Annotated in this window: 57 protein-coding genes (2 of these 57 only partly in view); 35 read left to right on the plus strand and 22 right to left on the minus strand. The window is 43.3% G+C overall.

Annotated features, from left to right (window positions below):
* The 3 genes from A391_RS0111430 to A391_RS0111440 all read right to left on the minus strand — a co-directional run.
* Positions 1-773, minus strand: the 5' portion of a protein-coding gene (locus A391_RS0111430; RefSeq protein ID WP_019899462.1) for an aminopeptidase P N-terminal domain-containing protein. 532 nt of this gene lie to the left of the window's left edge; only the first 773 of its 1,305 coding nucleotides appear in the window; it begins with the start codon at positions 771-773; the stop codon falls past the left edge of the window.
* A gap of 45 nt (positions 774-818) precedes the next feature.
* Positions 819-1,478 carry an N-acetylmuramate alpha-1-phosphate uridylyltransferase MurU gene (murU, locus tag A391_RS0111435; protein WP_198291955.1) on the minus strand — a complete coding sequence of 220 codons (660 nt, stop codon included), beginning with the start codon at positions 1,476-1,478 and terminating at the stop codon, positions 819-821.
* Between the two features lie 69 nt (positions 1,479-1,547).
* Positions 1,548-2,573, minus strand: coding sequence for an aminoglycoside phosphotransferase family protein (locus A391_RS0111440; RefSeq protein ID WP_019899464.1), 1,026 nt, complete (start codon positions 2,571-2,573; stop codon positions 1,548-1,550).
* A 281-nt stretch (positions 2,574-2,854) separates the two neighbouring features.
* Here A391_RS0111440 and A391_RS0111450 point away from each other — a divergent pair, with 281 nt between their 5' ends.
* The 6 genes from A391_RS0111450 to A391_RS0111475 all read left to right on the plus strand — a co-directional run bounded on the left by A391_RS0111450 (position 2,855) and on the right by A391_RS0111475 (position 9,603).
* A complete protein-coding gene (locus A391_RS0111450; protein WP_019899466.1) occupies positions 2,855-5,236 on the plus strand; it encodes an LPS-assembly protein LptD in 2,382 nt (793 codons plus the stop codon).
* Positions 5,237-5,238: 2 nt separating this feature from the next.
* Positions 5,239-6,540: a peptidylprolyl isomerase gene (locus tag A391_RS0111455; RefSeq protein WP_019899467.1), complete on the plus strand. Its 1,302-nt coding sequence runs from the start codon at positions 5,239-5,241 to the stop codon at positions 6,538-6,540.
* 29 nt (positions 6,541-6,569) lie between these two features.
* Positions 6,570-7,586 carry a 4-hydroxythreonine-4-phosphate dehydrogenase PdxA gene (gene pdxA / locus A391_RS0111460; protein WP_019899468.1) on the plus strand — a complete coding sequence of 339 codons (1,017 nt, stop codon included), beginning with the start codon at positions 6,570-6,572 and terminating at the stop codon, positions 7,584-7,586.
* Between the two features lie 36 nt (positions 7,587-7,622).
* The gene (rsmA, locus tag A391_RS0111465; protein WP_019899470.1) at positions 7,623-8,396 is read left to right on the plus strand and encodes a 16S rRNA (adenine(1518)-N(6)/adenine(1519)-N(6))-dimethyltransferase RsmA; all 774 of its coding nucleotides are present in this window, start codon (positions 7,623-7,625) and stop codon (positions 8,394-8,396) included.
* A gap of 163 nt (positions 8,397-8,559) precedes the next feature.
* Positions 8,560-9,213 (plus strand): adenylate kinase, encoded by a 654-nt coding sequence (gene adk, locus A391_RS0111470; RefSeq protein ID WP_029144149.1) that lies wholly within the window; start codon positions 8,560-8,562, stop codon positions 9,211-9,213.
* Between the two features lie 69 nt (positions 9,214-9,282).
* Positions 9,283-9,603 carry a hypothetical protein gene (locus A391_RS0111475; protein WP_019899473.1) on the plus strand — a complete coding sequence of 107 codons (321 nt, stop codon included), beginning with the start codon at positions 9,283-9,285 and terminating at the stop codon, positions 9,601-9,603.
* Between the two features lie 71 nt (positions 9,604-9,674).
* On the opposite strand, the gene A391_RS0111480 is transcribed toward A391_RS0111475, so the two are convergent.
* On the minus strand, positions 9,675-10,901 hold the full coding sequence (locus tag A391_RS0111480) for an IS256 family transposase (protein WP_019897592.1): 1,227 nt from the start codon (positions 10,899-10,901) through the stop codon (positions 9,675-9,677).
* 274 nt (positions 10,902-11,175) lie between these two features.
* Between A391_RS0111480 and leuS the strand changes: the two genes are divergently transcribed.
* From leuS to A391_RS0111510, 6 genes are all read left to right on the plus strand, one after another.
* Complete coding sequence (leuS, locus tag A391_RS0111485) at positions 11,176-13,617, plus strand: leucine--tRNA ligase (protein WP_019899474.1); 2,442 nt, start codon at positions 11,176-11,178, stop codon at positions 13,615-13,617.
* 3 nt (positions 13,618-13,620) lie between these two features.
* Positions 13,621-14,127 (plus strand): LPS assembly lipoprotein LptE, encoded by a 507-nt coding sequence (gene lptE / locus A391_RS0111490; RefSeq protein WP_019899476.1) that lies wholly within the window; start codon positions 13,621-13,623, stop codon positions 14,125-14,127.
* 9 nt (positions 14,128-14,136) lie between these two features.
* Positions 14,137-15,150, plus strand: coding sequence for a DNA polymerase III subunit delta (holA, locus tag A391_RS0111495; RefSeq protein WP_019899477.1), 1,014 nt, complete (start codon positions 14,137-14,139; stop codon positions 15,148-15,150).
* Between the two features lie 112 nt (positions 15,151-15,262).
* Positions 15,263-16,519, plus strand: coding sequence for a glutamate-5-semialdehyde dehydrogenase (locus A391_RS0111500; RefSeq protein ID WP_019899478.1), 1,257 nt, complete (start codon positions 15,263-15,265; stop codon positions 16,517-16,519).
* A gap of 93 nt (positions 16,520-16,612) precedes the next feature.
* Positions 16,613-17,263: a nicotinate-nucleotide adenylyltransferase gene (gene nadD, locus A391_RS0111505; RefSeq protein ID WP_019899479.1), complete on the plus strand. Its 651-nt coding sequence runs from the start codon at positions 16,613-16,615 to the stop codon at positions 17,261-17,263.
* A gap of 79 nt (positions 17,264-17,342) precedes the next feature.
* A complete protein-coding gene (locus A391_RS0111510; RefSeq protein ID WP_019899480.1) occupies positions 17,343-18,914 on the plus strand; it encodes a M48 family metalloprotease in 1,572 nt (523 codons plus the stop codon).
* Between the two features lie 51 nt (positions 18,915-18,965).
* On the opposite strand, the gene bioD is transcribed toward A391_RS0111510, so the two are convergent.
* Genes bioD through bioB form a run of 5 tightly spaced genes read right to left on the minus strand, consistent with a single transcriptional unit; the run spans position 18,966 to position 23,609 of the window.
* Positions 18,966-19,631 (minus strand): dethiobiotin synthase, encoded by a 666-nt coding sequence (bioD, locus tag A391_RS0111515; RefSeq protein ID WP_019899481.1) that lies wholly within the window; start codon positions 19,629-19,631, stop codon positions 18,966-18,968.
* 31 nt (positions 19,632-19,662) lie between these two features.
* Entirely contained in the window at positions 19,663-20,568 is a 906-nt protein-coding gene (bioC, locus tag A391_RS0111520) for a malonyl-ACP O-methyltransferase BioC (RefSeq protein ID WP_019899482.1), read from the minus strand.
* 4 nt (positions 20,569-20,572) lie between these two features.
* Entirely contained in the window at positions 20,573-21,385 is an 813-nt protein-coding gene (gene bioH, locus A391_RS0111525) for a pimeloyl-ACP methyl ester esterase BioH (protein WP_019899483.1), read from the minus strand.
* Positions 21,382-22,545 (minus strand): 8-amino-7-oxononanoate synthase, encoded by a 1,164-nt coding sequence (gene bioF, locus A391_RS0111530; RefSeq protein WP_019899484.1) that lies wholly within the window; start codon positions 22,543-22,545, stop codon positions 21,382-21,384. The genes bioH and bioF overlap by 4 nt, the downstream gene beginning before the upstream one ends.
* An 8-nt stretch (positions 22,546-22,553) precedes the next feature.
* Positions 22,554-23,609, minus strand: a complete 1,056-nt coding sequence (gene bioB, locus A391_RS0111535; RefSeq protein ID WP_019899486.1) for a biotin synthase BioB — start codon at positions 23,607-23,609, stop codon at positions 22,554-22,556.
* 110 nt (positions 23,610-23,719) lie between these two features.
* Here bioB and A391_RS0111540 point away from each other — a divergent pair, with 110 nt between their 5' ends.
* Both A391_RS0111540 and trmL read left to right on the plus strand, forming a co-directional pair.
* Positions 23,720-24,427: a ComF family protein gene (locus A391_RS0111540; protein ID WP_029144152.1), complete on the plus strand. Its 708-nt coding sequence runs from the start codon at positions 23,720-23,722 to the stop codon at positions 24,425-24,427.
* 72 nt (positions 24,428-24,499) lie between these two features.
* Positions 24,500-24,964: a tRNA (uridine(34)/cytosine(34)/5-carboxymethylaminomethyluridine(34)-2'-O)-methyltransferase TrmL gene (gene trmL / locus A391_RS0111545; protein WP_019899488.1), complete on the plus strand. Its 465-nt coding sequence runs from the start codon at positions 24,500-24,502 to the stop codon at positions 24,962-24,964.
* 46 nt (positions 24,965-25,010) lie between these two features.
* Here the strand turns inward: trmL and A391_RS0111550 are convergent, their stop codons facing one another.
* The 5 genes from A391_RS0111550 to A391_RS0111570 form a co-directional block, all read right to left on the minus strand.
* A complete protein-coding gene (locus tag A391_RS0111550) occupies positions 25,011-26,003 on the minus strand; it encodes an NAD(P)H-dependent glycerol-3-phosphate dehydrogenase (RefSeq protein ID WP_019899489.1) in 993 nt (330 codons plus the stop codon).
* Positions 26,004-26,035: 32 nt separating this feature from the next.
* Positions 26,036-26,488, minus strand: a complete 453-nt coding sequence (locus A391_RS0111555; RefSeq protein ID WP_019899491.1) for an SH3 domain-containing protein — start codon at positions 26,486-26,488, stop codon at positions 26,036-26,038.
* A 5-nt stretch (positions 26,489-26,493) separates the two neighbouring features.
* A complete protein-coding gene (gene secB, locus A391_RS0111560) occupies positions 26,494-26,967 on the minus strand; it encodes a protein-export chaperone SecB (protein ID WP_019899492.1) in 474 nt (157 codons plus the stop codon).
* 152 nt (positions 26,968-27,119) lie between these two features.
* On the minus strand, positions 27,120-27,374 hold the full coding sequence (gene grxC, locus A391_RS0111565) for a glutaredoxin 3 (protein ID WP_019899493.1): 255 nt from the start codon (positions 27,372-27,374) through the stop codon (positions 27,120-27,122).
* Positions 27,375-27,378: 4 nt separating this feature from the next.
* Positions 27,379-27,792 carry a rhodanese-like domain-containing protein gene (locus A391_RS0111570; RefSeq protein ID WP_019899494.1) on the minus strand — a complete coding sequence of 138 codons (414 nt, stop codon included), beginning with the start codon at positions 27,790-27,792 and terminating at the stop codon, positions 27,379-27,381.
* A gap of 154 nt (positions 27,793-27,946) precedes the next feature.
* Here A391_RS0111570 and gpmI point away from each other — a divergent pair, with 154 nt between their 5' ends.
* Positions 27,947-29,503 (plus strand): 2,3-bisphosphoglycerate-independent phosphoglycerate mutase, encoded by a 1,557-nt coding sequence (gpmI, locus tag A391_RS0111575; protein ID WP_019899495.1) that lies wholly within the window; start codon positions 27,947-27,949, stop codon positions 29,501-29,503.
* A 22-nt stretch (positions 29,504-29,525) separates the two neighbouring features.
* A complete protein-coding gene (locus tag A391_RS0111580) occupies positions 29,526-30,770 on the plus strand; it encodes a murein hydrolase activator EnvC family protein (protein ID WP_019899496.1) in 1,245 nt (414 codons plus the stop codon).
* 160 nt (positions 30,771-30,930) lie between these two features.
* Here A391_RS0111580 and A391_RS0111585 read toward each other — a convergent pair whose 3' ends face one another.
* From A391_RS0111585 to clpB, 5 genes are all read right to left on the minus strand, one after another.
* Positions 30,931-31,215, minus strand: coding sequence for a hypothetical protein (locus A391_RS0111585; protein ID WP_019899497.1), 285 nt, complete (start codon positions 31,213-31,215; stop codon positions 30,931-30,933).
* Positions 31,216-31,434: 219 nt separating this feature from the next.
* On the minus strand, positions 31,435-31,854 hold the full coding sequence (locus tag A391_RS0111590) for a secondary thiamine-phosphate synthase enzyme YjbQ (RefSeq protein ID WP_019899498.1): 420 nt from the start codon (positions 31,852-31,854) through the stop codon (positions 31,435-31,437).
* 68 nt (positions 31,855-31,922) lie between these two features.
* Entirely contained in the window at positions 31,923-32,483 is a 561-nt protein-coding gene (locus A391_RS0111595) for a hypothetical protein (protein ID WP_019899499.1), read from the minus strand.
* A 5-nt stretch (positions 32,484-32,488) separates the two neighbouring features.
* Positions 32,489-33,403 (minus strand): lytic transglycosylase domain-containing protein, encoded by a 915-nt coding sequence (locus tag A391_RS0111600; protein WP_019899501.1) that lies wholly within the window; start codon positions 33,401-33,403, stop codon positions 32,489-32,491.
* 57 nt (positions 33,404-33,460) lie between these two features.
* The gene (gene clpB, locus A391_RS0111605) at positions 33,461-36,052 is read right to left on the minus strand and encodes an ATP-dependent chaperone ClpB (RefSeq protein ID WP_019899503.1); all 2,592 of its coding nucleotides are present in this window, start codon (positions 36,050-36,052) and stop codon (positions 33,461-33,463) included.
* Between the two features lie 163 nt (positions 36,053-36,215).
* On the opposite strand from clpB, the gene A391_RS13995 reads away from it, so the two are divergent.
* The 7 genes from A391_RS13995 (at position 36,216) to A391_RS0111640 (ending at position 44,129) form a co-directional block, all read left to right on the plus strand.
* Positions 36,216-38,576, plus strand: a complete 2,361-nt coding sequence (locus A391_RS13995) for a heavy metal translocating P-type ATPase (protein WP_019899505.1) — start codon at positions 36,216-36,218, stop codon at positions 38,574-38,576.
* A gap of 21 nt (positions 38,577-38,597) precedes the next feature.
* Positions 38,598-38,738: a cbb3-type cytochrome oxidase assembly protein CcoS gene (gene ccoS / locus A391_RS0111615; protein ID WP_019899507.1), complete on the plus strand. Its 141-nt coding sequence runs from the start codon at positions 38,598-38,600 to the stop codon at positions 38,736-38,738.
* Between the two features lie 267 nt (positions 38,739-39,005).
* The gene (locus A391_RS0111620; RefSeq protein WP_029144154.1) at positions 39,006-39,470 is read left to right on the plus strand and encodes a DUF2244 domain-containing protein; all 465 of its coding nucleotides are present in this window, start codon (positions 39,006-39,008) and stop codon (positions 39,468-39,470) included.
* A gap of 24 nt (positions 39,471-39,494) precedes the next feature.
* Positions 39,495-40,709 carry a cytochrome c oxidase subunit II gene (gene coxB / locus A391_RS0111625; RefSeq protein WP_019899511.1) on the plus strand — a complete coding sequence of 405 codons (1,215 nt, stop codon included), beginning with the start codon at positions 39,495-39,497 and terminating at the stop codon, positions 40,707-40,709.
* A 21-nt stretch (positions 40,710-40,730) separates the two neighbouring features.
* Positions 40,731-42,323 (plus strand): cytochrome c oxidase subunit I, encoded by a 1,593-nt coding sequence (gene ctaD / locus A391_RS0111630; RefSeq protein ID WP_019899512.1) that lies wholly within the window; start codon positions 40,731-40,733, stop codon positions 42,321-42,323.
* Positions 42,324-42,461: 138 nt separating this feature from the next.
* Positions 42,462-43,022 (plus strand): cytochrome c oxidase assembly protein, encoded by a 561-nt coding sequence (locus A391_RS0111635; RefSeq protein ID WP_019899513.1) that lies wholly within the window; start codon positions 42,462-42,464, stop codon positions 43,020-43,022.
* A gap of 201 nt (positions 43,023-43,223) precedes the next feature.
* Positions 43,224-44,129 carry a cytochrome c oxidase subunit 3 gene (locus A391_RS0111640; protein ID WP_019899514.1) on the plus strand — a complete coding sequence of 302 codons (906 nt, stop codon included), beginning with the start codon at positions 43,224-43,226 and terminating at the stop codon, positions 44,127-44,129.
* Between the two features lie 91 nt (positions 44,130-44,220).
* On the opposite strand, the gene A391_RS0111645 is transcribed toward A391_RS0111640, so the two are convergent.
* Positions 44,221-44,424 carry a twin transmembrane helix small protein gene (locus tag A391_RS0111645; protein WP_019899515.1) on the minus strand — a complete coding sequence of 68 codons (204 nt, stop codon included), beginning with the start codon at positions 44,422-44,424 and terminating at the stop codon, positions 44,221-44,223.
* A 50-nt stretch (positions 44,425-44,474) separates the two neighbouring features.
* Here A391_RS0111645 and A391_RS0111650 point away from each other — a divergent pair, with 50 nt between their 5' ends.
* The 11 genes from A391_RS0111650 to A391_RS0111705 all read left to right on the plus strand — a co-directional run bounded on the left by A391_RS0111650 (position 44,475) and on the right by A391_RS0111705 (position 53,629).
* Positions 44,475-45,215: an SURF1 family protein gene (locus A391_RS0111650; RefSeq protein WP_036317277.1), complete on the plus strand. Its 741-nt coding sequence runs from the start codon at positions 44,475-44,477 to the stop codon at positions 45,213-45,215.
* Between the two features lie 10 nt (positions 45,216-45,225).
* The gene (locus A391_RS0111655; RefSeq protein ID WP_019899518.1) at positions 45,226-45,843 is read left to right on the plus strand and encodes an SCO family protein; all 618 of its coding nucleotides are present in this window, start codon (positions 45,226-45,228) and stop codon (positions 45,841-45,843) included.
* A gap of 1 nt (position 45,844) precedes the next feature.
* A complete protein-coding gene (locus tag A391_RS0111660; protein WP_019899520.1) occupies positions 45,845-46,852 on the plus strand; it encodes a COX15/CtaA family protein in 1,008 nt (335 codons plus the stop codon).
* A 13-nt stretch (positions 46,853-46,865) separates the two neighbouring features.
* Positions 46,866-47,765 (plus strand): heme o synthase, encoded by a 900-nt coding sequence (cyoE, locus tag A391_RS0111665; RefSeq protein WP_029144155.1) that lies wholly within the window; start codon positions 46,866-46,868, stop codon positions 47,763-47,765.
* 230 nt (positions 47,766-47,995) lie between these two features.
* Positions 47,996-49,429 (plus strand): cytochrome-c oxidase, cbb3-type subunit I, encoded by a 1,434-nt coding sequence (ccoN, locus tag A391_RS0111675; RefSeq protein WP_019899522.1) that lies wholly within the window; start codon positions 47,996-47,998, stop codon positions 49,427-49,429.
* 10 nt (positions 49,430-49,439) lie between these two features.
* Positions 49,440-50,066, plus strand: coding sequence for a cytochrome-c oxidase, cbb3-type subunit II (gene ccoO, locus A391_RS0111680; protein ID WP_019899523.1), 627 nt, complete (start codon positions 49,440-49,442; stop codon positions 50,064-50,066).
* 10 nt (positions 50,067-50,076) lie between these two features.
* A complete protein-coding gene (locus A391_RS0111685; RefSeq protein WP_019899524.1) occupies positions 50,077-50,220 on the plus strand; it encodes a CcoQ/FixQ family Cbb3-type cytochrome c oxidase assembly chaperone in 144 nt (47 codons plus the stop codon).
* Positions 50,217-51,119, plus strand: coding sequence for a cytochrome-c oxidase, cbb3-type subunit III (gene ccoP, locus A391_RS0111690; protein WP_019899526.1), 903 nt, complete (start codon positions 50,217-50,219; stop codon positions 51,117-51,119). Before A391_RS0111685 ends, ccoP begins: the two co-directional genes overlap by 4 nt.
* Before the next feature lie 129 nt (positions 51,120-51,248).
* Entirely contained in the window at positions 51,249-52,685 is a 1,437-nt protein-coding gene (ccoG, locus tag A391_RS0111695) for a cytochrome c oxidase accessory protein CcoG (protein ID WP_036316818.1), read from the plus strand.
* Positions 52,686-52,697: 12 nt separating this feature from the next.
* The gene (locus A391_RS0111700; RefSeq protein WP_019899529.1) at positions 52,698-52,964 is read left to right on the plus strand and encodes a FixH family protein; all 267 of its coding nucleotides are present in this window, start codon (positions 52,698-52,700) and stop codon (positions 52,962-52,964) included.
* Positions 52,965-52,966: 2 nt separating this feature from the next.
* The gene (locus A391_RS0111705; RefSeq protein ID WP_019899530.1) at positions 52,967-53,629 is read left to right on the plus strand and encodes a sulfite exporter TauE/SafE family protein; all 663 of its coding nucleotides are present in this window, start codon (positions 52,967-52,969) and stop codon (positions 53,627-53,629) included.
* A gap of 34 nt (positions 53,630-53,663) precedes the next feature.
* Here the strand turns inward: A391_RS0111705 and A391_RS0111710 are convergent, their stop codons facing one another.
* Together A391_RS0111710 and A391_RS0111715 are read right to left on the minus strand one after the other, a co-directional pair.
* On the minus strand, positions 53,664-54,860 hold the full coding sequence (locus A391_RS0111710) for a sialidase family protein (protein ID WP_019899531.1): 1,197 nt from the start codon (positions 54,858-54,860) through the stop codon (positions 53,664-53,666).
* On the minus strand, positions 54,860-57,178 hold the full coding sequence (locus A391_RS0111715) for a TonB-dependent receptor (protein ID WP_029144157.1): 2,319 nt from the start codon (positions 57,176-57,178) through the stop codon (positions 54,860-54,862). Before A391_RS0111715 ends, A391_RS0111710 begins: the two co-directional genes overlap by 1 nt.
* A 206-nt stretch (positions 57,179-57,384) precedes the next feature.
* On the opposite strand from A391_RS0111715, the gene A391_RS0111720 reads away from it, so the two are divergent.
* Positions 57,385-57,671, plus strand: the 5' end (the start) of a protein-coding gene (locus A391_RS0111720) for an ATP-binding protein (RefSeq protein ID WP_019899534.1). Its footprint extends 994 nt past the window's final position; only the first 287 of its 1,281 coding nucleotides appear in the window; it begins with the start codon at positions 57,385-57,387; its stop codon lies beyond the right edge, outside the window.

Raw genomic sequence — 57,671 nt, forward strand, 5'->3', positions numbered from 1 at the left:
CCAGCATCAATCAGCAACAGATCGCCATCTTTCAATACACCATTATTGGCGTTGTAGTGCAAAGTGCAGGCATTCGCCCCTCCTGCCACGATGCTGGTATAAGCTGGAGCCTGTGCGCCAGAGCGATAAAATTCATGGAGAAACTCTGCCTCCACCTCATACTCCATTTGACCCCCACGCACATACTGCATAGCGCGCGCATGAGCCCGCGAAGCAATGTTGGCAGACTGTCGCATCAGGTCTAATTCGTAGCTAGATTTATAAAGCCGCATCTCATCGACCAACTTACGCACATCTATGACGCCATCAGGGGCACTCACACCACTTCTGGCTTGCGCTTTCACTTGGTTTAACCAGCTTGTGACACGAACATCCCAAGCAACATCGGCGCCTAAGCTATAAAACAATTTAGGTTGATTTGCCAATAACTTAGGCATCAACTCATCTAAGGCATTAAAACTGTATGCCTGATCAAAACCAAACTCATGCTTTGCGGCATCAGGCCCATAGCGGAAACCATCCCAAATTTCGCGCTCAATATCTTTATCTCGACAGAAAAGGATACTTTTACTATCTTCTCCTGCAACTAATACCAACAAAGCCTCTGGCTCTTTAAAACCCGTTAGATAATAAAAGTAGCTATCAAACCGATATGGATAATGGCTATCACGGTTTCGAATCAGCTCTGGCGAGGTTGGTATAATAGCAATACCGTCACCCATCGCTTTTATCAGCTGATGACGGCGCGTTTTAAATTCGTTTAAATTAAACATGTTAGGTTAGTTTCTTTTCTTAGCTTTTAACTATGACCAAGGCTTTCAACTCAGACCAAGCAATTGCTGATTTAGTGCCATTAATCGCTCAGGTGTTCCAATATCGTGCCAAACACCTTTAAAATGTTCCGCTGTCGCTTTATTATCTGCAATCGCTTGTCTTAATATGGGCGCAAGTTTTGCGGGTTCTCCGCGCTTAATCTCAGCAAATAAGGCTGGGTGATAAACGCCAACACCAGAGAAAGTGAGCTTGCTGTCGCCTTCTAGCTTAATTATCTCATTTTCAAAGACAAAGTCGCCTTGACTATGCTGTGGGGGGTTATCAATCAACACTAGATGCATTAATTTACTTGGTGCCAATACAAGATGTTCAAACGGGATATCTGTAAACACATCTCCATTAATCACGAGAAATGGCTCACTACCCAACAGCTCAAGTGCATTAGCAATGCCGCCAGCAGTTTCTAATGCCACATGCTCTGGGGAGTATTGAATGTGCAAGCCCCATGTAGCACCATCGCCCAAGGCCGCCTCTATCTGGCTGCCTAGGTGTGCATGATTAATCACCACTTCTTTAAACCCAGCCTGAGCCAAGTGTTCTAAATGCCAGACAATCAAAGGCTTCTCACCTACGGGCAGCAACGGCTTAGGAGTGTGGTCAGTCAGTGGTCGCATCCGCTCTCCACGCCCTGCCGCCAATATCATCGCTTTCAAATTAGCACCTTTGGTCAAAAAACTGTTCTGTCATTATCTGGTTTTACTGCAGATGACTAACTAAAAGGTATAACCGACTTGTGGTGTTGTACCCTCAAAACTCTCTAATAAGCGCAGCATTGGTTTTAACTCAATATAGCGCTCGCACACCTTACGCAAATACGTCATGACAAGCGGCATATCTTTTAAATAACCATCTTTACCATCACGATGGTAAAGCCTTGCAAAAATACCCAGCACTTTAATATGGCGTTGCGCACCCATGTACTCGAAATCACGATAGAACTCACTAAAATCGTCAGGCACAGGAAGGTTTGCTTTTCGTGCCGCTTGCCAGTAGCGTACACACCAATCAATAATCTGCTCCTCTTCCCAGCCAATATAGGCATCCTTCAACAGAGACACTAGATCATAGGTAATCGGACCATATACTGCGTCCTGAAAATCCAACACTCCGGGATTGTCTGCACAAACCATCAAGTTGCGCGCATGGTAGTCCCGATGCACATATACCTTACCTTGAGCCAAAATGTTTTGATTCAGTATTTCAAACGTTTTATGTAGGACAGTTTGCCATTTTTCATCTAGCGTAACATTGAGGTGTTTACTGATATACCAATCTGAAAACAGTTGCATCTCACGCGTGAGTAGTGCGGCATCATAATCAGGTAGCACATCTGGCTTACTCGCTAACTGTAATTTAATCAGCGCCATATTGGCATCATGATATAAATTCGGTGCGCTTTCTTTACTTAACTGACTTAAATAAGTGATATCACCCAAATCACTCAGTAATAAAAAGCCATTTTCTAAATCTTGGGCAATCACTTTTGGCACATGCATGCCAGCTTCACCAAACAGCGCTGCGATTCTCACAAAAGGCTCACAATTTTCTTGTGGCGGTGGCGCATCCATTGCGATTAAAGTCTCTTCTACGCCATTATCTGAAACTAGATGCACTCTGAAATAACGCCTAAAGCTCGCATCGGCAGAAACCGTGCTTAGCCTGAATTCAGTATTATTTAATGTAGCTGCTAACCATTCACTTAACTGCTGTTGCCTAACATCTTGTTGACCGTTATTCACATCTATCTTTCTAAATATTGATATATCTTGAGACCATGTATCGTTAACACTTCTATCCAAGTATAATTTGCTTTTAATTACAGATTAATACTGAACAGTTTAAAGTTTCTTGTCTAAGTTTAGAGTACATATCTCAAGCTTAGCTAATTGCAAGGACAATTTTTTGATTGCCAAAAATTGCAATATATGAGATTTTAACATTGATAAAATAAAACAGTTTACCTATATACAGTGCTTCTAATTTCATCGTTAAACTCTATACATCGCCCTATGGTTTATTCATGCTAAAAAGTCGCTTTTTAGCTGCGATCTCCCCTATTGTATTTGCATACGCATTGCAATCGCACGCCAATGAAACTGCACTTCCAGAGGTTGCGCAATCAGAGAGCTTGCCTATTAATGAGCAAGAGGCTGGCGGCATCGTCATCGATGGCGACAAACTAGAACTTCATCTTGATAGAAAGATGAGAGCAATCGGCAATGCAGCCATCCATCAAGGTGATCAAAGTGCCTATGGCGATGTTATCGAATATAACGTACAAAACGATGAGTTACATGTAACAGGTAATGCCCGTATTGAGGTTGGCAATGCAAAAATAAGTGGTCCTGAGTTGCGTATGCGACTTTCAGAGAGCATAGGTGAAATGCGTGACGCTTCAATCATCATGCAAAAGCAACCCAGCGCATCTAATCAACTAGATGACACAACATCCACTTCACAAGTCGATAGCAAGCAAAATCAATATATTGAAAATCAAAGTCGAGCAAGTGCATTTTTAGATGACTCGACTGGGACCAATAACTTCAGTGGCAATCAACTCTCATCAAGACCATCGACTGTCCGCGGGAATGCCGAAGCTATCTATTTTGATGGTGAAGACAGAAAGCGCATGGTAGATGCGCGCTACACAACCTGCCCTGCTGGCACGGACGATTGGTACATCAAAGCAAGTGAAATAACGCTTAACGACTATACTAGTTCTGGCAGCGCTAAGAATGCATACATTGAGTTTAAAGGCGTACCTCTTATCTATACGCCATGGATAGACTTTTCGTTTAATAATCAACGCAAAAGCGGACTACTGGCCCCAACCATCGGGAGCACGAGTCGCAGTGGTTTTGAAGTATTAACACCATTCTACTGGAATATTGCACCCAACATGGACGCCACGCTCGCCGTGCGCGCATTGAGTAAACGCGGCGTGCAATTGCAAGGAGAATTCAGGTACTTAGAAGAAAACTTCTCTGGTACAAACAGTGTGGAGTATTTACCTACCGACAGCCTCAGTAATGAAACGCGTTATTTCGCAAACTTAAAACACCAACACCAACTGGGGAATGGATGGTCCGCTGGTTATAGCCTTGAAAAAGTATCAGACAACGAGTATTTCTCAGAACTTTCTACACGTATCGTCACGACCAGTCGCATTAACCTACCACAACAATTCAACGTTGATTACGCAGATGACACTTGGCGCTTCAATGCGATTGCCCAAAAGTTTCAAACCCTAGACAATTTATCGTATCCATATGAGCGCCTACCGCAAATGACATTGGTTGGTGACAAATATTACGGTGACGTTAACCTGAACTTATACAGCCAACTTGTAGCATTTGACAACAATCAAGACAGCTCGACCAGACCAACTGGTACTCGCGTGACGGTTTATCCAAGTGTTACTGTGCCATTTACCCAATCTTATGGTTACATCACGCCTAAATTCGGCATCCACCACACCAGCTATAATTTAGATAATTTGACTGCCAATCAAGACTCGCAACAAAGAACATTACCAATATTTAGTCTAGATAGTGGGTTATATTTCGATCGTGACTTCCATATTGCAAATCGCGCTTACTCACAAACCATTGAACCTCGTTTATTCTATGTTTACATTCCTGACCGCAATCAGTCTAAGATTCCAGTATTCGACAGCAGTTTGACCGATACAAACTTTTCCACATTATTTATGGAAAACCAATTTACTGGTAATGACCGCATCAACGATGCTAATCAGTTAAGCTTCGCGCTCACCACACGCTTTATTGAAAGCAGCAGCGGTACGGAACGTTTGTCAGCGTCAATTGGTCAACGTTATTACTTTTCGGATCAAGAAGTTGCACTAGACTACAACAATCTTTCATCATTTCGCAGAAGCAACAGCTCAGACGTGATTGCAGGCATTACTGGCCAACTAAAAAATAGCTGGAGAATTGACACATTCTGGCAATACAACACGGATGACTCATCCGCAGTTAGAACAACGATGACAGGCCGGTACAATCCTGAACCTGGAAAAACATTGAATTTAAGTTATAGCTATCGAAAAGACTTATTAGACCAATTCAACATTTCAAGCCAATGGCCACTAAGTAAAGGTTGGTACGGTATTGGTCGAGTCAACTACTCACTTCGTGAAAAAAGTATCATCGAAACGCTGGCTGGTTTAGAGTATGATGCAGGTTGCTGGCAAGCGCGTGGCGTAGTTCAGCGCGTCAGTACGGCAACTGCAGATGCAAACTATGCATTCTTTTTCCAACTTGAACTAGGCGGACTAGCTTCCATTGGCGCAAACCCATTATCAGTAATTAAGCGAAATATTCCAGGCTATGTTAGCTCCAGCTTCATTCCTGACAACCCACAACAATCATATTACGAGTAATTATGTTGCGTAACTTTATTAAAATTTCATTCTTGATTGCGTTAAGTTTTAACCAATACAGCGCACTAGCTGCTGATGTGGTGAAAATGGATCGAATCGTTGCAGTTGTTGACCAAACTGTCATTACCGAACAAGAGCTAGAAAGCCGCATTACCTCACTTAGCGCACAATTGCGCAAACAAGGTACCGAGCTCCCAGAAGAAAGTATTCTGCGTAAGCAAATCCTAGAGCGTTTGATTTCTGATGCGCTTCAATTGCAATACGCTGCACAAACTGGCATTAAGGTAGATGACATTCAGCTCGACAAAACGATTGAACGTATTGCTGAGCAGAACAAAATGACGATTCGTGAGTTTCACGACGCACTTAACCAAGACGGCATTAGCATCCGTAAATTTAGAGCAGATATCCGCAACGAAATCATCATTGCAAGACTGCGTGAGCGTGAAGTAGAAAGTCGAGTCAATGTCAGCGAATCAGAAATTGACAACTACTTAACAACGCAAGCTTCAAGCAATCAAAATCAGGATGAATATGATATCTCTCATATTCTTATTCGTGTACCAGAAGACGCCGCGCCAGAAGATGTACAAAAGGCGAAAACAAAAGTAGACGAAGCATTAGCAGCACTAGATGCTGGTACAAACTTTGCTAAAGTGTCTGCTAGCTTTTCAGACGCACCAAATGCATTAGAAGGCGGTAATATCGGTTGGAAATCAGGCTCGCAAGTGCCTACTTTATTTTTAGACGCCTTAAAAACGATGCAAAAAGGCGACGTTTCAACAGCATTACGCAGCCCTAATGGGTTTCACATTCTAAAAGTGAACGACAAGCGTGGCGGTAGCTCACCCCTCATTATTGAGCAAACACATGCGCGTCATATCCTGATCAAACTTTCTGAAATTATGTCTGAAAAAGATGCAAAACAGAAAATAGATGGCATTAAAGAGCGCCTCGATAACGGTGAAAAATTTGAAATACTGGCACGCCAATTTTCAGAAGATGGCACCGCATCGAATGGTGGCGACTTAGGCTGGGTCAACCCAGGTGATACCGTCCCACAGTTTGAAAAAGCGATGAATACACTTAAACAAGATGAAATCAGTGAACCGGTATTGAGCCCTTTTGGTTGGCATGTGATTCAAGTGATAGAACGTCGCAAACAAGATATGAGTAAAGAGGCTGCTCGTTTAAAAGCGCGTCAGGAAATTCGTACAAGAAAAGCAGATGAGGCTTATCAAGATTGGGTACGTGAACTTCGAGATCGTGCATTTGTAGAACTTAGGCTTGAAGATAAGTTTTAATAGTACTAATTAAATAGCACTAAACCAAAGTGACAAGACCATTACCACGTATTGCTGTAACTGCAGGCGAACCTGCTGGCATCGGTCCTGACCTGTGCGTTATGTTGGCACATCAACCGCTTGATGCGGAGTTAGTGGTGGTCGCTAACACAGAAATGCTACAGGCGCGCGCTAAATCACTTAATCTCACACTGAATACTGTGGCATATGATGCAAACATCAATCAAGCACACACAGGAAATGGATATCTAACTGTTTTAGATCAAGCAATCAATGCCCCTGTTGTCGCAGGCCAATTGAATACTAGCAACAGTGATTACGTACTAGAAACCTTAAAAAAAGCAACTTTAGGCTGCATTAAAGGTGAGTTTAATGCCATGGTCACTGCACCTGTTCATAAAGGCATTATTAACGATGCAGGTATCGCTTTCAGCGGCCATACTGAGTTCCTGGCAGAATTAACCAATACAGCACAAGTGGTGATGATGTTAGTCGCGGGCAACCAGTCAGACAGCATGCGCGTTGCGCTTGCCACCACGCATCTGGCGTTGAAAGATGTACCGCGGGCCATCACCAGAAAAAGCCTAGAAACGACTATTCGCATTTTGCATTATGATTTGGTCAATAAATTTGGCATTCAGAACCCGCGTATTTTAGTGGCCGGGCTCAATCCTCATGCTGGAGAAGACGGCTATCTAGGCCGTGAAGAAATAGAAGTGATTAACCCAGTGCTAACCAACCTGCGCGAAGAAGGAATGAACCTGATTGGCGCATTGCCAGCTGACACATTATTTGCAAAACACCATTTAAAAAATGCAGATGCCGTTTTAGCCATGTATCACGACCAAGGACTACCAGTGTTAAAACATGCAAGCTTTGGTGAGGGGGTTAACGTAACCTTAGGCTTACCGATTATTCGCACCTCAGTTGATCATGGCACAGCGTTAAACCTTGCTGGCACAGGCAATATTGAAATTGGCAGCTTGTTAGCAGCGATTCAATTAGCTATTCAACTTTCTAACAACAAGCCATTGCTTGGTTTGTAAACTTCCACAAGCACTTATCTATTATCGACTGACGCTATGAAACACATTGCAAAAAAACGCTTCGGACAAAACTTTCTGACTGACCAAGGTGTTATTTCTAGTTTGGTTGAAGCCATCTCGCCAAAGAAAGATGACCTGATGGTAGAGATTGGCCCGGGCTTAGGCGCATTAACCAAACCGTTGATGCAACAATTAGAAATGCTACATGTGGTGGAAGTAGACCGTGACATCATAACCTGGATGGAAAAAGCATATGCGCATAACAAAATCACCATCCATAACTCAGATGCACTTAAGTTTGATTTTTCTAGCCTAGGTAACGCAATTAGAGTGGTGGGCAATCTGCCTTATAACATTTCCACCCCCATCTTGTTTCATCTACTCGACAATGTCGCCGTAATCATCGATATGCACTTTATGCTACAAAAAGAAGTCGTAGAACGTATGGTTGCCACACCCTCTACCGCAGCTTATGGAAGACTCAGCGTGATGTTGCAATATCGCTTGCAAATGGAGTATTTATTCACCGTACCGCCCGAGGCTTTTGACCCTGCCCCTAAGGTTGAGTCAGCATTTGTCCGCTGTGTACCTCATGCATCTTTACCATATACGGCAAAAGATGAAACTTTATTTGCGCAAATAGTCACGGCTGCATTTGGTCAACGCAGAAAAACATTGCGTAACACGCTCAAAGGCTTATTAGATGACGAAGGATTTACGGCTGTAGGTATAGATTCTCAACTTCGTGCAGAGAATTTAAGTGTCGCAGCGTTTGTGAATATCAGTAACTACTTAAGCCAGAAAATTTAAGCGTTATATCATCAATTTCAACAGGAGATTGAGTCGATTAATCGTCTTAGCATCAATAATTTTAATTAACTAGTTTTAAGTAATGTTCACAGCGCACTCTGTGGTGAACGCTATTTTTAAGATAAAATCTACATTCAAATTTACCATTAAGGACTTCCAAACAATGCGAATCATTCTTTTAGGCGCTCCAGGTGCGGGCAAAGGCACACAAGCTACTCACTTACGTGAGAAATTCAATATCCCACAAATTTCTACTGGCGATATGCTACGTGCAGCAGTAAAAGCAGGTACGCCACTTGGTTTGGAAGCCAAAGCATTCATGGACAGCGGTGGCTTAGTGCCAGATGCTGTGATTATCGGTCTAGTCAGTGAGCGGATTAAAGAGGCTGACTGTGTGAATGGCTTTTTATTCGATGGTTTCCCACGCACCATTCCACAAGCAGAGGCGATGAAGAATGCAGGCGTAGGTATCGATTATGTCGTTGAAATTGACGTACCAGACGAAGCAATCATTGAACGCATGAGTGGTCGTCGTAGCCACCCAGCAAGCGGCCGGACTTACCACATTAAATTCAACCCGCCAAAAGTAGAGGGTAAAGATGATGTGACCGGTGAAGACCTAGTGCAACGTCCTGATGATGCAGCAGAAACTGTGAAAACACGTTTAGATGTTTATCACAGCCAAACCAAACCCTTAGTGAAGTACTACTCAGACTGGGCAAGCAGCGGCACCGCTGGCGCACCTAAACACATATTTGTGAACGGATTAGGTGATATGAACGTGATTCGTGACAATATTTTTGCAGCTTTAGTATAAAATCTAACTTAACAATCGTAATAAATGATTTTAAAATAGGTTAGTAAACTAGCGATAGGAGAGGTCTTTATGCTCAAGAAAACATTTGATGATGAAATGCTCGAACGCATTATTGAGGCCTCTCTTATCTACATGTGCGCATGCCCTGCACAAGTCGCAAAAGAACTGTTAGACATGCGACAACTTTATACTTATCAACAAAACTGCTTGAGTAACAATCCATTAAACACTAAGGTACATGAGCTAATTGCCGAGACAGTAAGCGACAATCATGAACGCATGGAGGCCACTTTAGATTCAATTCTCACACTTGAGAACTGGGATCGTGCAACCTTGGAGATGCCAGAAGGTTTAAGAAGGTTAAGAGATAAATTAATAGAGGAGTCTTAGCACTAACCCTGATATCTCCATGAAATCTAAAGATGAGAGGGTGTCCCGAATTTTGTGTAAACGTCGGTTGATTACTGCTGAGGCATCCTCTCTTCAAATTGAATAGTAAACCTATTTAAAGCAGGTTTCCAATCACGTAGTGGCATCGTCCATTTCTTGCTGATGTTTTGCAGCGCCAAGTAGAACAATTTCATCACAGCTTCATCATTTGGAAATGAACCACGGCTCTTCGTCACTTTACGTAAACTCATATTCACCGATTCAATCGCATTGGTGGTGTAGATGATTTTGCGTATTTCTGGTGGGTAATCAAAGAACGGTATGATACGCGCCCAGTTGCTGCGCCAGGATTGTGCAATCGGTGGGTAGGCATCATCCCATCTTACTTCAAACTCAGACAGATATTGTTCTGCTTCATCAATCGTTGACGCGGTATAAACGCGCTTTAAATCAGCAGCCACAAGCTTACGCTTCTGCCAGCCCACGTAATTCAAGCTGTTACGCACCATATGCACAATACACAATTGAACCGTTGCCTTGGGATAGACAGTTTCGATCGCCTCAGGAAAGCCCTTTAGACCATCCACACAGGCAATGAAAATGTCCTGTACCCCTCGATTCTTGAGTTCAGTCACAACACTTAGCCAGAACTTGGCACCTTCGGTCTGGGCGATCCACAACCCCAATACTTCTTTCTCTCCCTGAATGTTGATGCCGATGGCAAGATAGACTGCCTTAGACCTGACCGCACCGGTATCTCGTACTTTGGCATGGATGCAATCCAGATACACCACTGGGTAAATAGCATCCAATGGGCGAGACTGCCATTGCTTCACATCTTCAACCACAGCATCAGTGACCGATGAAATGAGCGTAGGTGACACTTCAGTGCCATACATTTCAGCCAAGTGGCCTTGAATCTCACGCACCGTCATGCCACGCGAGTACAGGGAGATGATCTTGTCATCAAAGCCTGTCCAGCGTGTTTGATGTTTAGGAATCAGTTGCGGTTCAAAACTGGCATCACGATCACGGGGAATCTCAATAGGCAATTCACCGAATTCACCCTTGAGCGTCTTACGGCTTTTACCGTTACGGGCATTGCCAGTGCCATTCATTACTGCTTCGTGTTTGTCATGGCCAAGGTGTTCAGCCATCTCAGCTTGCAGCGCACGTTCAACCAGTGCTTTGGTGAGTTGCTTGAGAAGACCATTCTCACCAATCAGGTCTTCTGGTTTTTTATAGTTAGCTAATAAGCTATCAATTAGATCATTGGGTAATACTTTTGGTATCGTCATTTTTATTCCATTCCTGAAAATAGCAGTTTCCTGCAAAATGACGTTTACACAAAATTATTTACACCCCCAAAGATGAAAACTTATTTAAATCTTTAGACTAGCCTTCATATTACTTTCCTAAGTAATTAGTTCACAACACCAAAGTTGACTAATTTACTGACAAACCTACATCCATCAATACTCTCTCTCAATGATGTGTGTTTTGACTCTTCGCTTATTCATACCCTACAAGGTATAATTCGATAATCTAAAAATTAACTCTTAAGCTACCTTCATGCAACAGCAATATCCTTTTAAAGACATTGAGCAATCAGCACAAGCCTATTGGGAAACCAATCAAACCTTTGCAGCAAGTGAACACTCGGACAAACCTAAATACTATTGTTTATCTATGTTCCCATACCCTAGTGGACGATTGCATATGGGGCATGTACGTAACTACACGATTGGTGATGTATTAAGCCGCTTCCATAAAATGAAAGGCTTCAATGTCATGCAGCCGATGGGCTGGGATGCATTTGGTCTGCCTGCTGAAAATGCAGCGATCAAAAACGAAACTGCTCCTGCTGCTTGGACCTATAGCAACATTGAGCACATGAAAGCTCAACTTAAACAATTAGGACTTGGTGTAGACTGGAATAGAGAGATTGCAACCTGCAAACCAGAATACTATAAATGGGAGCAATGGCTATTTACCGAGCTTTTCAAAAAAGGGCTTATCTATAAAAAAACCTCAACCGTCAACTGGGATCCAGTAGATGGTACGGTACTCGCTAATGAACAAGTGATTGATGGCAGAGGCTGGCGCAGTGGTGCTTTAGTAGAAAAACGCGATATTCCACAGTACTTTATGAAAATCACGGCGTATGCGGAAGAGTTGCTGACTGATTTAGATAAGCTTGAAGGTTGGCCTGAGCAAGTAAAAACCATGCAGCGCAACTGGATCGGTAAAAGCTATGGCTGCGAAGTGGAGTTTCCTATCGTAGGCCAAAACGGCAACCTTAAGGTGTATACCACACGCCCAGATACATTAATGGGCGCAACTTACGTAGCAGTTGCAGCAGAGCACGCACTAGCGACGCAAGCCGCTCAAAACAACCCTGTATTGGCTGACTTTATTGCCGAATGCAAACGTGGGAGTGTAGCTGAGGCTGACGTTGCGACAGCAGAGAAAAAAGGCATGGCCACAGGTCTATTTGTTACACACCCACTCAATGGTGAGCAATTGCCAGTATGGGTAGCTAACTATGTATTAGCTAGCTACGGTGAAGGTGCAGTGATGGCGGTGCCAGCACATGACGAACGTGATTTCGAATTTGCTGGTAAATATCATTTACCAGTGAAAGCGGTTATTAAACATAGCGAAACTGACGCATTGCCAATGACTGAGCATGGTATCTTATTTGACTCAAAAGAATTTGATGGCTTAGATTTTGATGGTGCAAGTGCTGCTATCGCCGCCGCCTTATCATCTAAAAACTTAGGTAAACGTCGCACACAGTACCGCTTGCGCGACTGGGGTGTTTCACGTCAACGTTATTGGGGTTGTCCAATCCCTATTGTTCACTGCAAAGACTGTGGCGAAGTCCCAGTCCCTGCTGAACAACTACCAGTGGTATTACCTGAAGACGTAGTGATGGATGGTGTTGGCTCGCCCATTAAAAAAGACCCAAGCTTTTATGAAACCACCTGCCCTACTTGCGGTGGTGAAGCAACTCGCGAAACCGATACATTAGATACATTCTTTGAATCATCATGGTACTTTGCACGTTACGCCAGCTTTGATAGCACAACATCCATGGCAGATGAACGTGCTAACTACTGGCTACCTGTTGACCAATATGTAGGCGGTATTGAGCATGCAATTTTGCATCTGTTATACGCACGCTTCTTTAACAAACTCATGCGTGATGTTGGGCTAATTAAAAACGATGAGCCATTTACCAACTTGCTTACACAAGGCATGGTACTTAAAGAAGGTACCAAAATGAGTAAATCTAAGGGCAACACGGTAGATCCACAAGAACTGATTGACACTTACGGTGCAGATACTGCACGTTTATTCATGATGTTTGCAGCACCTCCAGAGCAAAGCTTAGAGTGGGCAGACAGTGGGGTTCAAGGTGCGCATCGCTTTTTACGTAGGTTATGGCAAGCGACTTATGACCACGTTGCGCTCGGCACTATAGCAGCCTATACAACTGGTGACTTAAATGCGGAACTTAAAACATTAAGACGCCAACTACATCTAACTATTGAAAAAGTAGCTGATGACTACGGCCGCCGCCATAGTTTTAACACAGCGATTTCATCAGTAATGGAGCTAATGAACGCACTTGCAAAGGTCGAAGGTGTTGATGATACGTCGCGCCAAGTACGCCAAGAAGTGTTACAGAATGCAGCGTTGTTACTATCGCCTATTGTGCCACACATTTGTCAGGCGTTATGGGCAGAGCTATGTCCAAACAGCCACATTCTTGACGCTGGCTGGCCTGTTGCAGATTTATCTGCAACAGTACAAGACAGTATCGAGTATGTCATTCAAGTGAATGGAAAACTACGTGGCAGCATCAACGTTTCGAAGTCCGAAAGTAAAGACAATTTGGAAAAGCTGGCTTTAGAGCAACCTTGCGTGCAAAAATATATTGAAGAAAATATGAGTGTGCGTAAGGTAATTGTCGTACCAAATAAACTTATTAACGTCGTTGTGGGGTAAACCATGCAATACCTGAACTTAACATTTACACGTCATTTAAGTTGGGTTATTTTAGCCACCATGCTGATTTCAGCATGTGGCTTTCAATTGCGTGGCACTGCACCGTTATCATTCACAAAACTGCACCTTCAAGGCGCCGAACTGAGTATTAAAAAGGATTTAAAACGTGCACTTGAAGTAAATGGAGTCAAGGTCGTTGATCAAACTGAAGAGGCAGAGATGCTACTCGAACTCGTGAATGAAACAAGTGAAAAGCGCATTCTGTCTTTGAGTGGTGGCGGGTTGGTGCGTGAATTCGAGTTGTATTACTCCGTTAACTTTAGGACACGTGCGCAGAACAACCCGTTATGGGGAAGAACACAAACCATACAAATTCGCCGAGATTTCTCTTACAACGATAACGCGTTGCTAGGTAAAGCTGAAGAAGAAGCTGGACTGAATCAAGATATGCGTAAAGAGTCTGTTCGAGCTATATTACGTAGACTATCTGCTACCAATCCAGAGCAATAAGCATTCATAATGCGCCTAACTCAAGCCCAACTGGAGCCTCACTTAAAACAAGGCTTACAGCCAATTTACGTACTAGTTGGTGATGAGCCTTTAGCACAAAGAGAGTGTTTGGACGCTATTCGTGTTGCGGCAACAACACAGGGATTTGATGAGAGGACCAGCCTAATCGTTGAACGTAGCTTTAACTGGCAGCAGATTCAGAACTTTGGGCAGTCAATTTCACTTTTTTCAAGTCGTCGATTATTAGAGTTAAATATCCCCAATGGGAAGCCAGGAGTTGAAGGTGCTAAAGCGTTGCAGGCATTAGCAACCAAAACACTGCCTGATACCTCAGTCATTATCATTCTCCCTACGTTAGAGCGAGATGCAAAAAACAGCGCATGGTTTTCAGCATTGGAATCACATACGCAAGTGATTACACTCAGCGAGGTCGACGCTACCAACTTACCAAAATGGATTGCTAACCGTCTTGCACAACAAGGCCAGCATACTAGTATTCAAACATTAGAGTTTCTTGCACACCAGGTTGAAGGTAATCTACTCGCAGCTAATCAGGAAGTACAAAAACTAAGCCTGCTCTATCCCCAAGGTGAACTGTCAGATGAAGTCGTACGCGAAGCGGTACTTAACGTATCTCGTTATGACCCATTTCAACTGGGTGAAGCTGTACTCGCTGGTGATGCAGAGCGCACTGTCAGGATTTTGCAAGGGCTACAAGATGAAGGTGAAACTGCCGTTGCAGTGATGAATCCGCTTATGTGGGTGTTACGTCCATTAGTACGCATCAAACAAGCCGAAATGCGTGGCGCTAATCTTACTGCTGCGATGACTAATGCGCGCATTTATGGTGACAAACAAGCACTAGTAAAACGTGCGCTAACGCGCTTAAGTCTGCGTCAGTTAGATGCTGCACTACAAAAATTAGTGGACATTGATAAAATGGCTAAAGGCGTAATGCTGGGTGATGCGTGGCTAGAAATATCTAGGTTATGCTTCGGCTTGGCAAAAGTACGTAGCCGCTAGCTTAGCAAACACCCATTCATCTGACGCATATCATTTAACAATTATCAACTACACCTCATTTCCGTACCGCAAAAATGTTTTTTATTAGCCACAATAAAAAGTATAATTAATCATGAACATACAACAATACATGCAAAATGTTGGTGTAGAAGCACGCAAAGCCTCTCGCTTAATGGCAAGTGCCGACACTAACCAAAAAAATATCGCACTCAACGCAATTGCCGCTGCGATATTACGTGAAAAAGACACATTGCTCGCTGCAAACAAACTGGACTTAGATGCAGCGAAAGCTAATGGCTTAGAGCCTGCAATGTTAGATAGACTCACTATTACTGAAAAATCCATCAACGGGATGGCCGAAGGCTTGACGCAAATTGCAAGTTTAGCAGACCCGATTGGGGAAATGAGTAATTTTAAATATCGTCCAAGTGGTATTCAAATTGGTCAAATGCGCGTCCCATTAGGGGTGATCGGCATTATTTATGAGGCACGCCCTAACGTGACTGTTGATGCTGCTGGTCTATGCATCAAATCAGGTAATGCAGCCATTCTCCGTGGCGGCAGTGAAGCGATTCATTGCAATCAAGCATTGGCAAAGTTGGTGCATGAGGGCCTAGCGGCGGCAGGCTTGCCGACCACTGCAGTACAGATTGTGGAGACCACAGACCGTGCAGCGGTGGGTGAGTTAATTACCATGAAACAGTACGTGGATGTCATTGTGCCACGTGGTGGCAAAAGTTTGATTGAGCGTATCTCCAATGATGCACGTATTCCTGTGATTAAACATTTAGATGGCAATTGCCATGTATACGTTGATGACGATGCTGACTTTGATAAAGCATTGCGCATTCTCGAAAACAGTAAAACACAGCGTCTTGGCACTTGCAACACCACAGAATCATTGTTAATTGCTCGTTCAGTTGCAAAAGAAATGTTGCCAAAGCTAGCATCGATGTTGATATCACATGGGATTGAAATTCGTGGCTGTCCAGAAACATGTGCACTAGTCAGTGAAGCGAAGCCTGCTACGGAGCAAGATTACTATACCGAATATTTGGCAGCGATCATCTCATGCAAAGTGGTAGAGGGTTTAGATGAAGCGATTGCCCATATTAATCAACACTCTTCACAGCATACAGAAGCGATCGTCACTGAGAACTACACGAAAGCTCGTAGATTTTTACGGGAAGTGGACTCAAGCAGCGTGATGGTGAATGCTTCTACCCGTTTTGCCGATGGTTTTGAGTACGGTTTCGGCGCTGAGATTGGCATTTCAACAGATAAGCTGCATGCACGAGGTCCAGTTGGCTTGGAAGGCCTTACATCACTTAAATACATTGTGTTGGGTGATGGACACGTCCGCGCTTAGTACTCTAGAAATCATAGGGTGGGTTGTCACAGCGAGCCATCCTGATTTCACCTAGCATTTCACTTATGATTTAAAACCATCGATTTAATTCAAATGAAAACCATTGGTATTTTTGGCGGCACGTTCAACCCTATTCATTATGGGCACTTACGCATGGCGCAAGAGCTTGCAGTGGGTTTGAATATCGATTCAATACGCTTTATCCCTTCTGCAAACCCACCACATAAAAGCACACACAATATTAGCGCATCGCATCGCGCTGCGATGGTGGATTTGGCAATTGCCAACAACCCATTATTCCACTTAGATGATCAAGAGCTAAAAAGAACTGGTCACTCATACACCATCGACACACTGCAAAACTTACGTGATGAGTTGGGGCATGAAGTGAGCATTATATTATTGATGGGGAGCGACGCTTTTACACAATTTGACACTTGGCATCGCTGGCAAGAAATCATCATGCTATGCCATATTGCAATGGTGCAACGCCCTCAAGCGAGCAAAATAGAACCTAGCCGTAAACTATCGCCAGTCCTAGAAAATTTTCTGCACAACCATTACACAGAAACAACTGATGATTTGTACACTAGCCCTGCAGGTCATATCACGATGCGACAAATTACAGCGCTAGATATTTCATCAACTGCTATTCGTGATGCATTTCAGCACAGCAAGTCTGCACGCTACTTAATGCCAGATAGCGTGATTGATTACATTCAAACACATCAACTTTACAAATAACCAACTATTCAATGCATGATTATCAGCATAAAATACCTAATGCGTTGTCATACGCCCAACTGATAGCGAGCTTAATACGATGAAATACCATCTACAGAATATTGATCGAAAACTACCGCTTACTATTATGTTAGCGCTATCACTTATCGTCAGTGCATGCGGCATTAACCCTGTGACAAAAAAACGTGAATTTCAGTTTGTCTCCGAGGCACAGGAAATCTCGATTGGCACACAAAATTATTCGCCTACCCGCCAATCTCAGGGTGGTGATTATGTACTTGACCCAGAACTTACGGCATACATACAAAGTGTTGGTAATAAATTAGCGGCTGTGTCCGATCGTAAACTCCCTTATGAGTTTAATCTGCTAAATGATTCAGTACCCAATGCATGGGCAATGCCTGGCGGAAAAATTGCATTTAACCGCGGCCTTCTCTATGAGCTTAACAGTGAGGCAGAGTTAGCCGCCGTAATGGGCCATGAGCTAGTACATGCGGCCGCCCGACATGGCGCACAAGGTATGGAGCGTGGCGTATTATTACAAGGCGCGATGATTGCCGTTGGCATTGGCGCACAGAACACAGACTATGCGAACCTGATTGTGGGCGGTGCACAAACTGGTGCGCAATTGGTGAATAGCAAATATGGTCGTGATGCCGAAAGCGAATCAGATTTATACGGCATGCAATATATGAAAAAAGCAGGTTACGACCCATCTGCCGCCGTCACATTACAAGAGACATTTGTGCGATTAAGCGCTGACAGAAAAAGCAATTTCATCGAAGGTCTGTTTGCAAGCCACCCACCTTCACAAGCCCGTGTAGATGCAAATAAAGAAACGCTTAAACAAGTTGGCGCTGGTGGCGAGTGGGGTAAAGAAATTTATGCCAAGAAAACAGCTAAATTAAGAGCAACCCAAGGTGCTTACAAAGCTTATGACGATGCAGTCAAAGCCCTTAGTGAGAAGAATATCGATAAAGCAAAATCACTGATTAACCAAGCAATCGCAGGTGAGCCACGCGAGGCGCGTTTTCAGGAGCTGTTAGGTGACATTGCACTCACAGAAAAGAAACCACAAGAGGCATTAAAGCTGTATGCAAAAGCCATCAAGATGCAGCCCGATTACTTCAAACCACACATCCAAAGTGGTATCGCCTTATTCAATATGGGTAAAAAGACAGAGGCAGAGCCGTTTCTAAAACGCGCCAATGAGTTATTGCCAACGGCACCAGGGCACGCATTATTAGGCCAAATTGCGGAAGGCAAAGGCCAAACTGATGTTGCGTTGCAGCACTATCAAGTAGCTGCCAGTTCTAACTCAGATATCGGTAAAGATGCCATCGCCAGAGCAGTGAGATTAGATTTGCCACGCAACCCAGCCAAATACATTAAATCAGGCATACAAAGTGATAATTTAGGCAATTTATTTGCAGTCGTTCAAAATGATACGCCAGTAGCGCTGAGCCGAGTACAAGTGCGCGTCATTCAATATAACGAAAATGGACGCGCGATTGGGCAGAGTCAGCCACTATTTATTCATGGGGTTGCCCCAGGAAAACGCAATCAAGTTGCTATTGGGGAAAGAATTAGTGACCCCAAAGCCATCAATTTCTACAAAGCCATCGTTGAGAGTGCCAGCATCACAGAGTAATTTTTTCCTAGGGTAACTTTCTGAGAAAAGACTATTTGAGAAAAGATGATTTTACTTTGCGATAAAAGAATCGGCGTTGAAATTTACATCTTTTTGCCAAAGAACTACACTGATACATGGTGCGGCAATACGTTGCTGCAAACTCGCCAAGTTTTCTTCGAAAACAGGCATTTCAGCATCCACTTGATTAGCCACCCAGCCAGCCAATGTTAATCCGCGGGATTTAATTGCCTCTACCGTAAGCAAGGCATGGTTAATGCAGCCTAAGCGCATACCTACCACCAATATCATGGGAATATTCAGTGTGACCGCCAAGTCTGCTAAGGTCTCCTGCCTATTCAATGGCACAAGAAAACCACCAGCACCCTCTACGACCACCACCTCAGCTAATTGCGTTAACTCATGGTATGCCTGCTTAATCTTTTCACAATCAATAATCTCCTCTGCTTGCTCTGCGGCAATATGAGGGGCAATGGCTGGTGAAAAACGATAAGGATTAGTCAGATCTAGTGGGGCAACAACATTACTCGCTGTAGACAATGCAAGTACGTCATCATTCAATAAATCGCCATCAGGTGTCTGCATGCAGCCTGATGCTATCGGCTTCATGCCTATTGTTTGATAACCAGCTTTAGCAAAGTGCCTGACTAATGCACTGGCAACATAGGTCTTGCCGACATTGGTATCAGTGCCAATAATAAAATAAGATTGTTTCATGTTAATTAGTTAGGTAACGACACAAATAACATTAGTATTTCTTACGTGTAAAATTAATTGGGACGGCACCGTCTGGCAATACTTCTTTATCTTTTGCGCGCCATGCATGACCATACACCACTTCAAATGTCGCAGGCAATTTCCCATCTTGTCTAAACTGCTCGTACTCAGCCTCTAATTTCGTAAAGAAACCACGTCCCAACAATCCTCTGGCACGGCCATCCGTAGCATTATGTGCACCTATACTTTTGAGATCACGCATCACGCTCTTTACATCATCATAAGTCAGCGTGAATCGCTCAACATCCAATACGGGTGCGTTAAATCCAGCTCGAACCAACGCATCACCAATATCATGCATATCAATAAATCGGCTTACACTTGTATACTCACTACCACTGGCGGCACTAGTCGCCACTCTTAACTCACGTAACGTATCAGGGCCGAACGTGCTAAACATCAGTAAACCTTCTGGCTGCAATACTCGGTGAAACTGCTGTAAAGCCGTATCTAAATCATTACACCACTGTATCGCCAGATTTGACCATACCAAACTGACACTTGAGTTGGCCATGGGCAAAGCCTCGATATCCGCACAAACCAAGCTTTGTTTGGTGATTCCGACTAGAGACTTGAGTAAATGTAAGACACCAATACTCGAGTAAGTCTTACGGGCCTGTTGCAACATAGGGTATGCAAAATCAAGTGACACTACTTGTGATGCTGGGTATTTTCTTTGTAGCGCATGACTACCTAATCCAGTACCACAACCAGCATCCAAGATCACCTGCGGATTCAATTTAACCAAATCTAGGCGATTTAGCATTTCCTCACGCACTTGCTTTTGCAAAATGGCAGCTGCATCGTAAGTTTCAGCAGCACGGCCAAATGAAGCGCGCGCGCGCGCTTTGTCTATGCGATAAATATCGTCCGTCATGTTATTACTGCGCTTGGGGTTCTAAAAATTGGACAATCGCATCAATAAACTGCTCTTGATGTGATAAAAATGGCGCGTGAGATGCACCAGCCATCACACGTAAAAAACCTACAGGTAGCGTTTTCATCATCCAATGCGCCGCCTGAACAGGCGCCAAAGTATCACGATCTCCGTGTACTAATAACGTAGGTTTTCTTAAGTGTTCGATTTCTGCACGCAAATCTGTTTCTAACAATATATTCAGTGCACGATATAAGGTTTGCGATGTTGGCGTTGGACGCTCAGCAAATTTATTACGCAATAATTTAACGGTACTTCTTGCGTCATTCGACCCCATGCACTGCAAAGTTAAAAACTGCGTCATAGTTTTGTGATAATCTTCATTCACACTATCTGCAAAGTTACCAAACACGTCTGGCTCAATGCCAATATCCCAAGTGGATTTATATTCCACGCTTTCTTGATCAAAACTCTTATTCACAAAACAGGGCGTAGCGCCAACAAGTACTAATCTACGTACTAAGTCTGGATAATCTAGCGCTATGCGTATTGCAACTTGTGCTCCTAAAGACCAGCCGACCACGTCCGCATGTGCAGGCAAAACTTCTGCCACTTTTTCTGCGGTAGCATGTAAGTGAAACGGCTCTATTGGGCGGCTTAAACCCATGCCTGGCAAATCAATGATGTGTAGCGTGAATAGCTTGCTTAGTTTTTTGACCAAAGGCTGCCATACTGCGCCATTCATTCCCCATCCATGTAGCAATACAAGATTAGGGCCTGTGCCTATCACTTCAACATGCAGGTGATTAGCAATCATGCGGCGAGCTCACTTTCTGCCTGATGAATCGCTTCAACAAGTTTTTTCATATCATCCAGTGTATGTGCCGCCGATAGCGATATACGCAGCCTTGCAGTACCCACAGGCACGGTAGGCGGACGGATTGCTGGCACTAAAATGCCACAAGTTTGTAAATACTCACTTAACGCCAAAGCCTCCTTATTACCGCCTACTACCAAGGGCTGAATAGGCGTATCGGAATCCATTAACTGCCATTGATTGAGCTTAAGGTTATTTTTCAAATAGGCGATTGAGCGATTGAGATTTGCACGCAAATCATCACCCTGCTCAATCAACTTAACAGAAGCTGAAAGCGTGGCTGACAAAGCTGGCGGTGCAGGTGTGGAATACACATAACTCTTGGCTTTTTGAATCAGATAATCAATCACGACTTGCTCACCCGCCACAAAAGCACCCGCAACACCGGCAGCTTTTCCTAAAGTTGCCATCATGATAATACGTGGCGATTTAACTTTAAAGTGATTTAATGACCCTTTACCATGTTCACCTAACACGCCAAAACCATGGGCATCATCTAAATACAGATAAGCGTCATATTTCTCGCAAAGTGCCAGAAACTCGGGAATAGGCGCAATATCGCCGTCCATGCTAAACACTGCATCAGCAGCAATCAACTTATGATTAGCGGTACTCGCCTGTAACAACTTTTCTAGCGCAGCCACATCATTGTGCGGATAGCGTTGAAACTCTGCATGTGAGAAATAAGCACCGTCATTTAAACACGCATGATTTAACTTATCTGCGAAGATTGCATCGCCTCGGCCTGTCAGTGCGCCAAGCACGCCGATATTTGCCATGTATCCGGTAGAAAATAGCAGAGCGGCAGGCAACTCAACAAATGCTGCAAGCTGTTTTTCTAAAGCATCATGATAGCGATGATGCCCCGTGATCAAATTAGAGGCACCACTCCCAACGCCAGATTCTCCAGCGGCCTTTTGCATCGCTGCGATTAATTCGGGCCGGTTCGCCAAGCCTAGGTAGTCGTTACTACAAAAAGAAAGATACGGTTGCTCATTTGCAACAATATGTTCAGCCTGTGGCGAATCTAACAAACGACGTTGGCGCAACAAACCATCGGTTTTGCGCTGGTCGAGTTCACGTTGTAAAGAAGCTAACATTCTGTGTATTAAATCTTGTTAATGCCAAGTTTGGCAAATAATTGCTTATCAGTCTCAGCTTCAGGGTTACCTGTCGTTAGCAATTTCTCACCGTAGAAAATACTGTTAGCACCAGCTAAGAAGCATAATGCCTGAATGCCTTCGTGCATACTCTGACGCCCAGCAGATAAGCGCACAAAACTGTTTGGCATGGTAATGCGAGCAGCCGCGATTGTACGCACAAACTCTAATGGGTCTAGCTCTTCAGTTCCGTGTAAGGGTGTACCTTCCACTTGGGTCAATAAGTTAATTGGCACGCTTTCTGGTGGGCGCTCCATATTAGCCAACTGGGCCAGCAAACCAGCACGTTGATTACGTGATTCGCCCATCCCGATAATGCCCCCACTGCAAACGTTGATATCAACGCTACGTACACGGTCTAATGTTTCCAATCGGTCTTGGTAAGTACGCGTAGTAATCACTTCACCGTAAAACTCAGGTGCGGTGTCTAAGTTATGATTGTAATAATCTAAACCGGCGTCCTTTAACTGCTCCGCTTGTCCTTCTTTTAACATACCCAAGGTTGCACAAGTTTCCAAGCCCATTGCTTTGACTTCTGAAATCATTTTAAGCACAGGCTCCAAATCACGCTGTTTTGGGCCTCGCCATGCAGCGCCCATACAGAAACGGCTTGCACCATTGTCTTTTGCCTCTTGTGCCGCAGCCAGTACATCATCCAAAGCCATTAAAGGCTCACTTTCAACATCGGTATGGTAGCGGGCAGCTTGCGGACAATAACCGCAGTCTTCAGAGCATCCACCCGTTTTAATAGATAGCAGAGTACTCACTTGCACTGCATTCGGGTCGAAATTGGCACGATGTACCGTTTGCGCGCGATGCATCAAATCACTGAATGGCATCTCAAATAACTCAACAATCTCTGCCACACTCCAGCGATTCACTGTATTTTCTTCATGCGCATGTGTGCTACATGATTTATTTAAACCTGCTTTGAGGTGATCAGTATTGATAACCGCTTCATTAGTAGGTGTTGTTGCTTCTGAGTGAGTTGATGATTCAAGCATTGTATTTCCTTGTATATTTACTAAGGTATCTTCACCAAAGTGGTGATTAAGTGAAATTGAGATAGAATTTAGGCATGATTATACATTGTCAATAAAACTGACTGCAAACTTTGAACAACAGATTAAAATTTAATCAAATACTAGCAAACCTGCAACAAACATGCATACTCTGCGCAAGCCACAACGGTGAAAACCTAGGGCTATGTCAGCCATGCTTAAAGGACCTTCCTTGGCATACAACTACACAATGTCCGCAATGCGCGTTAATCACTAACGGAAGCATATGCGGCAGTTGCATCAGCACACCACCCAGCTTTGATGCTACAACGGCACTACTCACCTACGATTACCCGGTAGATGGCTTACTACAACATTACAAATACAACGCAAGCTTAAATTTAGCACAAACTTTTGCGTCGTTGTTTGCAGAGAAAAAACACACGCAACTGACCATGCAAAATGCAATCAACGTCATCATGCCAATGCCCATGCATCAAAATCGCTTAAAGGAAAGAGGCTTTAATCAAGCACTTGAAATAGCAAAGCTATTGAGTAAGGCTTTCACCATACCGCTAGACTACACCACCTGCCAGCGCACCAAACATACACCACCACAAGCCAGCCTAAACCTAAAAGACCGCATCAAAAACATTAAAGGTGCATTTAGTTGCCAACAGAGTCTGCAACATTTGAATATTGCGATTATTGATGATGTAATGACAACAGGTGCTAGTTTGAATGAACTCGCTAAAACATTAAAACAAGCAGGCGCTGCCCATGTAGAATGCTGGGTGATGGCAAGAACGTTGCCGAAATAAACGCCCTCTCCCATGCTAAGCAGGAATAATTAGCATGACGCAAATCCAACTTAACGAAAACTGATTTTACTTATGTTCCATATTGTTTTATTTGAGCCTGAAATTCCACCAAACACAGGCAACATCATACGGCTATGTGCCAACACTGGCGCGCAATTGCACTTAGTGAAACCGCTAGGGTTTAGCTTAGAAGATAAACAACTAAAACGCGCAGGCTTAGACTATCACGAATATGCCAACTTAAAAGTACATGAAAACTGGGAGGCGTGCAAAGCAGCACTTGCGGGCAAGCGACTATTTGCAATTACCACCAAAGGCAGCACTACACATAGTGATATTGCATTTAAAGCTGACGATGTATTTGTATTTGGGCCTGAAACACGTGGGCTATCAGAGGAAATACGCAATCAATTCACCGCTGAACATCGCGTACGTTTACCAATGTTACCGAATAGCCGTAGCTTGAATTTATCAAACTCTGCCGCGGTATTACTTTATGAGGCTTGGCGACAAATTGGGTTTGAAGGCGGCAGCTAAGGCCGACCATTCAACCAGGCTATTGCTAAAAACATCATCTACGATGTTATACGCCTTCTGGCTTTTGCTCACGACCTAACAAATCCATCACCGCATCCTGAGCACTTTTACCATGTGATAGTGCTTGATTAACCTCACAAGTAATCGGCATATCAACGCCTAATGTTTCAGCGCGACGCATCACCTCACGCGCAGTGTTAACACCCTCTGCCACATGACCAAGCCCTTGCAAAATATCTGCTAAGCTTTTGCCGCTGGCAAGTTGCAAACCTACTTCTCTGTTCCTAGAGTACTGGCCCGTGCACGTCAGTATCAAATCACCAACGCCTGCCAAGCCCATAAACGTTTCTGACTTAGCGCCAAGGGATAAACCAAAACGTGTCATTTCAGTTAAACCACGAGTAATCATCGCGGCACGTGCATTATTACCAAAGCCCATACCATCAGAAATACCAGCAGCAATCGCCATCACATTTTTAACCGCACCGCCCACTGACACACCAATCACATCAGTCGTATCGTACACACGTAAATTTGCACCATGAATCAGTAACGCAGCTTCTTTAGCAAATGCCTCATCATTCGCAGCCAAGGTAACCGCGGTAGGTAAACCACGCACCAGCTCAGCAGCAAAACTAGGCCCAGACAAAGCGCCCCATTTTTGCTCACTGCCTAACTCTTCAAGCGCCACTTCATATGGTAATTTAGCTGTTTGCGGCTCTAGGCCCTTATGTGCCCAGATAATAGGCAGCGTACACCCTAGTTGTTTGATGTCTTTTAAAATACTTCTAAAGCCAGCAGTCGGCACCACAGACAAAATCAAATCAGCACCATCGAGCGCAATTTGCAAATTATCCTCGATCTGCAATTGGTCATTAAATTTAAAGTCACCTAAATACAAAGGGTTTGCACGCGCTTTACGCATACCAGAAACATGGCCAGCATTACGTGCCCACAATGAAACTTGGTGACGTTGACTGATATTCATCGCCAGCGCAGTTCCCCATGCGCCAGCACCTAATACTGCAATTTTTGCCATTTAATCAAAACCCTAGTTAATCAAAACCCTAGTTAATCAAAACCCCAAGTAGATGAAACTAAAATGTATCCAGTAACACCATCTCGATGTTTTACCTTCAGCCACCCGTTATTAGATTTAGCCTCTACCAGCTCCAGCACTACATCTTTTTCTAATATTGCAACGACATCAGCAGCAACCTCTGGACGAACTCTCATTTCGGCTGAGCCTTTAGCAACCAGTACCGAGCGCTTAGCCGATAAATGTTTAGCTTCTATCCAACTCATGCTTCCCTGCGCATCGCGAACTTTTAGCCAATCACCGAGGTTAACCACCACCTCTACAGGATATAGATGGCTCAGCAATAGTACTTTTTTTGCTGAAAGTGAGGGCGCATCGTACAAAATGGCTTTGGGAACTGATACAGCTCTAAAGTCTAATGCAGATGCCGTGATTGGCATCCACATCAGCGCGAAAATTAAAGCAACTTTCGAAAATCGAGACATTACACTTATTGCACAGAACCTGCTTGTTCAGCTTCTTGTTGCTTTTGTTGTGCAAACAAAGCTTCAAAGTTGATTGGGTTCAATAATACAGGTTGGAAACCAGCACGTACCACTAAATCTGAAACACTTTCACGTAGGTACGGGAACAAAATGTTAGGACAAGTAATACCAACAATCATTTCCATATTTTCTGCAGGCACGTTACGAATTTGGAAAATACCAGCTTGTGTTACTTCTACCAAAAATACTGTTTTATCAGCAATTTTAGAGGTAACCGTCACTTTGATTGCTACTTCGAATACGTTTTCTTCAACTTGCTGAGCTAAGTTACTTAGCTCAATACTTACCTGAGGTTGCGTACGGTCTGTAAAAATTTGTGGTGCATGAGGGATTTCTAATGAAACATCTTTTACATAGATTTTTTCAATACTGAAACCTGGTTGTTGCTCTTGTGCTACGTTGTTTTCTTCTTGTGCCATAATTTTCTACTTAAAAATGTTAATTAAAATTGGTAATCAGTGACAGAGTCATTTGAAGTTTAGTAAAGCTTAAGCGCCTATTTTAGCAGAGTTTAATTTTGCTCTCTGCTATAAATAGAGTGAATATATTCTTAACGTTTAGAAACGATCCATTATGCCAACAATGGGTCAAGTCCACCCGCCAGATCTAAAGCTCGCAGGTCATCAAAACCGCCAATATGGCGGTCATCAATGTAAATTTGCGGTACAGTACGACGACCCGTTTTTTGCATCATTTCATCGCGTCGCTCAGGCTGCAAATCAATACGGATTTTATTAATCTCTTTCACACCCTTGCTGATCAACAAGCGCTCTGCATTGATGCAGTAAGGACAAACTGCTGAGGTGTACATTAAAATATTAGCCATACCATTACGCCTTCACGACAGGAAGTTTTGCTTCAATCCAAGCATTTAGGCCGCCTTGTAGATTGTGCACTTGCTTAAACTCGGCTTTACGTAAAATGTCGCATGCTTTGGCTGAACGTGCACCACGTTGGCAATTCACTAACAAAGGCTTATCTTTGTATTTAGCTAATTCATTTAAGCGATCTGCCAATTGAGCTAACGAAATATGTTTCGCATCAACAATGTGTCCATTTGCAAACTCCGCATCATCACGCACATCAATCACCAATGCATGGTTGCGATTAATAAGCGTCACTGCTTCGGTCGTACCTAAGTTTGGCACACCACCTGCTCCCTTTCCAAAGCTAGGCAATAACAACATGATGCCAGAGCCAAAAGCCAAGCCAATTAATAAGGCATTATCTTTTATAAATTCCACTGATTACCTTTCAAAGTTTTACGCACCAAATTATCAAGTAGTCGCATCAACATCTAGCGACTAACACTTACATATTTATAATCAGATTTTACGTGTAAATGCGCTAAAATGCTCGTATTGATATCATAATTTATGCAAAAGATTGAGGCGAAATATGTCCCCTAATAAAAATATCACACCAGTTTGTCTACTGATTCTAGATGGCTTTGGCTATCGTGAAGAAATCACCGATAACGCGATCGCACAAGCGAACAAACCAAACTGGGATACACTGTGGAAAAACTTCCCACACACATTAATTAACGCCTCTGAACACTACGTCGGATTACCTGATGGACAAATGGGCAATTCAGAAGTTGGTCATCTCAACATTGGCGCAGGACGCATAGTATTTCAAGATATTGAACGCATTAACAATAGCATTTCAACTGGTGAGTTTTTTGAACACCCAGTGCTATCACCGGCCTTGGTAAACATCAAAAATAATGACAAAGCACTACATATTTTTGGTTTGTTGTCAGATGGAGGTGTTCACAGCCACCAAGACCACATTCATGCCATGATTAAAATGGCTGGGATTCACGGTGTAAATAAAGTGTACGTACACGCATTTTTAGATGGTCGCGACACGCCGCCAATTAGCGCTGCGCCTTATATTGATGCATTGGAGCAACAATGCAAAGCAGTGGGTGTTGGTAAAATTGCTTCCATTAGTGGGCGCTTCTATGGCATGGACAGAGATAAACGCTGGCCCCGTGTAGAAGCCGCTTACAAGCTATTTACAGAAGGCGTTGGTGAGTTCAGTGCCGAAACTGCCGCTGCAGGTTTGCAAGACGCCTATGCTCGTGGAGAAAATGATGAGTTTGTGAAAACCACAGCGATTCATCAGGCTAATGAAGCACCAATCAAGATGGAAGATGGTGACTTGGCTGTGTTTATGAACTTCCGCTCAGATCGTGCACGTCAATTAACGCACGCCTTACTTGCAGAAGAGTTTGATGGTTTTCATCGTCGCCACGTACCTAATCTAGCTGGTTTTTTTACATTGACGATGTACGACAAAAAAGAAACTAAGGCGACCGTCATGTTTCCACCTCAGGAAGTGAAGAATACACTGGGGGAGTATTTATCAGCGCAAGGTCTCACCCAGCTTAGAATTGCAGAAACAGAGAAATACCCGCATGTCACCTTTTTCTTTAATGGCGGTGAAGAAACCGTGTTTGCTGGTGAAGATAGAATTCTCGTGCCGTCTCCGAAAGTGGAGACTTATGACCTACAACCAGAAATGAGCGCCAATGAGGTTACTGAGAAACTAGAAGAAGCAATTTTAAGCAAAAAATACAATGCGATTATTTGCAACTATGCCAATTGCGACATGGTTGGTCACTCAGGTAATCTCAAGGCTGCGATTGCTGCGGTAGAGGCGCTAGATATCTGTATCGGCCGCGTTGTGAATGCGATGCAGAGTATCGGTGGTGAAGTGCTGATTACTGCAGACCATGGCAATGTTGAGCAAATGTATGACGGGCAGAACCAACAGCCTCATACCCAGCACACCACCAACCTAGTACCGCTCATTTATATTGGCAGAAATGCCCAATTAAATAATAACGGCGCACTATCCGACTTGGCACCAACCATTCTAAATTTGATGGGTGTTGACCAACCCCTTGAAATGACCGGTAAAAACCTAGTTCAATTTAACACTTAACGCTAAACACCTTAAGACCATGATGCGCCATCGTATTTTGCAAATAACATCAGTGCTAGCATTGATAATTTCGCTACTGCTTAACGCATCATGGAGCTTTGCCGAAAAAAAAGCAGAGCAATCGAAACAAGAACTCAGCCAGTTAAAGAAACAATTAGAAGCATTAAAAAAAGAACTAGACCATGCACAGGAAGAGCACAAAGATGCTGCGGACGCACTGAAAGAAAGTGAAGTGGCGATTAGCGGCGCAAATAAAAAACTGCATGAAATCAGCAAGCAACAAATTGATAATAAGAAAGCATTAGCCAAGCTGGAAGCTGAATCAAAATCAACCAACATCGCACTTAACCAGCAACAAAAATTACTAAGCGGTCAACTCTATCAGCAATATATACACGGCCAGCAAAGCTATGTGCAAATGATTCTGCAAAGTCAGCGCCCGAGTGAAGTCGCACGTGACTTGCATTATTATTCATATGTTGCAAAAGCGCGCGCTGACCTAATCAGCAATATGCAAGATAACTTAAATAAGATTACTAAACTTAATGAGTTAACAGCATCCAAACTGCAAGAAATAACAGACCTTAAGCAAAAGCAAATTGATGAAAAGCGCATTCTAGAGCTTCAAAAGAAAGAAAAATCTAAAGTTGTAAAATCACTTTCACAACAAATAGCTGAACAACGAGGGCAAATAAAAAAACTGAGTCGCGATGAAAAAAGGCTATCGCAACTGGTAAGCCGCTTAGCTAAGATTATTCCAAAAAAGAAAAAAGTAGTTAAACAGCCATCACAAAGTACTAAAACAACACCACAGCCTGACACTTCAATTAGTAATGAAAAGTTACCGAGTGACAACTTTACTGGTGCAAACTTCTCAGCATTAAAAGGCAAGCTTCGCTTACCTGTACGTGGTGAAATTAGTAATAGATTCGGTTCAGTTAGGCAAGATAGCGGCATCTCATGGAAAGGTTTGTTTATTAAAGCCAGCGAAGGTGCAGAAGTGAAAGCAGTTGCATCAGGGCGTGTTGTTTTTGCAGATTGGTTGAGAGGCTTTGGCAACCTAATTATTCTGGATCATGGCGATGGATACATGAGCTTATATGGAAATAATCAGTCTGTTTTAAGGCAAGAAGGCGAAATGGTAAAAGGTGGAGACACAATCGCGTCAGTTGGCAACACTGGCGGCAACGAGTCTAACGGCCTTTATTATGAGCTCAGAAAACAAAGTCGCCCATTTGACCCGATGGCATGGAGTAGCTTAAATTAAGAAACGAATGAAGTGACCAGGCATTTGATTTATCGGTTATTTTTCACCACTTATCGGTTACCCAAATACGATATTGACTCACAGACCTAATAAAAAAGCACGCAAATTTGCGTGCTTTTTTATAAATACCGTTTAGCAAAATATTGCTAAACGGTAAGGATTATTGCGGTTCTGAATCTGCAAATTTGGCGACTTCGCCAGCAGCAGCAGCGGCGGCGGCTTCTGTTTCAGCAGCAATTTGTGCTGGATCTAAAGTAATGCCAGGAACACGCTCATCTGCAGATGGCTCATACCCACCAGATACAGGTGCAGCTGGTGCTGGTGCTTCCACTGGTGCAGCAACTGGCGCCTCTTCTACTGGTGCTACTTCTTCTTTTTCACCACAACCTACCACCAATAAACTTGTCATTCCCAATACTAATAGTGAGCGCAATAACATAGACATAAAATCTCCTTTTATAATTAGATAATTTAAACAGATGCTCATCGTTTTATATTCAATGAGTTAAGCTGTTTTTTGAAACCAGAGCTTATTCTAACGCATTCAAGATTCTCTGCAACCTTAATGCAATATATGGCAATCATCAATCAATTCAAAAGTACTTACTGATGTTTATTCACCCACTTAAAATATGCTGTATTCATCACGATCTTTAATGCAAAATTAATCACCAATCAAGTGAAAAATAACCCGACGATGACTAGCAATGTGTCGATGCTCGTATAAAAAAACACCTTGCCATTGTCCTAATGCAAGCTTACTTTCTAATAATGGAATAGATAAATGAGTTTGCGTAAGTGCGGACCGCACATGTGCAGGCATATCATCTGGCCCTTCAACTGTGTGAATAAATAGTGGGTCTCCATCAGGTACCAGTCGATTAAAGAACGACTCCATATCAACCAACACATCATGGTCGTAATTCTCATTAATCAAAAGACTCGCAGAGGTGTGTTGTATATAAAGCGTGACCATCCCTGTACGTAATCCACTTGACTCAGCCCAGTCAATGACCTGCGGCGTAATATCGTAAAGTTTGCGGCCTTTTGTATGAACGCTAATCTGCCCTGTTCTTTGTTGCATAGACTACTCCAAACTCATCTTGAATGGATAGAGTATATCTAAAGTACTAGGCACAACTCAATCCAAACTTACCAGCAACCCCATGGCGAAAAATATCCTGCGCCCATCCCAAAACGCGGACCGAATCTAGAACCATAAGCACCAAACCCATATGGGCTAAATCCAAAACGTTGGTATCGACAAAATGGATCTTCGAAGCGCTGACGATTAATCATTTGCTGTTTAAGCTTTGCTAACTCAGCACGTTTATCTTGCTCTCGCTTGTTGATTTCCTCTGCAAGCTTATTCCTTAAGGCAAGCTCACGACCAGTATGAATGTAATCAAGCACCTTTTTATCTACACCTCGATGACTTAAATCGACACTTTGGCTAGGTGTAAGGGCATAACTGGAGTCTGACTCTTTTATTTTTTGAATAATCTGCTCGTAACCTAATCCTTGTTTAGAAAGAGATACGATTTCATCCAAACTCAACACAGCTTGAGGCTGCGGCATGATCCTTTCTAAGTCATCGGCAGAAATTCTGTCGATCTGAGGTGAACCTCCAGCTTGCTTACCATCAGTTGCACACCCTGCAAGAAAACTCATCAGGATAATCATTACAAAACAAGTGCGACTATTGATGCTCATGATGATTAACCCCTCCGTTTAAAAATGGGGGATGGCTCCGTGATGGTGCCATCAAAACTATGATTCTTGACTGGGTAGCGTGCTTGTACCTTTTTGACGTACTGACGTGTCTCTGGAAAAGGTGGAATACCGTTGTATTTGTTCACGGAACCTTCACCAGCGTTGTATGCAGCTACAGCCAACGCAACATCTCCTTTAAAGTAAGCGAGCAGCCAACGCAAGTACGCTACGCCACCTTTGATATTCTGGCTTGCATTAAATGCATTTTTTACGTTAAACCGATCGGCAGTATCAGGAATCAATTGCATCAAACCTTGGGCTTGCTGATTTGATTGCGCAGTGGTGACAAAGTTGGATTCCACCGAAATGATAGAAAGTACTAACTTAGCATCTACTTTATACCAAGCTGAAATCGTATCAACCAAATGCAAAATCCAGCTCTTATCTTTAGGTAGCCCTGCGACGTACTGATCAATGGTTGCCACATGAGCATACTCTAATGGTGCTTTTTCTGGCTCAACTTCAGCCAGCACACAAGGAGGCAAATCAACCATGCTAAGCTCTACAGTCTCCAGCATCTTTTGTGACTCATAGTGCCCTTGTAAAGATGCCGTTGCAAACATGGCGGCGGCTAAATCCCGATTAGCGGGAACACCTTTGCCAGAGGCATACAACATACCAAGCCTAAACTGTGCCTCAGCACTACCTAAGCGCGAGGCTTGACAATAAAATCTCGCAGCCTGCCAATCACTATCTACATTTTTCACATCGTGCTCTGCGTCTACTGCACGCAACAGCAAAGACCGAATGACTTCGGGCTCATGATTAAATGTTTCCAGCTCATGCTGGCTGAGTTCTGCATATGACACATTTGCCACCGTAACAAGCATGGCAAACATGACGCGTCTCAACTTATTCATCAATAGATTGCTGATTAATCCACTCCTTTAGCCTAGGACATTTCATCCTGAGGTACGTTAAGTATTCGCTTTTGTAAACACAAGCTTACCTGCTTTAACGTCAATTTTGACAATATCTTTTGCAATAAAATTCCCAGCCAAAATTTCACGGGCTAGCGGATTCTCAATTTCGCTTTGTATAGCGCGCTTAAGTGGCCGCGCACCATAAACGGGGTCAAATCCTGCATTGGCAATTTCGGTCACTGCTGCATCCGTCAACTCTAACTGCATATCCATTGCCGCTAGGCGTTTAGCAAGATATTGCAACTGAATTGCCGCGATCGATTTAATATTAGCCTCACCCAGTGCATGGAACACCACGACTTCATCAATCCGATTGACAAATTCAGGTCTGAAATGTGTTTTCACTTCACCCATCACCGCCAACTTAACCAACTGATAATCTTGATCACTCATGCTCTGTATCATTTGGCTACCAAGGTTAGAAGTCATAATAATCACGGTATTCTTAAAATCTACAGTACGGCCTTGCCCATCGGTCAAACGGCCATCATCTAACACTTGCAGCAATACGTTAAATACATCGGGATGCGCTTTTTCTACCTCATCTAACAAAATAACGCTATAAGGTTTGCGGCGTACGGCTTCAGTGAGCGTACCGCCCTCTTCATAGCCAACATAGCCAGGTGGCGCACCTATCATCCGTGCAACAGAGTGCTTCTCCATAAACTCACTCATGTCGATGCGAATCAAATGGTCCTCTGAATCAAACAAAAAGTTAGCAAGCGATTTGCATAACTCGGTTTTACCCACACCTGTAGGCCCTAAGAATAAGAAGCTACCATAAGGTCGGTTTGGGTCACCCAAGCCTGAGCGTGAACGGCGAATTGCATCCGAAACCAGTCGCACAGCTTCGTCTTGCCCAACTACGCGCTCATGTAGTTTAGCCTCCATGGTCAACAGTTTTTCACGCTCACCTGTCATCATTTTGCTCACAGGGATACCCGTTGCGCGGCTCACTACTTCGGCAATTTCATCGGCCCCCACTTCGGTGCGCAACATTCGGTGCTTGGTTAAATCTACACTCACTTCAGCAGTTGATGCCTGCTTTAGTTGCGTTTCCAATTGCGGCAACTTGCCATACTGCAACTCAGAGACTTTCTGCCAATCGCCTTTACGCGTGGCTTCTTCCATCTCAAACTTTACTTTCTCAATCGCTTCTTTAATGTGTGCAGAGCCTTGCACCTGCGCTTTTTCTGACTTCCATATTTCTTCTAAATCAGCATATTCTTTCTCAAGTTTGCTAATTTCCTCTTCAATCAGTTCAAAACGTTTTATACTACCCTCGTCTTTTTCACGACGGACAGCTTCACGCTCAATTTTGAGCTGAATCAGGCGACGTTCTAATTTATCCATCACTTCAGGTTTGGAATCAATTTCCATTTTGATGCGGCTTGCGGCCTCATCAATCAAATCAATCGCCTTATCTGGCAAAAAACGGTCTGTAATATATCGATGTGAAAGTTCTGCGGCAGCCACAATCGCTGGGTCAGTAATTTCTACACCGTGATGCAGTTCATACTTTTCTTGCAAGCCACGCAATATAGCAATCGTTGCCTCTACACTAGGTTCATCTACCAACACCTTTTGGAAGCGGCGCTCTAACGCTGCATCTTTTTCAATATATTTGCGATATTCATCTAGAGTGGTAGCGCCTACGCAATGCAACTCACCGCGCGCAAGTGCTGGTTTAAGCATATTGCCAGCATCCATGGCTCCCTCGGCCTTACCCGCACCCACCATAGTATGAATTTCATCAATAAAGACAATGGTTTGGCCTTCATCCTGCGCTAGCTCTTTCAACACAGACTTCAAACGTTCTTCAAACTCACCACGATATTTAGCACCCGCCAGTAATGCCGCCATATCGAGTGACAGTACTTTTTTACCTTTTAGCGACTCAGGTACTTCACCATTCACAATACGCTGTGCCAAGCCTTCTACAATCGCAGTTTTACCCACACCAGGCTCACCAATCAGCACTGGGTTATTTTTAGTACGGCGCTGTAACACTTGAATCGCACGACGGATTTCATCATCACGGCCAATCACTGGGTCTAATTTACCTAGTCGGGCGCGCTCAGTTAAATCGATAGTGTATTTCTTAAGAGACTCACGCTGACCTTCTGCCTCTTGGCTATCTACATTTTCGTTACCACGCACAGCTTGTACAGCAGCCTCTAATGCGGCCGTTGTTAACCCATTTTTCTTAAGCAACTTTCCTGCTTCGCCTTTATCATCAGCTAACGCTAACAAAAACATTTCACTCGCGATATAAGCATCACCGCGCTTTTGTGAAAGCTTATCTGTCACATTAAGTAGATTATTTAAGTCACGTGAAATCGCCACCTCTCCACCGGCATCTGCTGACTTAGGTAGATTTGCTATTGCAGCAGTTAACCCAGTTTTAAGTTGATTAAGCTGCACGCCTGCTCGTGCTAATAAAGAGGCAGTGCCTCCATCATCTTGTTGTAACAATGCTTGCAGTAAATGTGGCGGTTCAATAGCGGTGTTATCCGCGCCCAAAGCAAGGCTTTGCGCATCGCTAATCGCCTGTTGAAACTTAGTCGTTAATTTATCAAAGCGCACGGGTCTCTCCTATCATGATCACTCTAATGTTTAAATGCTTATCCACAATCAACATGGGGCTTAATCTTTACTTTTCAATATATAATACAAAGTATTAATTCGTTATTTAAGTGGCAATGGAATTAACCGTATTTTTGATGATGCCATTGCATGGAGTGGATTGTTGCTAACCGATACTTTGAGCGCTGAAGATGCACTACCCAATCCAGCTTGGGCGATTTTAGATACCAAAGACCAATGGGACGCATTTAGCCAAACTGTAGAAAATCAAGGTATACAATCTACGTCAGAGCCATTGGTGCAATCCAATTTAATGCTCGACGGGTTACGCTGTGCTGCCTGCTCAGGCATCATTGAACAAGGCCTCCAAGCGACACCCGGCATTATCAGCGCTCGTGTCAGCATGTCCAAAAAACGCGCTGTGGTTGTATGGTCGCCTAGTGTAACTCTACCCTCCAAAATATTAACGACAATTCATGATTTAGGTTATACCGGCTTTCCTGCAACCCAACATGAAGACGACTTAGTCTCCCAGCAAAAGCAAAGAGCAGCATTCTGGCGTTGGATGGTATCTGGCTTCTGCATGATGCAAGTGATGATGTACGCTAGTCCGACTTACTTCACAGCACCAGGCGAAATTTCTAGCGATATTTTGCATCTACTGAATTGGGCGTCATGGCTACTAAGCCTACCAGTACTTTTATTCTCAAGCCGATCTTTCTTTAGCAATGCATTGCGCGACCTAAAGCAAAAACAAATTAGCATGGATCTCCCCGTTGCGCTGGGCATTATCATCACATTTATTGTGAGTTCGGCCGCTACATTTGAACCCAACAGCTGGTGGGGCAATACTGTCTATTTTGACTCACTCACCATGTTTGTGTTTTTCTTACTTTCTGCGCGCCTGATCGAAGTTAAGTTACATCGTAAAACGCTAGGCGCACTCGAAAGCCTAGTAAGCCGCATTCCAGAAAATACTGAACGACAAAATCCAGATGGCTCATTTACACGAGTGCTAAACACAAAGCTTAAAATTGGCGATATCGTGCGCGTGCAGATTGGCGAAGCTTTCCCTGCTGATGGAAAAATCATTTCAGGCAACACCAGTGTCGATGAGTCTCTACTTACCGGTGAATCTACCCCCATCCAAAAAAATCATAATGACGATGTGATTGCAGGCAGTTATAACTTGCGTCAGCCAGTTTGCATCACCCTCAATACCATTGGTGAATCTACAAAGTATGGCCAAATTGTAAACCTTATCAACAATGCGGCAGTAGAAAAACCTCGCCTATCAAAACTCGCAGATCGTGTTGCGCGGCCATTCTTAATTTTCGTCATCCTCAGCGCTGCTATTGCAGCAGCTCTACTTTGGGACGTTGACCGTGGTAGAGCATTGATGACTGCTGCTGCGGTACTCATTGTGACCTGCCCGTGCGCACTATCTTTAGCAACCCCTGCTGCAATGCTTGCCAGCGCAAGCGCGTTCGTTAAGCGAGGAATTTTAATCAAGCGCTTACAGGCGATTGAAAATATCGCCGATATCGACACCATTATCTTCGATAAAACGGGCACACTGACAGAAGATCATATTCAACTTAAGGCAATTGAACCAAAAACTGGGCTTACTGAATCTGAGGCATTATCAGTCGCCGCAGCCATCGCCCAGCATTCAATGCACCCCATTTCTCGCGCACTCTTTAAGGCAAACAAGACTAGTAGCAATTTAGATACGCTGAATCTTGTGCTAGCAGACATTGAATTAGAAAATATTCAAGAAACTGCTGGCGCTGGCATTAGCGGAGCCATCAAGATGAGTACAATGGAGAGACTTCCCGCTCATCTCAATCTTATTGGTACCGAGCTTAAACTAGGTTCAGCAGTTTTTTGCGGCATTGCAGAATCTAGCACAAATGCACAGCAAGTCTATTTAGCGAACAATCAAGGCTGGTTAGCAACCTTTACTTTACAAGAGGCCATCAAACACAATGCCGCCATTGCTATTCAGTCATTAAAAAATTCAGGGCTAAACATTGAACTGCTCTCCGGCGATCGCTCAAACGCAGTAGAAAATACGGCCAAACAAATAGGTATTAAACAATTCCAATCGGCTTGCAGCCCAGAAGACAAACTTTTACGCCTACAAGCACTCAAACGAGAAGGTAGGAAAGTACTGATGGTAGGCGACGGCTTAAATGATGGTCCTATTTTAGCCAGTGCTCATGTATCAATTGCCATGGGCAAAGGTGTGCCACTCACGCTGGCACATGCTGACTATGTATTTTTAAATGGTGATATTAGCCAAATTCCTTACCTAATTCGCCATGCAAAACAAACCATGAGCATAATTAAAGAAAATATCGCTTGGGCAATCATCTATAATCTAATCAGTATTCCCCTCGCATTTTTTGGCATATTATCTGCATGGCTGGCAGGACTGGGTATGGCGGTTAGCTCGCTCATTGTGGTGGCTAATGCACTACGTTTAACTAAATTTGCATCATCAAAAACTGACACTAAATAGTGATCAACAAAGGAGCTAGTCATGGACGTCTTATTCGTACTTATTCCACTCTCAGTCATCATGGCACTCGTTGTTCTTGGTGGATTATGGTGGGCAGTTTATCGCGGTCAATTTGAAGATATTGAAGACGAAGGTAAGCGAATTTTAGAAGATGACGACTAAAATAATTTGCTACCCAAAGTAGTCTCTGCCCATGTAGATTGATTAATAACAACCCTCCGCAACCGCAAATCCAGCCTCAAATTGCACATTTTCAGAATGTCATATTTACGTACAAAGCCTTACAAAAATATTTCTATTTGTTTCAAATCTGTAACAAATTCTCTTGAGTAATTAATTTTTTTATGCTAGTTTCTGACATGCGTCAAATTGACGCATGTGAAATTGTGTTAGCAAATCATCAATTTAAACGTAACGCTTGGATGATGCATGACGGTTTCTGGCTCAAATGGCAACATACTGATTGCAAAGCCAAATAACTCGCTATCCCCCACAGGATTTGTCTGGTTGTTTGTTGGTGTTCTCACCATCACTTCAATCATTACAGTAGGGTTTGTTTCAGCGGGAGCTTGGATAGTGTTGCCGTTTGCAGGTCTTGAAATATTAGTGCTTGCCTATGTGTTAATGAATGCTTATTTACACTACGGTGACTTTGAAAGCATTACGCTAGTGAATGATGATGTAGTAATAGAGAAATACAGTTACAAAAGTTCTAAGAAATATACTTTTCAACGTTACTGGGTAAGGGTGACATTACGTAACACCCTAGACGGTACGGTCGCGATTTTCATTGGCTCACACGGCAAGGAAATCGAGTTTGGCAGTCGTTATATCAACAAAGAAGAGCGAGAGTCTATCGCCAAGCAGCTGAAGCAAGATTTAAAAATCGTTTAATGGTTTTTTGTTTTGGGAGAAGGTATGTTGAAGCAGGCTATGAAAAAGATTGGTTTCGGTTTACTTTTGCTACTCACAGCGCCCCTTGCGCTTGCTGAGTTTCGCTGGAACTTTCCTGAACCAGTTACTCCGATGGCGCTAGATACGCTACATGTACACAACAAATTCATGCTGATTGTGGCTGTGATTTTTGTTGTGGTCCTCACCATCATGATTTACTCACTGATCAAACACCGCAAAAGTATTGGTCACCAAGCTGTGGCAGACAAAGCACCGTCAACCGCTACAGAAATTTTCTGGACACTCATTCCATTCGTCATCTTGCTAGTCATTGACTTTGTTATCATGGGTATTCCCGCATATCACAGCGTGATTATGATGGAAGATACCAGAAATGAGTCTGACATGGTCGTCAAAGTAACGGGGTCACAGTGGCGCTGGCAATATGAATACATGGGTAATACAGACAAAGGCAGCCAAGATGGGCTGATCGATGCGAAAGGCATTAAGTTTGTTAGCAACCTATCTACCCCTCAAGATCAAGTGAATGGCACTGTTCCACCTGCGGACACTCCTAACAGCCCCTACCTACTAGATGTAGACAACCGATTAGTACTTCCAGTGGGCGCCAAAGTACGTATTCTAATGACATCAACTGATGTATTACACAACTGGTGGGTGCCACAATTCGGCTCCTCGCGAGTAGCCGTACCTGGATTTATTCGTGAAACCTGGGTACAAGTGGACAAAGCTGGTACTTATCGCGGTCAATGTAAAGAACTATGTGGCAAAGGTCATGGTTACATGCCTGTCGTGGTAGATGCACTTCCCAAAGAAGAATATGCAGCATGGGTTGCACTCAAAAAGAATGAGATTAACGAGCAAGCAGCTGGCGCAGATAAAGAGTGGACTAAAGACGAGCTAATGGAACAAGGCAAAGTCGTCTACGAGAAGAACTGTGCCGTGTGCCATCAGGTATCTGGCGCAGGCTTACCACCAGCCTTCCCTGCACTTACTGGTAGCAAAATTACAACCTCTCCGATATTTGACACGAATGGTAAATACTTACCAGATAGCCACATGGATCGCGTGCTAAACGGTGTGCGTGTCATGCCAGCATGGAAAGCAATATTAAATGATACGGAAATTGCCGCTGTCATTACTTACGAACGTAACGCGCTTGGTAACAGCGTGGGTGATGTTGTTCAACCTGCGCAAGTTAAAGCTGCGCGTCAATAAACATAGGTACAGGAGATAATTATGAGCACTACAACAGTCGCACATCATGATGAGCACACTGACCATCCCACTGGGATTATGCGTTGGCTAACCACCACCAACCATAAAGACATTGGCACCATGTACCTGACATTTTCACTCATTATGTTCTTGGTAGGTGGCTCAATGATTTTGGGTATTCGTGCAGAGCTGTTTCAACCAGGCCTGCAATTGATGAACCCAGATTTCTTTAACCAGCTCATCGGTGTGCATGCACTGATTATGATTTTTGCAGCATTAATGCCTGCCGCTACGGGCTTTGCTAACTGGATGATTCCACTACAAATTGGTGCACCAGATATGGCCTTACCACGTTTAAACAACTGGGGTTTCTGGTTACTGCCACCCTCAGCTATTTTACTCACGCTTCCATTTACCTTAGCGCTATTTGGCATTGGAGATGGTGCGCTAGCTACCGGCTGGACATTCTACCCTCCACTCTCTATCCAAGGTGGCATTGGCGTGGACTTTGCGATTTTTGCGGTTCACTTACTTGGCATTTCATCTGTGTTAGGTTCTATTAACATCATTGTCACTTTATTTAACATGCGCGCACCTGGCATGACGCTCATGAAAATGCCAATGTTTGCATGGGGCTGGTTAATTACCGCGTTCTTATTAATTGCAACTATTCCAGTACTCGCTGGTGCCGTGACGATGCTACTCACAGACCGTCACTTTGGCACACACTTTTTTGACGCAGCTGGTGGCGGTGACCCGATCATGTTCCAGCATCTATTTTGGTTCTTTGGTCACCCTGAGGTCTACATTTTGCTGTTACCGGTATGGGGCTTCATTCCACAAATTTTACAAACATTCTCTCGTAAACCAATGTATGGCTACAAAGCACAAGTTTATTCATTAATTGCGATCGGTGCGATGTCTATTATTGTGTGGGCACACCACTTCTTCACAGCAGGGATGCCTGTACCAGCTTTACTCTACTTTATGTACAGCACGATGGCGATTTCATTACCGCTTGCAGTGCTATTCTTCTGTTGGATTAAAACGATGTGGCGTGGCTCTATGAGCTTTGAAACACCAATGCTATTTACCGTAGGCTGGATTATCTTATTCGGCATCGGTGGCTTAACTGGCTTAGTGTTAGCAGACGTTGCAGCAGATGCGCAATATCACAATAGTTACTTTGTAGTCGCGCACTTCCACTACACACTATTTGCTGGCGGCATCATGGGTATTATGGCGGGTGTTTATTACTGGCTACCTAAAATGACTGGGCATATGTATAACGAAAAACTTGGCCAATTGCATTTCTGGTTAACCGCAATTTCGTTCAACCTCACATTCATTCCACAGTTCTTCTTGGGCTTAGCTGGCATGCCTCGACGCATCCCAGACTATGCATTACAGTTTGCAGAATTCAATATGATTTCTTCTATCTCCGCATTTGTACTCGGACTATCGCAACTGATCTTTGTATATAACATTATCAGTACTGCAAGGGGCGGTAAAAAAGCAACGGACCAAGTCTGGGAAGGTGCGGAAGGACTTGAGTGGACATTATCATCACCACCTCCTTACCATAGCTTTTCAGAGCAACCGACAGTTAAATAACATAGGTCAAATAAGATAAAAGTGGTCGTTAATTCATATGAAAAACCAAAAAACTTCTAGAAGCGATAAAAACAGAAAAGTGGCAGTTGTTTTGGCACTGATAGCCTTTATTTGGTATTTGGCTTCAATGTTTACCATATGGAAGTAGATGCTGACAAAAACGATCTAAGCTCAACAGAGCAAAGGTCGGCAGCCAACAAAAAATTAGGCTACAAAATGGTATGGATTGTAGCCGGTTCTCTTTTGTTTGCATTTGCGCTAGTGCCACTTTACGACGTGTTATGTACGATTACAGGACTCAATGGCAAAACAAAAAGTACAGCAAGTGAATTAAGCAACACCAAAGTAGATGAAACTCGATGGGTCACTGTGCAGTTCACCTCCAGCACAATGCCTGGGCTAGGCTGGAATTTTTATCCTAAGCAATCCAGCATAAAAGTACGCCCGGGTAAAGTTGAAACCGTACTATTTGAAGCAAAAAACATTACAAGTGAAGTGGTTGCAGGCAGGGCTGTACCAAGCGTAACGCCAGGCGCAGCAGCAGCCCATCTAAAAAAACTGGAATGCTTCTGTTTTGAAAGGCAGGCATTAAACCCGGGAGAGACGAAAGTAATGCCTTTACGTTTTTTTGTGAGTCCAGAGATACCTGCTGATGTAAAGGAGATGACCTTATCCTATGCGTTCTTCAGTGTAGATTAAGTAAGCATCACTATAAGTAGTTATAAATAGTAATTATAAATAAAGTTAAACCAAATATATTAAACATAGTTGAGCAGTGTCATTTAGCAGACTAACACTCTGATAAGTAAAAAATTAAACCTCGAGATAAATCAATAGCCATCATTGATTGATTTTATTTTAGCTATAAGTAAGTTAAATAATGTAATGGGGAGCTTATGCATGACAACACATTCAAATAATCATTACTATGTCCCACATGGCGCTTTGTATCCGGTGACAATATCAGCAGGGCTACTAGCACTCGCGTCAGGCTTTATTTTCAGTGTCGCTACGGATACCAATAAAGATCTTGCCTACTTACAAACGCCAGGAAAATGGATGATGTATATAGGCGCAGCAATCATCATCCTGATGACCTTTAAATGGCTTAGCGCTGTGGTGATTGAAAGTATTACTGGACAATATAAAAAATGGGAAGATAAATCCTTTCGGATTGGGATGATTGCCTTTATTTGCTCTGAACTTGCTTTTTTCGCTGCATTTTTCGGTGCACTTTTTTATATGCGCATCATTTCAGTACCAGATCTGGCCTCGTTTGATCCCTTATTTACACCTTATAAAGACTTTCTAGGTACATGGCCATCAGTCGGTCCTGGTGGTGTGGTATTGGGAACAGAATATACCCCTGCAAAACTCACACCAATGGGTGCATGGGGCTTACCCGCAATCAACACAGCACTACTCCTAACCTCTGGTGCAACAATTACTTGGGCACATTGGGGGTTACTTAAAGACAACCGAAAACAATTAGTGTTTGGTCTGTTTCTCACTGTTGCATTAGGGACCGCATTTTTAGTGTGCCAAGCATTCGAGTATCACGAAGCTTATACCCATATGGGCCTGACATTAGGTAGTGGTGCTTATGGCGCAACGTTCTTCATGCTGACAGGGTTTCATGGCTTTCATGTCACATTAGGCACCATCATGCTAATTGTCATATTGTTACGCTCAATGAAAGGTCATTTTTCTGCCAAAAATCACTTTGGGTTTGAGGGTGTAGCATGGTATTGGCACTTCGTAGACGTAGTCTGGCTAGGTCTATTCATTTTTGTCTATTGGTTATAACTTTATAAAAAAAGCGGTGCAAATGCACCGCTTGTTTAAATCACTACAACAACATTACACGTTTAAGTATGAAAGACTTCCTTGACGTTAGCTACACAGAGGCATGTGGAATCCAATTGAAGTAATACCCTATCAATAAGAAAACAAACAATGCAACTGAAAGACCAATACGAACAGTCAATGCTTTTGCAGTGCGAACACCAGCATCTTTGTCTTTGGCTAGAAAATATAACGCTGAAAACAAGCTCGCAACAATCACAAACAGCACTAACACAATGACAATTTTGAATATCATAATCAGGCCCTATAGTTGAGTTAAGTCATTATGCGATGCACGCCACACAAATGCAATTTAGATTAGGAAATTACTTATTCTGCCCGTCTTGGCTAGGACTCATCATCCTGATGATTTGTATCCCTTTATTTATTAAACTAGGCTTATGGCAATACAACAAAGCGGAGTTAAGAAAAGAAATTCAATCCAGCTACAACACCTCACTAGATCAAGATGCATTGGTGCTACCTGACAATCTCACGGATGTAGATGCATGGAAATACAAAAAAATAAAAGTAAAAGGCCAGTATGAAACAAAATACCAAATCCTGCTGGACAATCAAGTTGAAGAGAACGTTGCTGGCTTCCATGTCATCACACCACTGAGGTTGGACGGTAGTAATGATTACGTCCTGATTAATAGAGGTTGGGTTGCTGGCGGGGCTAATCATACAGACACACCAACGATCAACACCCCTGATCACTCACTTGAAATCATAGGATTCGTTTGGGTTCCGAGCAAAAAAATCTTCTCTCTGGAAAGTGATAACGAAAAAAGTAGCTGGAAAACAGTCTGGCAACATATGGATATGGAACGTTATCAAAAAAGTATTCCTATTCATATATTGCCGCTGGTCATTAAATTAGATTCCAAAAGTAATGCTGGTGGTTTTGTGCGCAAATGGCAACTACCCGCCGGCAAAATTGCCACAAACATGGGCTACGCTTATCAATGGTTTGGTTTTACGATAGCGAGCATTCTTATCTTCTTATTCACCAGCATTAAAAAAGCCAACAACACAAAAACATAGGCAAAGCGACATGATAAATACTGAAACAAACAATACCGAGTATCTTGACCAGCAGCGCAGGGGACGCCTGATACTCTTGTGTATGTTAATTTTTTTCATCACACCCATCATTGCAGTCGTCGCAATGTACAAACTGGATTGGCGCCCCAAAGGTGAAAGTATTGGTGAACTGGTAACACCTGCAAAAGCACTGACCATGCAACAGCCACTCGTTAGCAGTGATGGCAATGTTGCCTCTATCAATTTCTTAAAAGATAAATGGAGCATGGTTTACATGACAGCTGACTGCGATGCGCAATGTAAAGACAAACTACATCAAATGCGCCAACTGCATGTGTCTTTATATAAAGAAATTCCACGCATGCAACGTCTGCTCTTTACTACTGTATCAGACGTTACTGAGATAAAACAAAACTATCCAGACCTCTTGATTTTGAATCAGCCAAAAACCGACATCATTTCATTTAGCGAACAATTCAACATTCACAATGAAACATCCATGACTGCCGGCAGAATCTACCTGATTGATCCGTTAGGCCACCTCATCATGAGCTACAGCGCATCAACATCACCAGCGCTGGTACGCAAAGACATCACTCGACTAATGAAATACTCATGGACCGGCTAAAATGAGTTACAAACTTTTTAAGAATCTGTCACTTTTTGGCGCAATACTTGCACTCTGTGTTGTCGTGCTAGGTGCGTACGTGCGCCTATCTGATGCAGGACTTGGCTGCCCTGATTGGCCAGGTTGCTATGGAACACTCACTGTTCCACAGAGCGAAGCTGCAATTCAGCAGGCACAAGCATTGCATCCAGACAGCCCCATTGAAACAGCTAAAGCATGGAAAGAAATGGCACATCGCTACTTAGCTGGTACATTAGGCATAGTAGTATTGGCAATATTTGTGCTGGGATGGCGTAATGAAAACCAATTAAAAGTAACACCCAGCCTCGCCACCGCACTACTCATCATCATCGTTTTTCAAGCATTGTTGGGCATGTGGACGGTGACCATGCTGTTAAAACCAGTCATCGTGAGCGCACATCTGATTGGCGGACTCACCACACTAGGTCTACTTACATGGATAGCTCATCGGCATACCGTCAACCATCAGCAACATATACCATTATCACCAGTATTAAAAATAATGGTGCGTGGTGCAATTCTCGTCCTACTAGCACAAGTGCTTCTCGGGGGATGGACTAGCACTAACTACGCAGCGCTGGCATGCACAGACTTTCCAACCTGTCATGGCCGCTGGATGCCAGAGATGGACTTCAACGACGCATTTCATCTAGTCCGTGAACTTGGACAAAGTGCTCATGGTGGAAACTTAACGTTAAACGCACTCACTGCGATTCAGTGGACACATAGGGTTGGGGCATTAGTAATTTTTATCTATATTGCAGCGCTTGTTTTCTTTCTGTTTAAAGTATCAACTTTAAGAAAAATTGCATTAATACTATTCATCCTTTTACTCACACAAGTCGCCATCGGCATCGCCAATCTGATTCTGCAACTACCATTAGTGCTAGCGGTTTCTCATAACTTGGGAGCAGCACTACTCGTCATTACCATCGTCGTTCTTAATTCCAAAATCACGGAGCATCAAAATGAGCACTCAAAAACTTAAAAGTGAGCTACACATGCACGTTAACATCATGAGCCAAATCAAAGCATTAGCCCCGAGATTGAAAAATTTCTTCCCGCTGTGCAAACCTAGAGTTACCTCCCTGATTGTTTTCACGGCACTGATTGGAATGTTTTTAGCTACGCCGAATATGGTCCCGCTGCCACTACTGCTAGCTACCACCCTCGGCATTGCATTTGCATCAGGTGCGGCGGCGGCGTTTAACTGCCTAATTGAACATAAAATCGATGCCAACATGGCGCGAACACGAGCACGTCCTCTACCTACTGGCCAAGTATCGTCAAATGAAACCATGATATTCGCCACATTACTCGGTGGCACTGGCCTTGCAATTCTGTATTTCTTTGTAAATCCACTCACCATGTGGCTAACACTTGCCACATTTGTTGGCTATGCCGTGATTTATACCATTTTTCTTAAACCTGCCACACCGATGAATATAGTGATTGGCGGCGCATCTGGCGCAATGCCACCTATCTTAGGTTGGGCAGCTGTCACTAACACCGTGTCACCTGAGTCTTTGATTATGTTTTTAATCATTTTCGCATGGACCCCTCCTCATTTCTGGGCTCTCGCGTTGTATCGCCGAGAAGAGTACGCAAAAGTTGGCATGCCGATGCTACCCGTAACACACGGAGAAGCGTTCACCTTACTCCACATCCTACTCTATACCGTGATTTTGGTAGCTGTATCACTGATGCCTTATGGTTTAGGAATGAGCGGGATGATTTATTTAGTATCCGTGATTTTATTAGATGCAATCTTCATGGCTTATGTTATTAAACTTTATTTGCAATACTCAGATGATTTAGCAAAACGCACCTTCAGATATTCTATTATTTATCTAACATTGCTGTTCGCAGCTTTATTAATCGATCATTACTTACCACTTTGATATTGAAAAACATTTTCTCCAAAAATAAGTGCTAAAAATAATATTTAGATTGATTCTGAACCATATAAAAAGTCAGGTTTCAAATGTAAAGTTAAAGATTACGTTGTATAATTCCGCGATTAAAGCACGTGCACTATTGTTTAGAATTGAAACAGATGCTGGTATGACTGAGGCGCAAGAATAAACCTCTACTCATCAATACGATTTAGTTTTATTTAAGGATGAAAGTAATGAGCACTAATAATGTAGAAACGTTTTACGACGACTACGTCATACGCAGATTCAGCGTGATGGCAGTGGTCTGGGGAGTTGTCGGCATGTTAATGGGGGTGATTGTCGCCTCCCAACTAGCATTTCCTGAACTAAATTTAGGTTTACCATGGACAAGTTTTGGACGTCTTCGTCCTTTACATACTAACTTGGTTATTTTTGCATTTGGTGGCTGTGCATTATTCGCAACGTCTTACTACGTTGTACAGCGTACCAGCCAAGTTAAACTAGCATTTCCAATGCTTGCTCGTTATACATTCTGGGGCTATCAAGCAGTTATTCTTGCTGCCATCATCTCTTTACCATTAGGTTATACACAAGCTAAAGAGTATGCAGAACTAGAATGGCCTATCGACTTATTACTGCTAGTCGTTTGGGTCATGTACGCAATTGTTTTCTTTGGCACGATTGCTCAAAGAAAAATCAAACACATTTACGTTGCTAACTGGTTTTATGGCGCATTCATCATTGTTGTAGCAATTCTGCACATCGTGAACAGTGCTGCTATTCCTGCAGAATGGATGAAATCATACTCAGCTTATGCTGGTGTACAAGATGCAATGGTGCAATGGTGGTATGGTCATAACGCGGTTGGTTTCTTCTTAACCGCTGGTTTCTTGGGCATGATGTACTACTTTGTGCCTAAACAAGCTGAGCGCCCAGTGTACTCATATCGCTTGTCTATCGTGCACTTCTGGGGTTTGATCTTCACTTACATGTGGGCAGGTTCACACCACTTACATTACACAGCATTACCAGACTGGACACAGTCAGTAGGTATGGTGCTATCTTTAATCTTATTAGCACCAAGCTGGGGCGGTATGATTAACGGTATGATGACCATGTCAGGCGCATGGCACAAACTACGTGACGACCCTATCTTACGCTTCTTAATCGTTTCATTATCTTTCTACGGCATGAGTACGTTTGAAGGTCCAATGATGGCGATTAAAACAGTCAATGCACTATCACATTACACAGACTGGACAGTTGGTCACGTTCACTCAGGTGCATTAGGCTGGGTTGGCTTTGTTTCAATGGGCTCACTATATTTCTTAGTACCTCGCCTATGGGGTGTTAAACAAATGTATAGCAAGAAAGCAATTGAGTTGCATTTCTGGTTAGCAACTATCGGTGTAGTACTTTACATCACAGCAATGTGGATTTCAGGTGTTACTGCTGGTTTGATGTGGCGTGCAATGAATGATGACGGCACATTAACTTACACATTTGTTGAATCTGTTAAAGCAATGCACCCATTCTACGTAATCCGTATGATTGGTGGGTTGATGTATGTGAGCGGCATGATCATCATGTTGTGGAACGTCATCAAAACAGTGCAAATGGGGCAAGAAACTCGCGCCAGAATCCCTTCAACAGTTGTTCATGCTTAAGAGATCTAACATGTCAGATAAAGAACAAAAAGGCTTTACCCACGAAAAAATTGAAACCAACAGTTTTCTGATGGTCATTTTGATTTTGGTTGTGGTTTCATTTGGTGGTTTAGTTGAAATCGTGCCGCTATTCTTCCAAAAATCAACGACACAACCAGTGGAAGGCTTAAAACCTTACACTGCGTTGCAACTAGCTGGACGAGATGTATACATACGTGAGGGTTGCTATAACTGTCACTCACAAATGATTCGTCCATTCAAAGCTGAAACGTTGAGATACGGTCACTACTCAGTGGCTGGTGAGTTTGTTTACGACCGCCCATTCCAATGGGGTAGTAAACGTACTGGTCCAGATTTACATCGTGTTGGTGGTCGCTACAGTGATGAATGGCATCGCATTCACTTAATTAACCCACGTGACTTGGTACCAGAGTCTGTCATGCCAGCTTACCCATGGCTAGAAAAAAACCTTGTAGACGCGAACAATTTGCCAGCACATATGCGTGCTTTAAAAATTGCTGGTGTTCCATATGCTGATGAAGAAATTAAAAGTGCAGCTAATGACGTTTACGGAAAAACAGAAATGGAAGCTGTAATTGCCTACTTACAAGTGCTGGGTACAGCGCTTAAACAATAAGCAGTTAATCATGGATATTATTGATTTACGCAGCATAGCAACAGTCGCAGCCCTAGTTACCTTTGTAGGCATCTGGGTCTGGGCTTGGTCTGGGCGGCATAAAAAAGACTTTGACGAAGCGGCAAGATTGCCGCTTGAGGGAGATGAAGAATGAGTGATTTTACAAGCGATTTCTGGCCGTATTTTATTTCGGCAATCGTGATTGGCGGTATCGTATTCTGTTTAACGATATTATTGATGACAAGCAAGTCACATGATCCAGCTCACACTGGTGAATCAACAGGCCACGTGTATGACGAGGACATCCTCGAAATGAACAACCCAATGCCAAGATGGTGGTTTTGGATGTTCATCATTACTTGTGTATTTGGTGCTATTTACCTATTCCTTTTCCCAGGTTTAGGAACATACAGTGGCAAACTAGGCTGGACTGCCTTAAAACAGTATGAGCAGGAAGTCAAAGAAACCAACGACCGTATCGCACCTATTTATGCGAAGTTCACTTCAATGTCTGGTGAAGAAGTTGCACAAGACCCGAAAGCGATGGCTATTGGCGAACGTTTGTTTATGAACAACTGTTCACAATGTCACGGTTCAGACGCACATGGCAGCAGAGGCTTCCCTAACCTAACAGATACTGATTGGCTATATGGTGGTGCTCATGCAACCATTAAGGAAACAATCACTAACGGTAGAAACGGTATGATGCCTCCGATGGCTGCAGCAGTTGGCGGTCCTGAAGACGTTAAAAATGTAGCTCACTATGTACTTAGCCTATCAAACAGCGAGCATGAAGCAAGTCGTGCAGCTTTAGGTAAAGAAAAATTTGTCGCATGTGCAGCTTGTCATGGTCCAGACGGCAAAGGTAACCAAGCGATTGGTGCACCAAACTTAACTGACGATACATGGTTACATGGTGCTGGTGAAGCGGCAATTATTCACCGTATCAATAACGGCTTAAACAACAAAATGCCAGCACAAGGTTCACGCTTAACACCTGAGCAAATTCATGTATTAGCCGCTTATGTATGGCGCTTCTCTAATGCTAAATAAGCCTTTAGCGCTAAACATCTAACTTAGCGCTATTGAATAAAAAGCATCTTAACGCCCACTATTTAGCTTATGCTAAAATAGTGGGCGTTTTTTATTTTAGTCACAATTTTTTAATTAAGTCTGAATAAAGTGTCCACCCAGAAAAGTAAATCCAAAAAAACGATTCCTATCGTGAATGATCCTGCGCAGCCAGTTACTAGATCACTTTACGAACCTCATCAAAAAATCTATCCGCGCAACACTTCTGGCCTTTATAAAAACTGGCGCTGGATCATGATTTGGATTACACAAATTGTGTTCTACGGCGTGCCTTGGTTACAATGGGGTGAACGACAAGCCGTATTGTTAGATATTGGTACGCACCGTTTTTATATTTTCGGCTTAGTACTCTACCCGCAAGATCTCATTTATTTAGTGGTGATTTTAATCATCGCGGCGTTAGCACTTTTCTTATTTACTGCCGTAGCGGGCCGACTGTGGTGCGGGTTTGCCTGCCCCCAATCGGTCTACACAAAAATATTTTTATGGATAGAAAGACAAGTTGAGGGAGACCGCGCAGCACGCCTGCGTTTGGATGCAAGCAAACTTAACCGTAACAAACTACTCAAGAAAACGCTGAAACATTCTCTTTGGATTAGCTTTTCGGTTTGGACAGGCTTTACTTTTTTAGGTTATTTTACGCCGATACGTGAGCTAATTCAGGGGATTTTGCAGTTTCATTTAAGCCCTTGGGAAACATTTTGGATTTCTTTCTATGGTTTTGCAACTTACGGTAACGCAGGCTTCCTGCGTGAGCAAATCTGCAAACACATGTGTCCTTATGCACGTTTTCAAAGTGCGATGTTTGACAATGACACGCTCATTGTGACTTACGATGAAGAGCGTGGTGAACCACGCAGTGGGCGCTCTCGTAAAGTTGATGCCAAACAAAGTGGCTTAGGCGACTGTATTGATTGCAACTTCTGTGTACAAGTATGCCCAACTGGCATTGATATCCGCAATGGCTTGCAATATGAGTGTATTAGCTGTGGCTTATGTGTGGATGCATGCAATAGCATTATGGACAAAATGGAATATCCTCGTGGTTTAATCCGTTTTTCTACACAAAATGCGCTGACTAATCACTGGACTCAAGAACAAGTCGTCAAGAAAATCTTACGTCCTCGTGTGCTTATTTACACAGGCTTACTCCTACTCATGAGTGCGGGCCTTGTATACTCACTAGTCACTCGCGTTCCATTTAAAGTAGATATCATTCGTGACCGCGGTGTTATGTCACGTTTAGTAGCGGGTGGGAAAGTTGAAAATGTCTATCAAATGCAGATTACCAATGCTTCAGAACAATTGGAAACTTTCAAAATCTCCGTCTCTGGTATCGAAGGTTTATCGCTGGCCTCTAACAAGGAATTCACAGTCAATGCAGCCGAATCAAGAATGGTTGCGGTAAGCTTGCAAATTACAGATGGTTCTATCAAAAGTGGCTCACATCCAGTGATATTCGAGATTGTTGCAAACAAATCAAACGAACGTCTATTTGAGAAGTCTATTTTTTACATGTCTCGCTAAAAGGATCAACAAATGTCAACAAAGCAAAGCAATAATCAAAAACCAAAATGGTGGAAATCTGGTTATGCATGGCTAGTATTTGGTGGCCCTGCTATCGTAGTCGTTGCTAGCCTAACCACTGTTTATATTGCGGTGAATGGACAAGATCCATTATTAACGCGCGATGAAAATGCAGGTACAAGCACCAAGGCACTCACGGCTGCAAAGAGAAATGCCCTTGAACCAGCGATTCGAGCGCGCAATCATGCGGCGACTGGCGTGAACAACCCAGAACAATAAGCATGCAAACAGCGCTTATTTACAGCTCATTACTTATGGGCATTGCAGGTGGACCACACTGTGTTGCGATGTGTGGCGCTGCATGTACTGCACTGACACAATCACCTCAAACACCCTATGCAATTTACCATTACCATATTGGTCGACTCTGTGGCTATGCCTTGCTGGGCGCGATTGCTACCTTTGCCATCCAAAGTATCGCCTGGCTGTCTAGCTACAGTAGCGTGCTTCACCCACTATGGACTTTTTTCCATGTGCTAATCTTTTTTTGGGGTGTTCTATTGATTATTTATGCGCGCCAGCCAATTTGGGTGGATCGTGCGGGGCGCAATATCTGGGGGCATGTGAGGAAGCTCAGCACGAAACAAGGCGGTCATTTTTACATCGGCATGCTGTGGGCGTTGATGCCTTGTGGCTTGCTTTATTCTGCCTTGGTGATTGCCTCATTTAACGGCAACCCTCTAGATGGTGCATTAAGTATGTCTGCGTTTGCCTTAGGCTCTAGCGTGTCTTTATTCTTAGCACCTTGGCTTTGGTTGAAACTCAAAACAAAAACCATTGAACCTTATGGCATGCGCTTAGCAGGTGTGCTACTTAGCGCAGCAAGCGCTTGGGCGATATGGATGGAGCTTACCCACAACACCAAAGTCTGGTGTGCAACCTAACACCATCTATTGCATCGTATGCAACCAGCGATATTTAGATGGCTGAAGCCTTCAAACCCTCGGTTGCAGTATTCCACATCAAAAATATCTGTTTATCCTTTTTTAGCAATATTGGATAGTCAGCATTACCTGTGGTGTCTGCAATCATAGAGGGCGTTCCCCAACTTTTCCCTTCATCATCAGATTTCATTAACCATATCTGACTTTTACCTGCATCTTTTTCGCGCCAAACTAACCAGACAGTGTCGCCAATTGTAGCTAGAGCTGGGTGTCCTGCCTGCTTTTTCATATTGCCAAACTTCTTAGATGGTGAAGATACCCAATCGACACCATCCATCCGAGCATAAAACAAGTTAGCTTTTTGTCCAGATTCGTCATTACCCCCATCAAACCAAGCCATGTGGTATCCCCACCAGCGTTCCGCCTCTCCACCACTGGCAAGCGCCGCCCCATGATGTGGACAGCCTTCTACCTTCCAGCGACCAAATGTTGCACGCTTGGGCTGTGGTGATGTTTGATTGGCAGGAATCTCTGCCATCATATGGTCGCGCTCACTCCCTTTAAACACGTGCCGCCACATTGCGGCAACGGTGCCATCTGGTTTATTAGTAAGTGCAATTCGGCAACATTCGCAACTGCTATCTGCCAGTTTCAGTTCTACTGAAAAACTTACGCCTTTATTCTCAGAAACAGCATAATAAATTGCCGCGCCCTCATAAGGCTGATTGGTAGCTTTAGCGGCTAATAAATCGCGCTTATCCACCCAAGTCACCGTGATTTTCCCATCAGCACTCACATTTAATGAGTCAAAACGATGCGTAATTTCACTGCGGTCCTGATGCACGATATAAGGTTTCTCAAACGTTTTACCTGCATCTGTGGAGCGTGCAAACCATATGTAGCCAGAAAATGGTTTCTTAAGCGCCTCTGTCCATGTCAGGTAAATATAACCTTCTGATGAAATAGCAATTTTAGGGCGAGCTTCTCCATCTGCACCAATTTTTTGTGGTATTTGATTAACGATGACAGGCGTCGAAAAGGTTTTTCCTGTGTCATTACTTTTACTGACTTTTAATAGTCCATCATGCACGGAGGCACGCCACAAGCTCCCCTGCGGGTCAAAAGCAACACTCACTGCGATTGCCACGTTTTGATGCTGAGTATGCTCCTCGTGGGCATTTGAAACAAATGCCCAACAAAGTAAACTTAAGGCCAATAAATATTTAATCATCAATAGTCAAATTTCATTTGCACATAAGCCGTGCGTTGTGGATAAGGGTGAAATACATAAGATTTATAATTATTCAGATTATCGACACCTAGGCTAGCAGTATAACCTTTAGCAAACTTGTAATTAGTTTTAAAGTCTACGACAAAAAACTTACTCGCGGCACCAAACGTACTGTCATTCACATCACTATTATCAAGTGCATTATATTGGCGACCACTATAACGTGCTGCTAGACTATACGTGAGATTGTTACCACTGTGGTAAGTAGCTACTGCCTTCAACATATTACGTGGAATGCGCGGTGGTTTATTACCAATCGTATTAGGTGCAGCTAGATTACTCAACACCTCAGCCTCTGTAAAGGTAGCACTGCCCTGAAAATCTAAACCATGGATTAATACATCCTGCCACTGTGTAGCTAACTCTAACCCACGTGTACGAATATGGTCTACATTCTGCACAAAACTACAGCCGCCTGATCTAGTACATACCCCTGTGTCGTAAGGGATAGCCCCGTTAATCGCAATATTTTGTGAGACGAGTGCATCGTGCTTATTCTCACTAAACAAGCTAGCTCTAATCAAGCCATTATCGTAGCGCCGTTCTACTGTAAATTCGCTTGCAATGACCTCCTCTGGCTTTAGATTAGGATTGGATTCAACAAAATAAGCAGTAGCACCATTTTGCAATGGCTGAAACATTTCACTTACGGTAGGGAAGCGAAATGCCTGTCCTAAAGCAGCACGGAACCCCCAAGCAGGTACTGGCTCGAAACTGATGGAGATTTTGGGTGAAAATTTGGTTTCAGCCCTATCTTTATAATTTGCAGTTTGTAGCACATTAGCAATCGTCGTTATATTCTGACCATCAGACGCTTGCCAGCGCTCTGCACGGCCACCTAGAGTGAGCACCCACTTTGGATTAATCTGCCATTTATCTTGCGCATAAATTGCATGCGTCATAGACTCGCCCTTTGCTGAGGTGTTTAATACTCCTTCATTGCCATCTTTCCAATCCGCAGTATTGTGCGTATCACTCTTTAGCGTGTATCTGTCTACATGGTAACCTAAATCAACAATATGCTCATTTGGTCGTAAAGTAGCGCGCGCATCAAACACCGTCCAACCTGTTCCTGATAAATCAGTGATACGGCCAGTTCTTGTGATGTAAGGGTTACCTTGAATTACTGTTCCTGAAGAAAGGGCGTTAGCAGCACTATTTTTGTCTTTCTGATAGTCATAATCAGATAGTGTTAATTGCCAATCAACAATGCCTTTGGTATTAGACTTAACATCCAGTGCTTGCATGATATGAAGTGACTCAGCTTCAGCAGGATTCATTCCCGATATATCATAACGTTGACCATTAAAACTGACCCTGCCGTTATATACAGGACTTCCCGCAGCATCTTTAATGTAGCTCTCAACATCCGTTGTGCCTTTCATATCCCAAATCGCCAACGTATAGGCTAGTTTCAACGCTGAATTGAGGTCATAGGTTGTTTTAAACTTGATATTAGTCTGCTCGGTATGATCAATACTGTTTGCACCAAAAATTACTCGGTCCGTATTTGTCTCACTTTTATCCTGATATGCGCCAGTCACTACAGGACTTGCTCCAGGCACTGTTGATGAAAGATTAGCCGTTGAAAAATTCATCGGTTGCCCTTCATTCTCCAAATAATCGGCACCTAACCAAAATGAAAAGTCATTCACCTTGTTACCAAAAGAGGCTGTCAAATGATTACCTTGATAATGTTCATCCGTGCCATATAGTTTAAAACCTTGCACAAAAGACTGTGCACTTGCGTGCGCCTCAAACTTCTCTGGCATGCGAGTGGCAATGCTCATCACACCACCAAACGAATTGCCTGCATAAAGCGCAGAGAACGGACCGTACATCATACTAATACTTTCAATCTCCTCAGGACTCACCATGCCCCAACGTGGCGGGAATGCGAACGAGTTACCGAGTAAGTTAGAGAGTAATACACCATCTGCGTAAAGCAGGCTTTGTGCACTGGATAAAGTACCAATCGTACGCGTAGCAATAATGCCGTTTCTGTCACCGATAAAGCGCTCTCGTACTTGAATGCTAGGCAGGTATTTCAAGGTTTGTGCAGGGGTTGCTGCATTAACATTCTCTTCAATTTGTTTTTTATCGAAAGTTTCTACAGTAGCAGGATGCTTACTGATTCGACTATCAATCATGGGCGCACGTATTTCAACAGCTTCTAATTCGATAGTTTCATTATGCGCTGCGAGCGATGTCATACTGAAACTTGCGGCAACAACTGAAAAAATAAGCTTTATGCGCATACCATATCCATAATTTTTATTAATATTAACTACGGTACGACAATCCAGTTTATCTATAGCATAGATTGCCAACTCCCATAAATAGCAAGTATATTTTAGATTTTCAGGATGTGTAATGTGACCAATTGTCGCAGGTAGCAGAGAGCTATAAGCGCGACAATTTGACGCAATGCAATTTAGCGATCGCCACGTATAATAATCAAGGTATGAATACGCCATTTCCCAATTTAGAGAACCCTACTCGCCGTAACCTACAGCGTTTATTTTTACTGCGTAGTGTCATGGTTGCTTTCATGCTGGCAGCAACACTGACTTTGTTTTACTTAAACATCCCGCTCCCCAAATTGCCAATCGCTTTTGCAGTCGGCGGCATGTTGCTACTAAACGTCATGACATTGTTGCGTCTAAAGAAATTTAGCAATGTCACAGACCAAGAGTTACTATTACAGCTCTTGGGTGATTTAGTTGCGCTTACTGTGTTATTTTATTTCAC

Origin of the sequence: Methylotenera mobilis 13 (genome assembly GCF_000384255.1) — a bacterium.
GTDB lineage: Bacteria > Pseudomonadota > Gammaproteobacteria > Burkholderiales > Methylophilaceae > Methylotenera > Methylotenera mobilis_B.

Excerpts from the sequence above, each read along its gene's own strand:
- bioC (WP_019899482.1), bottom strand. The coding sequence starts at position 20,568 with ATGACGGACGATATTTATCGCATAGACAAAGCGCGCGCGCGCGCTTCA.
- grxC (WP_019899493.1), bottom strand. The coding sequence starts at position 27,374 with ATGGCTAATATTTTAATGTACACCTCAGCAGTTTGTCCTTACTGCATC.
- ctaD (WP_019899512.1), top strand. The coding sequence starts at position 40,731 with ATGAGCACTACAACAGTCGCACATCATGATGAGCACACTGACCATCCC.
- A391_RS0111700 (WP_019899529.1), top strand. The coding sequence starts at position 52,698 with ATGTCAACAAAGCAAAGCAATAATCAAAAACCAAAATGGTGGAAATCT.
- A391_RS0111710 (WP_019899531.1), bottom strand. The coding sequence starts at position 54,860 with ATGATTAAATATTTATTGGCCTTAAGTTTACTTTGTTGGGCATTTGTT.
- A391_RS0111455 (WP_019899467.1), top strand. The coding sequence starts at position 5,239 with ATGTTGCGTAACTTTATTAAAATTTCATTCTTGATTGCGTTAAGTTTT.
- bioB (WP_019899486.1), bottom strand. The coding sequence starts at position 23,609 with ATGCTTGAATCATCAACTCACTCAGAAGCAACAACACCTACTAATGAA.
- holA (WP_019899477.1), top strand. The coding sequence starts at position 14,137 with ATGCGCCTAACTCAAGCCCAACTGGAGCCTCACTTAAAACAAGGCTTA.
- nadD (WP_019899479.1), top strand. The coding sequence starts at position 16,613 with ATGAAAACCATTGGTATTTTTGGCGGCACGTTCAACCCTATTCATTAT.
- trmL (WP_019899488.1), top strand. The coding sequence starts at position 24,500 with ATGTTCCATATTGTTTTATTTGAGCCTGAAATTCCACCAAACACAGGC.
- rsmA (WP_019899470.1), top strand. The coding sequence starts at position 7,623 with ATGAAACACATTGCAAAAAAACGCTTCGGACAAAACTTTCTGACTGAC.
- leuS (WP_019899474.1), top strand. The coding sequence starts at position 11,176 with ATGCAACAGCAATATCCTTTTAAAGACATTGAGCAATCAGCACAAGCC.
- bioF (WP_019899484.1), bottom strand. The coding sequence starts at position 22,545 with ATGTTAGCTTCTTTACAACGTGAACTCGACCAGCGCAAAACCGATGGT.
- A391_RS0111595 (WP_019899499.1), bottom strand. The coding sequence starts at position 32,483 with ATGAGCATCAATAGTCGCACTTGTTTTGTAATGATTATCCTGATGAGT.
- ccoN (WP_019899522.1), top strand. The coding sequence starts at position 47,996 with ATGAGCACTAATAATGTAGAAACGTTTTACGACGACTACGTCATACGC.
- ccoO (WP_019899523.1), top strand. The coding sequence starts at position 49,440 with ATGTCAGATAAAGAACAAAAAGGCTTTACCCACGAAAAAATTGAAACC.
- A391_RS0111660 (WP_019899520.1), top strand. The coding sequence starts at position 45,845 with ATGAGTTACAAACTTTTTAAGAATCTGTCACTTTTTGGCGCAATACTT.
- bioH (WP_019899483.1), bottom strand. The coding sequence starts at position 21,385 with ATGATTGCTAATCACCTGCATGTTGAAGTGATAGGCACAGGCCCTAAT.
- lptE (WP_019899476.1), top strand. The coding sequence starts at position 13,621 with ATGCAATACCTGAACTTAACATTTACACGTCATTTAAGTTGGGTTATT.
- A391_RS0111705 (WP_019899530.1), top strand. The coding sequence starts at position 52,967 with ATGCAAACAGCGCTTATTTACAGCTCATTACTTATGGGCATTGCAGGT.
- ccoP (WP_019899526.1), top strand. The coding sequence starts at position 50,217 with ATGAGTGATTTTACAAGCGATTTCTGGCCGTATTTTATTTCGGCAATC.
- ccoS (WP_019899507.1), top strand. The coding sequence starts at position 38,598 with ATGGACGTCTTATTCGTACTTATTCCACTCTCAGTCATCATGGCACTC.
- A391_RS0111685 (WP_019899524.1), top strand. The coding sequence starts at position 50,077 with ATGGATATTATTGATTTACGCAGCATAGCAACAGTCGCAGCCCTAGTT.
- A391_RS0111550 (WP_019899489.1), bottom strand. The coding sequence starts at position 26,003 with ATGGCAAAAATTGCAGTATTAGGTGCTGGCGCATGGGGAACTGCGCTG.
- murU (WP_198291955.1), bottom strand. The coding sequence starts at position 1,478 with ATGATATTGGCGGCAGGGCGTGGAGAGCGGATGCGACCACTGACTGAC.
- A391_RS0111645 (WP_019899515.1), bottom strand. The coding sequence starts at position 44,424 with ATGATATTCAAAATTGTCATTGTGTTAGTGCTGTTTGTGATTGTTGCG.
- A391_RS0111585 (WP_019899497.1), bottom strand. The coding sequence starts at position 31,215 with ATGTCTATGTTATTGCGCTCACTATTAGTATTGGGAATGACAAGTTTA.
- A391_RS0111635 (WP_019899513.1), top strand. The coding sequence starts at position 42,462 with ATGGAAGTAGATGCTGACAAAAACGATCTAAGCTCAACAGAGCAAAGG.
- A391_RS0111555 (WP_019899491.1), bottom strand. The coding sequence starts at position 26,488 with ATGTCTCGATTTTCGAAAGTTGCTTTAATTTTCGCGCTGATGTGGATG.
- A391_RS0111580 (WP_019899496.1), top strand. The coding sequence starts at position 29,526 with ATGCGCCATCGTATTTTGCAAATAACATCAGTGCTAGCATTGATAATT.
- bioD (WP_019899481.1), bottom strand. The coding sequence starts at position 19,631 with ATGAAACAATCTTATTTTATTATTGGCACTGATACCAATGTCGGCAAG.
- secB (WP_019899492.1), bottom strand. The coding sequence starts at position 26,967 with ATGGCACAAGAAGAAAACAACGTAGCACAAGAGCAACAACCAGGTTTC.
- coxB (WP_019899511.1), top strand. The coding sequence starts at position 39,495 with ATGTTGAAGCAGGCTATGAAAAAGATTGGTTTCGGTTTACTTTTGCTA.
- gpmI (WP_019899495.1), top strand. The coding sequence starts at position 27,947 with ATGTCCCCTAATAAAAATATCACACCAGTTTGTCTACTGATTCTAGAT.
- A391_RS0111715 (WP_029144157.1), bottom strand. The coding sequence starts at position 57,178 with ATGCGCATAAAGCTTATTTTTTCAGTTGTTGCCGCAAGTTTCAGTATG.
- cyoE (WP_029144155.1), top strand. The coding sequence starts at position 46,866 with ATGCACGTTAACATCATGAGCCAAATCAAAGCATTAGCCCCGAGATTG.
- A391_RS0111650 (WP_036317277.1), top strand. The coding sequence starts at position 44,475 with ATGCAATTTAGATTAGGAAATTACTTATTCTGCCCGTCTTGGCTAGGA.
- A391_RS0111640 (WP_019899514.1), top strand. The coding sequence starts at position 43,224 with ATGACAACACATTCAAATAATCATTACTATGTCCCACATGGCGCTTTG.
- A391_RS0111600 (WP_019899501.1), bottom strand. The coding sequence starts at position 33,403 with ATGAATAAGTTGAGACGCGTCATGTTTGCCATGCTTGTTACGGTGGCA.
- A391_RS0111475 (WP_019899473.1), top strand. The coding sequence starts at position 9,283 with ATGCTCAAGAAAACATTTGATGATGAAATGCTCGAACGCATTATTGAG.
- adk (WP_029144149.1), top strand. The coding sequence starts at position 8,560 with ATGCGAATCATTCTTTTAGGCGCTCCAGGTGCGGGCAAAGGCACACAA.
- A391_RS0111510 (WP_019899480.1), top strand. The coding sequence starts at position 17,343 with ATGAAATACCATCTACAGAATATTGATCGAAAACTACCGCTTACTATT.
- A391_RS0111655 (WP_019899518.1), top strand. The coding sequence starts at position 45,226 with ATGATAAATACTGAAACAAACAATACCGAGTATCTTGACCAGCAGCGC.
- A391_RS0111480 (WP_019897592.1), bottom strand. The coding sequence starts at position 10,901 with ATGACGATACCAAAAGTATTACCCAATGATCTAATTGATAGCTTATTA.
- A391_RS0111620 (WP_029144154.1), top strand. The coding sequence starts at position 39,006 with ATGACGGTTTCTGGCTCAAATGGCAACATACTGATTGCAAAGCCAAAT.
- A391_RS0111500 (WP_019899478.1), top strand. The coding sequence starts at position 15,263 with ATGAACATACAACAATACATGCAAAATGTTGGTGTAGAAGCACGCAAA.
- A391_RS0111590 (WP_019899498.1), bottom strand. The coding sequence starts at position 31,854 with ATGCAACAAAGAACAGGGCAGATTAGCGTTCATACAAAAGGCCGCAAA.
- A391_RS0111450 (WP_019899466.1), top strand. The coding sequence starts at position 2,855 with ATGCTAAAAAGTCGCTTTTTAGCTGCGATCTCCCCTATTGTATTTGCA.